We start from the raw sequence: 53,138 nt of genomic DNA, 5'->3' as shown, positions 1-53,138 counted from the left end.
ACGGCATGCGGGCTGCATGGCAGAAAGAACTGGCCGGTTCTCTCTGCACAGAAAGGATAATACAAGGCCTGATAAGCACAGCGCATCAGGCAACACGGCGGTATATTGCCGGATGCGGCGTATCGCCTTATCCGGCCTACAAAAGCTTATCCTGCTACCCGCGCACGAGGTTGAGCAAGGGGTATGGTCGCCCGAGATCGTCCACCTCTGTACGCCCCGTCACGCTGAATCCCTTTTTTATATAGATCCCTGGTGTCTGCTTACTGAAGTGGGCTGCTAACGGCGAGATTGAGTCTGCGTGTGGAGTGTGGTGGGTCAGAAATAGAGTAAAATGATCGGCTGGAAGCTATCAGAAACGACAAAAGCAAAAACCCGCCTCTAGGGCGGGTTCTTTAAATAGTGGTGCCCGGACTCGGAATCGAACCAAGGACACGGGGATTTTCAATCCCTTTAAAAGAGGCCAAACGATCCATCAGCACTGACAGTTTTTTACTGGTTTGCCTTGAAGAAAAATCCAGATGGGTCAAGTTATTTTCCTGAATAGCTCAAAAAATAGACATTTTTAACGACCAGAAAGCTACCATCTAGATGAGATGAGGCTTGTCACTAAAAACCAATCGGGGCCAGGATACCCCCTAGGTGCTCTGTAGTTGCAGGCTCATCCATCGTTAACAATGTATATTTTATAACTCGCGACTGATAAAAAGTGATGCTATCTTACTATGTAGCGAATTTTTATGGTGTTGTAATTGAAGACTATTTATTTTAAGTACCTTATACACGGACTCGTCAGGAGAGGGATTAATGAATACTCAATTCTCACTTAGGGTGTTTTTTCCTGTAGTGACTGTGTTGGTTGTACTGCTGATCGCAAACTATTTCGTCAGGCATTTGCAACATCAGGAACAGAGTCAAATGGGCAAGGGGTTGTTACGTTATTCTGAGGATGTCAGTCAGCAGTTAGCCAGTGCGCTTATGGATGCTAGGCATACAGGGGTAACAAACTGTTCTCCCGATAGTCTGAATACATTAAGGAATATTCGTTATAAGTACAAGTATCTTGATGATATTGGAATTATTGACTCTGGTTCACTTGCCTGTACAGCAAACTGGGGAATACTGATAAATAAAATACCACTACCTTCTTATTTCTATACAACTCCCAGCAATTATCGTATTTATAAATTTGATGGTAATTTTAAATTTGTAAAATCAAATCATACAGCTACTGTTCTTGATAACTTCGTGGTGTTTAATTCTGCGTTATCATTCACTAACTTCCTCACTTTTCCTCCGGATTATTTTATGTCACTGAATACCAGAGATGGAAATGAGTTATTCTATACAGCCGGTAAAAAAACTGATAATGGAAGAGCTTTGTGGAGAACAATGTTTGATGTTGAAACGAAAGAATGTAGTTCAGTCAGAGATTTATGCGTATTAACCCTCAGGACAGATGGTGGCTTACTGTCCCTGTCCTTATTCCTGAATTTTATTTTATTAGTTGCCGGTGGAATCTGCGGTGGGCTATTAGCATCCTGGATTGGTAACCAAATAAATGAAAATAAATCACTGGAGAGGCGTTTTCTGTATGCATTGAAACATAAGAAGCTTCGTATGGAGTACCAGCCAATTGCGCGAGGGAAGGAGGGGGTTGTCGGGTTTGAGGCATTGCTCAGGTGGCAGGATGAGTATTTTGGCTCCGTTTCCCCAGAACTCTTTATTGGGATTGCCAGTAAACTTGGACAGTACCATCGAGTGGCTGATTTTGTGATGGAGTGCTCACTTAATGAAATGGGCTCTTATCTTATCAATAACCCTGAACTAAAATTATCAATTAATATAGGTGATGAAGAAATAAGTAGTGCTACTTATTTAAAACGGTTATGCAACGAATGTTCATCCAGAGGTATCAGAAATCGTCAGATGAAACTGGAAGTAACCGAGCGAGTGAGTCTTGAGTCATCAGTTATTTCTTCATTTTGTAAGGCCGCGAAGAAGTTGGGCTTCTTTGTTTCTCTTGATGATTTCGGTACGGGAACCAGCAATATTGCATGGTTAATAGAATTTGATTTCGATGAGGTTAAGATTGATAAATTACTTGTCAGTAATATTGATGTGCCTTTAAAACAAAAAATGCTTTTATCTATAGTTTCTGGCTTACGTAAAACGGGTAAGTCGTTGGTGTTTGAAGGGGTGGAGACGGAGGGACAATTCGAATTTATATGTGGACTGGATAAGGATTTTTGCATTCAGGGATGGTATGTCGGGAAATCTGTTGGAGCTAACATGGTAGGTGAATTATTGAATGGTGGTGTTTGATTTTTAAATATAATGAGTTTTTTAGTGTAAAATACACCAACTCAGTTTTATAAAAAACGTGTGGGAGCGGAGTGAGGCGTAGTGGTTATTTTATCCGATAACTCATATTTAAAGGTCGGTTTGGAAACTATTTATAACTCAAGGAAAAACAAATTGCCATTTGATTTGCTTATTCTTGATGCTGGCAACGGTGATTTGTATGTGATGGATTTTAGATTTGTTAACGATAGCATAGGTTTTGAGCCGATCAGTGTTTTTGCGCAATGTCGTAATTCTCTGTACTTCAGAAAATCCGATATTGATGGATGGCATCAGGAAATTCTCACAAACAGGAATATAAAAAAATACATGCCCGTTCAGGTTGTTCTGACCTCTCGTGAAGTCATGGTTATGCAGGAAACACTGCAGGGGAAGCATAGGAAAGATATTGCTGCAGAGGCAGGGGTTAGTGATAAAACTGTAAGTTTGCATAAAATGAATGCATTACGAAAGTTGAATATGGGGAGTATTGCGGAGTTTTATTCAGAATATAAGCGGTGGGAGGCTTTGTGGGTGAGGTTAAGTGAGGTTTATTCCAGGTAAATCATATGGTTATATTAATTGAAATGTTATTAATTTTGATTTTTGGAGCTGTTTTGCAATTTTTTTCTGTTCTTGTGGCAGAGGGTGGGTGCTCTATTTTTTATTTTCAATGGTAACATTCAATGCACTCTTCATGCTTACATTTTTATCAGTGACGCTACTCGCTGCTTTCTTTATGGCCATGTTCATTGCAATAGCAGTGACAGGCTTAACTTTAAATTTTACCCGATTAGATCTGCTTTGGAATACATATATATCATCAGGGTTTGACTCCTTTCTTCGTTTTAAAATATACTTAACCCTGCTGTTTATGAGCATTTTTTTTGGTAGAAATCGTTGTGTTCCTGGTAAGTGTAACCTGTCTTCTCTAATGTCAGAGTATCGTATTTTTATAATCCGGCTACATTGAGAGTGAATTAAAAATAAGACCATCCATAAGTCGGCCCATGTATCTGAAATCTCCAGTAATTCATCATGAATTTTTATGAACTCTGAATATGTTAGTGAATCTGACTTTGCCATTTTAAGTGATTACGTTATGTGTTAATTTTTTGATATATTACTACGTTTGTTATTTTCAATCAATTCATCTCCTATGGTGATGAATTGATTTATTGTGATGGAGGGTTGCAGCCAGATGGTGAGTCAGATTAGGCCTCTCAGTTTGTAGGGGGTATGGTCTACAACAGATTATAGTTTTCCTTTTTCCTGATGACTATCGGTAAATTTTTTCATTGTATAATCTAAATCGCAAGTGAAGACTCGACAGTAAATCTGTTTTATCAGAGTATGACTAAATTGGAATGTTATAGAAAAAAGAAGCCTGTTTGCGAAACAGGCACCAAAGGATTAAGAGTAATTTACTTTTTATTATTTGTGATGCCGGGTGCCTCCCGGTGAGCTCTCCAGCCATAGAGCCCGCGCTCTCGTTTACGATTCTCATCAGAGAAATTCGACTGTGCACCCCACCGCATAGGGGGATGCATCACAGAAGAAAATATAATATGTCTCATGAAAAACGTCAATATATCAGATGTTGAAGTATAGATTTATTCATAAGAGTTTGGTATTCTTCCTGAAGAAGGTACCCATGATGTAGTGGGATTATTTTATCGCATTAACAGTCTAAGCAGTACTTTTTATTTTCTTTTATCCTCTTCAAGACGTACAGTTTTTAAATGCTTGTCGGTGAAGGTCAGGATAGTTACTCCCTCTTCAGTATTCATAAATCCAGTGCCGTTTATGATCATGATCAGTTGTTCCTTGCCGCGGAAGACTTCATAGTACTTGCCTGCTGCGCATGACATGGTTTTAGCACAATCCAGACCATTTAACGAAGAGACATCAAACACCTGATCTTTGGTTGCTACTGGCTTACCGTACTCCTTCGACAGCATTTCATCGAGTTGCATGAATGTGTGTTTGCCAACGTTTGTCGTCATGCTCGACTCTACTTTTCCGTCAATTAAACCACCGGTGGTATGCGGTTCTTTACCTTCAGGTGCCATTTTGTCAAACAGCGCGAATGCTTCAATGTCTGAAGTTCTCTTTTCAAAGAGAGCATTGTACTGGCTCTCAAGGGTACTTTTATCTTTCCCGATTAACGTTATTTTGTCGATGTTTGACTCTTTGCAACCTGTCAGTGTGAATGCAACTGCCAGAGAAATGAGGGTAACGACTCTGATTTTTATCATTTATTCTATCTCAATGTCTGACTGTTACGTTGCTGCTGACCATCAATCACCGCTTTAAAATCATGAAATCCCGCATTTGTTGGTACGCAGGGGTTTTCTTCATTAAATCGCTGACAGTATTCTTTCAGGAATTCATAGAATTTGTAATCGTTTTTAATACTGGCACTACGGATATCCCACATCATGAAAGAGTTTATCGGGTAGTCTCGCATGATGGAATCAAACAGCAGACATATCTGACTGCTGCTCCAGACGAACTTCCTCTGAATTGCAGGTAGAAGATAGTGGCGTAAATTAATCGAATCTATCGCTTGTTTTATCGTTATTGCTTTTTCATACTGGCCAGCCATCATAAACCTCATATGTTATATTAGCTGGCCTATTTTAATTTAATACGTGTCGGTAGTACAGTCTTTGTACAAACTAATTTATGCAATGGAAAAGCTGACGGCTCGGTTTGTGTTTTTCATTCGGGTAGACGCGCATTGCGGATGCACAAAGTGATGAAACCTGTCTTGCTATATTTTTACCAAAGTTAACAAGAAGACCGTGCTTTATTTTTTCACCGTTTGTCCTTATGCTGATTATAAAACTGGACTGATAGATCGTTATGTCTGTCAGGTCATTGCCAAACGTTACGCTGGCAGCCTTATTTATTTCAATTTCATAATCTCTCAGGTCAGTGTTAAGTCTTGCTGTTGCATCTACAAGTGCGTATTCTTTATCGATAATCATAACTTTCTCACTTATCATGTTAATGTGATTTAATCATCACTAATAATATGTTGTGATTTTAATTACGATTATTCGTCTGTTTGCTCCCGTAATGCATTATCTGATGAATAATGTTCATGTGGGGTAAGGCTTCCATAAAGTCAGACTGTTCAATCAGCGAAATGAGCGCATCATCGATTTCAAACGTTGTATCCGGTAATACCTCAACCAGCCTGATTCTGGACAAGGAAATAACGAACACGCCCGGTGACGTACACCCGGCAAGAAACCACTCCGCATGGCTGCAAAGCAGACGATAGGGATGAACGGTATGGCTGACGTTTTCGTCGGTTCTGATACGCACCTGGGTCTGGTTGAGTATGGCGAGCGTCAGTCTGCTGAAATCACCAAAGAGCGTGGGTTTCTGGTGCGGCTCCGGTAGCATAATCCTGTAGGGTGAAGGGTGCTCCCCGTCAAGCAGAAGGCTCAGCAGTTTGGCATCCATCGCGGGTAACAGACGGTCAAGATGCAGCAGTCTCGCCAGTATCTTCATATCCCGTTCCGTGCGGCGACGAAAGTAATGGGAGGCAAGCTGATACACGCCGTTGCTCTGTTCAATATCAAGGTACGTCAGACGGACGTTGAAATCCCGTCGCAGCGTTCGCGTCGTCACCCCGAATTCTTCTGCCAGTGTTCCAATATGCAGCTTTTCACCCTGAAATAAACGACTCAGGATGATGGAAAGGCGGGTTGCCAGTGTGTCATGTTCGTTTTCTTGTGTTATCAGCGTCATACATCGTTCCCGAATTTTGCCGGGAAATGATGCCAGCAGTAGCGGACAGGATTTGTCCGCCCTCTGAAGTTTTTTTAAAGCCTGAAAACCTGAAATGTAAGTGCTAAACGTCAGTATTCTCAGGTGAATAAAGATGCTTCTGGCGCATGTAGGCAATAAAAATGCAGGATGGTAACGTCACCCGGAATGCCGGACCGGCTAAATCTATCAGCAGCCAGAGAGAACTGAGCACCCAGCCTACGGGACCGGCAAAAGCGCCCATGGTGCGTGTCAGCATGGCATTTCCTGCAACGGTCAGTCCTCTGCCTAACAGGGCTTTCGCCACGCCATTTGTGACCACAAGCGCCATCTGATAGGCCGCAAACCCGGATGTTTTTATTCCCGCCTGGATTGCCATGGTCAGCAGCTCCGGCGTGGGATTGCTGTAGCCCGTCTGCAACTCTTCTGCCACGGTCTTTAACTGGTCAGGCGTCATCTTCTCAAGGCTTTTCTCCAGGATCTTCATGAGCAGATTCATTTCAATCGTCTCGACGCTGGACTTGCTGTTGTAGTTCACCTTCATTTTATCGCAGGCATCGGTGAGTATTTCCCGGTACAGCACCCCTTTACCCCAGCGGAGCAGCGTGGCGAAGCTGTTCGCCCCAAATGTCTGAACCTCGGCGGCAATGGCATCCCAGTAGCGCGGATGGTTGGGCTTGTGTTTTTTATACTGAGGATCGTAAGTCAGCGTTTCCGTGATACGTGCCAGTCCGTCTTTTGGATCGCAAATCAGCACAGAAACCAGTAAATCCAGATCGTCACGATGGCAGTGGCGCAGAAACTCAAGGTCAGGGTCGTGTCGGTAGGTCGCCATATTTCACCTCATAGCGGATATTGGACCTGACAGTTTAAGGATGTCCCCGGACAGGGCGTGTCCGGCTGAAAAAGAAAAAGTAAAAAAAAACCTGCCCCAAAGCAGGTTTTTGTTCACCGGTTATTTTGTTGTGGTTACTTTTTGCGCCATTCCTTTTCCACTTTATTCGCGAAGGCATCGCACTGACGCGCATATTCCGGGTTGTAGAGCAGCTCCGACTGCGAAAGCTGCATGGCGGTCATGCTGCCACTACGCGCATTTGATTCGAGCCAGGTTCTGCCATAGGTTTTGTTCATCACCTGAAGTACCCGGTTGAATACCGGTCCGTTAAAGCGGGCATTGAGATTAACGCCTTTTACCTGAAGGCCACTGTCACTGGTCTGGGTCAGGCGGGTGGAGTACATCGCGCAGAAGGTCGAATTGGTAATCATCTGAGCGTCGGCCTGCTCGTCGGCAAATGCGCTGTGGCTGAAGGCGGAAAGCAGAAGGGTGGCGGTTAACAGTTTAAGAATTTTCATCATGTTCCCTTATGGATTGAAAAGCGGAGACAGCCTGCCACGCGGGGTGGTCAGGAGATGTCCGGCAGAGAAAAAAGTCAGGGTTTCAGCGAGGGAGCCAGTCGCCAGCGGTGAGGACCTGCGGATTCCAGCACAAAGGCCAGACAGGTGAGGTCCCGTCTTGCCGTGCGGGGAGAGACGTCAAACCGTCGGGTGATATAGCGTACCGATATTGTCTGACCGTAAAACAGCACCATGGTCAGCCGGATAAGCCGTTCTCCCTGTGCGGTAGCGTGTTGCCTGCGACGATTAACATTCATCGTTGCCATACGCGCCATCGGTCCCCTTTCTGAAATGTATCGAGGTGTCTGGCAAGCCAGATATCAGGGCATGAGTTGCCGGTAACGCAGCGGGCAGTAAAACGGTGGCAGTTAAAGTCGAGCAGGCTGTAGGGATAGCGCTGACCCACTGCTGCCTGTGCCCGTTCAGCGGCCTGCATACAACCCTGAGGCGTTAAATCCATACAGTCGGTATACACCGAGATAGCGGAGTTCCAGCCATCGAGTCGGTCAAGAAACTCGCGGGCCTGACTTCGGGTAACGATGCCGTCGCCGTCAAGATGAACAATGTTGCCATTACCCACATAGATACCGCTGTGTGCGGCAAGGCCAAAAAGCAGTTCGCACTGCACGATACCGCCGTAAGCCGGTTCATCGACGCAGGACAGAATGCAGTTATCGATAAATGAATCCACGAAGTTCAGCAGCAGAAGCCGGTACATAACATTCAGTTCCTTACTACGGGGGAGAGGGGGGATGCGTGGGAAACCGGGTGAATACTCAGCTTTCCCACAAAATACGGACCGTGAAAACCCCCATATCGTGGTACGTCATAAAGTTACTTTCCCACAGCGACCAGAACTCACGGGCGTCGGCATGAGAGATATCGCCACATCGGGAGAGCCACGTGTACTGATGCGTCCAGCTCACATCGACATCTTTTTCAAGCTCAGGCCACGGATGCCCTGCATAGTGAAAATCGGTGACGTAATCGAGTTGCCAGTCTTCTCCGGCAGGAATGAGGCGTATTTCTACCGGATGCCAGCCCCCCCTTTCCGGTGAGTATTCAGGGTCACGGAAGTTAATGGTTAATCCGGTGATGGGGTGACGATGAGGCGGTTTTTGCGCGACGATATCCAGAAGCATTTGGGTGAACGACCGGGAGAGCGGTAGCACATAGCCGCCCTGCAATATAGCGGGTGATGACATAGTGAATTTCCTTTTTAAGGGGTATGGAATACAGAAAAAGCGGGGGGTTAGTCCTGACTGAGCGCGGCAAGCTGCGTCATACGATGCTGCCAGTCGGCATAACAACGGTGCATAAAGAGTCTGCTGCTGTCCGCTTCGATAAGACAGATATCCGGACTTCTCAGTACAGCGGCAAGAAACCCGGCGTTGTTGGTGCTGCCCTGACCAAATAGCGGGCGGAATACACGGGACGAAAAGCTGTCCTGCTGCTGTTCCAGAATGGCGTGAATCGCATCAAGCGTAATCCACTCGCGGGAGAACAGGCCTCCTTCACCATTGGCGGTTAAGCGCAGGGCAAGGCTTCCGGTTTCTCCCTCTTTACCCAGCTCATACGTCAGCAGTCCTTTACTGTGGGGGCTGATTTTCTCGGCTTCACCCATGTAGAACACGGTATAGCTTTCGGTGACTGCGGCTTCGGTAGCGATTTTTTTCTTACTCATGGTTTAGTGCCTCAATCAGGTTCTGGAGTTGAGTGATAACAGTCGTGTCCGGGAACACCAGATAGATACCCTGTCCGTCATCACAGACGATACCGAGCAGGAGATACCAGCCATCATCAAGCGCGGTGACGTATTCCGGGTTAGCCAGTGCCACTGCCAGCAGCGGGTCTTCGGGGAGTGAGTCATCGTGGTTGAGATGCCAGAGCAGGGTTCCCGTTTCGTTCCAGAAACCGGTAAACAGGTCGATATCATCTACGGGGCCAAGAATTTCATTGCTGAGGGCTTCCAGCGCGGAGGCGGGCAGGTTGAGAAGAGGAAGACTGGTGGGGGTAGTGAGTTTAAACATGATTATCTCCATAATGACTTGATTTACATGGAAATAATATGTGCATAAAAAGAGATTTTTTACGGTCATAGTCGTTGGTGTGGGTGAGCTTTGTGAATGTACAAAATCAAAGCACCCGCAGGTGTGAAATGTGACGCTCGTCACAATAATAAAAAATGAATAGAGTGTGGTTTTGATTATGGGAAGGTTGATTCACCCTTAAGTTGGGCTGCATATTGTCAAAACCATTACTTTAATCTATTGATTTAAAAAGTATTAATTTTAAATACCTTATGAGGTCGTTTTTCAGGCGAAAATCGGTGAGGTGTATCACCATTTTCTTATTTCAGAGCCTCAAAAGTTGACTTACTTTGGGCGACCCATCCGGAACACAATTTTTTATATGGTTTAACGCTATTTTCCCTTTTCCCTGAGCAGGAGTACTCCTGATGAATCATCATGGTCTTTCTGACTTGAGTATTAAATGTCAATGGGCATGTAAGAGCTGATTTTTCATGAGCTTGAAAGTGATGTTACGAATAAATAAGCTTATCCCATTGTTGGCCGACATATTAACTTACTCATTACCATCTGAATTTTCAGAGGACCATGTACATATTATGAATGTTAATTACTCTTTAAATAAAATAACGCAAGCGTTGGATGAAAAGAGCATCGCTGCTGCTCATAAAAATTCCTTCGATGTAGATGCGGAGGTTCATGAATATTCCGACCATGGAGTATCTAATGCTACAGAATATTCAGAGGTTGCACCTAAAAATACTGGAGGTGTTTTTACTAAAGCCTTTCTTGATGAATATAAAATCCGTGCAGTACAAACTGGCCGGACTATCGAAGCCAGTGATACAAAATGTACCGGGTTTAAGGCTATATTCCACTCATCCGGACGCATTAAGTTTATTGTCCGCAAAAGTATTCGTGGAAAGAATGTTTACGTTTCCGTAGGAAGTTACCCTGAATTTTCCATTAATAACGCAAGGGAGCATGCCTTTAAAATAATTCAGGAGCTTAAGGCTTCCGTTGAGACTTATGGTGAGCGTTTTCTTACTCACAGTAAAATGACGTTTAATGAGCTTGCGGATGAGTATGAGAAAAGCGTACTCAGCACGGGCGTTAAGCGTTCAGCTAACACCGATCTTTCTAAGATCCGTAAATACCTGCGCCCTCTTCTCGGTGACAAAAAGCTGGCAGGTATGACCGAGGCAGATATTCTGAGCTACCTGCATAATCTCGATCTCAAGCCTGCCACCCGCAACCGCCATCTGGCGCTCATTAAAGCGGTATTTACCTGGGCTATACGCATGGGATACACCAGCCGCTCTCCGGCGCTTTATATCAAAGCGCTGCCTGAAGTGACGTCAGATCGCCGCGCCATGGATGACTCCCAGCTTCAGCGCTGGATGGAAGTGTGTGAGCGCTGGCGTAATGGTAAACCCGATCATGAAGCCCTTGCTCTGCTCATGTTCCTTGCCCTGACGGGGCTGCGTCTGGGGGAAACCCGTCATCTTCGCCTTGAAGATGTGGACTGGAGCCGGAAGGTTATCACCCTGCGCCATACCAAAAATGGCAAGCTCCGCCGTGTACCGGTATGTGATAAGGCTTTCGTTCTTCTGACAGAACAGCGTCAGCATCTGGGTGATGAAGGCTGGGTATTTCCGGGCAAGGGGACCGACAATCCGGTTTCTGAGCCACGTCGCCTGCAAAAACGACTTTGTGAGGCTGCGGGTATTCCACCGTTCACCATCCATGAGATGCGTCATACCTTTGCGACAAAGCTCATTGAGAGCGGGGCTGACATTCATACCGTCAAAGACTTGTTGGGCCACAGCACAATCAAAGTAACGGAACTTTACCTGCACGCCTCCCCGGCGCGTTATCACGAAGTTGTTAACCGGGCGATGGGGTAACAACCTTCACTCAACGGTATGGTTTTTAACTATGGTTCTGATGCCACCCGTTTTCTGACGGTGGCGTAATTTGATGGTAATACACATGAACAAAAAAGTAACAACCAATGTTCCTAAGGTTTCCGGGATTAAGCGTATTCGCGCTTTTGCTGCCCACGATAAAAAATTCAACAAAATTACGGAAGCAATCATCAGGTGTGCTGAAAACACTGAGGTCGGTGAAGATGATATTGCTTCACTCGGTATTAGTGATGGGCTGCCACGGCATTATGTGAATACGGCTAATGGCCTTTTCTACATCGGTGGACAGAAACCTGTGCAGGTTTGCACCACGCCAGTTGTGCCTGTCGCCCTGTTTTGTGGAAAAGATAAGGCGTCCGGTCTCGGGATCAGCCTGATGACCGGTAACGGGCTGGGTAAGTATGTTAAGGCCCAGGTGAGCTTTGAGGATATTGTTCAGAGTGGTGCTCAGGTTATGGGCAGACTGGCAGGTCGTGGATTTTGTGTTGGCCCCTCTCCACAGCAGCTTGCTCTTTTTGACCGTTTTATTCAGTGCTGCCGGAGTTTACCGCTGCCTGTCTATCTGATGGCAGATGCAATGGGATTCGTTTCGGAGGATATGGCCTTTTTACATGGTCATGAGCCTGTTGTGACTTCTCTGACCGGGTTTGATTATCTGCTGCCGGGATTCCGCGTGCGTCCCGGCCTGCACAAAGTCGGGGCTCTGGAGGAGTGGATTAACCTCATCCAGGAAAATGTCCATGGCTGCGCGCAGACCTTTGCGCTGAGTGCGTCCTTTGCTTCGATGCTTCTGGTTCCTGCCGGTATGGATGTGGGCATGTTTCATTTCCACGGCGTATCCACGACGGGTAAAACGCTTCTTCTGATGCTGGCCGCATCGGTCCATGGTGATGGCAGCGAGCCGGGCAGTGGGGGACATGTGAATATTATTCGCTGGAATACCACGCCGAACGCGATGGAGCGCCTTCTCGCTGACTATTCCGGTCTGGTCGCCTGCGTCGATGAACTGGGCGCGAGTAATCATAAGCAACTTTCCTCACTGCTTTACAACATTACGTCAGGTACGGCAAAAGAGCGCCTGACCCGTAGCCTGACGGCAGATGAGCCGTTTAAATGGCGCATGTTTATTCTCTCCACCGGGGAGATGTCAATCTCCGAAAAGCTGGCTGAACAGAAAGCCGTGCTACAGGGAGGGCAGGAGCACAGGGCCATCAGTATGGAACTGCTGCCTGAGGATGCTCAAAAACCGGATGAACCGGTATCAGAAACACGTGCCCGTGCAGATGCACTGAAGGCGGGGCTGGCAGAGGCTTATGGTCATGCCGGGCCTGCATTTATCGGCAAACTGTTATCCGAAAAAAATGCGGCTGGCGGTCTTCGCACTTACGCAGAGTTTTCATCCTGGCTCCAGGAACAGACAGAGGCGTGCTGTAACGCACTGGAAGAGGCCCTGAGGGATGAAGGGCGTGATATTACCCGCGTTCAGCGACGTGGACTGAAAAGGTTTGCGCTGGTATGGCTGGCAGGAGAGAAGGCGCTGACATACGGCCTTTTACCTTTCGAAAGCGATGCGGTGGCTGAATCCGTTATGTTCGCTGCACGACGCTGGCTGGATGATAACCAGAATCAGTATAACCCGGTGCGTAACATGCTGGAGGAGCTTCAGCTGACGCTGGTGACAAAAAGCAGCAGGCACTTTATCACCCTGCGTGAGGACCATGCCCGATGCCCGGGGGATATGTGGGGATTCGTTCACCATAAAACCGGCGACTTCCTGATTTATGAATCGGTGTTTGAAAAGCTCTGCTCTGAAAAGGGACTTAAGACTGTTGATGTGGCCAGACCGTTAGAGCGTACCGGTTATCTGTCTGGCGAAAGTGCGGGACACTATAAAAAAAGAGCGCTGAAGACGATGGCGCAGTCTTACTACCAGGTCAAAAAAGCGTTTCTGAAATGCAATGTGATGACCGAATTTTAACCCTGAATATGACCATTTTGACTGAACCACAACGAATAAAAGGTGATGTATGATTCCTGAATCAGACGAGTACTATGAGGGCTTTCCTCACGCTATCAGCAGCGAAAATGAAGAAAACACGTCATTCAATGATTACGCTCTGGTTAACACACTGGCGGAGTGCCTGTATCACCGCATCTCTCGTGAAATCTTCGATGGCAGCGAGCCTGCGCTCCGGGCCGTCATTGCCAACGGTGAGATTAAATTCCTGGCTCGTTATACGCTTGAAGGGGCCTGCTATTATGAACCCCTCGGCACATTTCCACGTATGCCCGTTAACGTCGCGCGTAAACGAGCACGTGAACTCTATAACAGATTTGATGATAACCGGGGACCGGATGAAGATTATGAGCATATCCCGTTCTGACTGATAGCTGAACAGTAAAAAAAAAGCAGGGGCATTTGCCTCTGCTTTTTTTGTTATCGCAAGGAAGGTAACTGAGCGGTGATTCGCTCCGCCAGAAGCTGACTGGTGTTTTGTAAGCGCTGAGGGTGAAGATGCGCATAACGTTGTGAAGACTGACTGCTGCGGTGCCCCAGTTGAGCCTGAACGTCATACAGTGTTCCGCCGTAGGACACGATGAGGGCGGCAACCGAATGGCGGCAGGTATGAATACACACTTCTTTGTCGAAAATTCCCGCCCGACGAACGATACGCTGAAAGGCTTTCACCGGGTTACTCAGCGGCATGCCCTGTTTTTTACCGATAAACAACCACGGATTTCCGCGCTGCGTAGGTAGCGTTCTGATTACGTCCATCGCCAGTGAGTTAAGGTGCACAATCCGTCCATAGCCATTCTTGGTTTCCGGGAGCCACAGGGTGCGTTTAACCGGGTCAACATGCTCCCACCTTGCAAGACGCAGCTCATCACGACGAAGGCCGGTCAGTAACAGCAGTTTGACATAGCGGGCCGCGACGGAGCTTGTATCGCTATCGGCAGAGAGAAAAATACGACGAATTTCGTCCTCGGTGAAATAGCGCTGTCGGGCGTTGTTCTCCCTGAGAAGCTGTACCACCCTTGCCGGATGAACAGCGGTCATGCTTTGCCTTCCGGCCCATGTAAAGACGGCTTTAATCAGTACGATGACACGGTTACAGGTAGCCGCTGAGAGGGAAGTACTTAACGTCTGCTGAAGGCTCAGAATGCTGGCTGGTGTGATATCGCTCAGCAGCCTCTGACCAATGGCGGGACGGATATGATCCCGGTAGCGCTGAACATCCTTTCCCCAGCTGCGTTTAGCGGATTTTGCCCATGGCAGATAATGCTGATTAAAGAGTTCATCGAACGTCAGCTCCTTTCTCTTATTTTCACGCTCCTGCTTAGGGTCCGTACCGGTGGCAAGGGAACGTTTATGCTCTATGGCAATCTGACGGGCAAGATTGACGTCCACTTCAGGCCAGTGACCAATGGCGATGGCGCGTTTTCGTCCATGATAGAGGTAGCGGAGCAAAAATTTTTTACGTCCTTCGCCTTTGCTGACCAGACACTTCAGGCCAGAAATCTCGGTATCGCTGTATTCGGCATCGGTGCTGCGTGAATCTGATGTGTTAGGGGGCAGGGATTTAATGAGCTGATTAGTAAAACGGAAGCGTTTCGGGCTGGACATATTACCTCCTGTGACTGGTGTAAAGAACGTCAGGGTTGACCCATCCCCGGCATGGCGTTGTTAATGGCTGAGTTGATTTTCTGGTGTGGCGAAGGGAATGCTGGTGCCACATGAGATGAGTGAAGACGAGAAATGTAGCAAAAACAGGCGTTACGGTCTGTTTCTGGTCTTAAGGGGAAAAATTGCCGTTGGGGGATGCGTTCAAAGAAATAATATGTGCTTCAGCCGGACACTATTACATGCCATGAGGACCAGTAGCGTTACCTGTATGTGGCAGGTCTTACGTCTTACGTCGGCTATGTGCCAACAGCGGAAGTTGCTAACCGGATTTTTACTGAAGCTTGAGCAGCGATGCCACTTACTGATGCCTATCAGTAATGGGGCTCTTGATGATTCAAATAAAAAAGATTAAATTGATTGAGATTATTCCTATTTTATTGATCGTTTTCGCATGAGCTTGGAAAACCATGAATCAGATCTTCACTATATAAAACAACGAACTATGGAGGAAGCGTGGGCGGCGAAACTAAGAATATTGATGAGATTGCAGGTATCATTTCCAGTAGAATTTTTGATGAATTAGGCTGGAAAACCCAAAAAACAACGGATATAAGTTGGGACTGTTGTTTGAGATCTCATCTAAACGCTAAACAACTTTTATCTGAAAATCCAAAAAAAACTCACCCTACGGATGTAGTCTTCAAATATAGAGATCCTTATTCAGATATAACTCAGTATATACAAACAGATTTAAAATCTTATTGTGCCAGCACGCTTGACGGTACAAAATCAATATTGAGCGCTCTACGAAGTTTATCACAACAGGTAGCTTGCGCGCCAAGAAGTCCTGAGTGGCGGCGTCTATTTGTTGACAGTACAAATGAGAAATATCAAGTTAACGGCCTACTTTTTATATATAATCATGACAATAAATATGACTCTGATTTAATTGAGAAATTAAATGGAGCCGCCACAGCAAGTTATGATTTTCCAGAGAACTCTTTGATTGCAGTTTTTGACCCAACTATGATCAGATTTTTACTAGATGTTACAGAACACATTGAGACTAGAAGGGGGATTACTGACAAAGTAACACAAGAAACAAATATGTTATGGCAAAAAATTCCTGAGATAGAGAACTGCACATATTTTTACCCTGACAAGCATAATAAAATAGCAACGAAAGGGAAAATCCTTCCAGCCACAATTGAAATGATAACATCTGGCATGATTTTTTACTCATATGAACACGAATATATTAGAAATGATGATGGCGATAGAATAAGAAATAAAATATTGAATATTTTCTGGAAAGAAAAGGTTGATTCCAGTAATCACTTTATATTTCTTTTAGAGTATATATTTAACTATCAATTACTCAATCAATTTGACAAAATATTTGTTATAACTCCGTTCTCATCACACTCAAGCGTTCATTTGCAATCCGCCATTAATGATTACATAGGCATATATTCTTTCACTCAATCTCATATCGAAACGTTAAGGGAAAAAATAGTATCCATTCCTTTTGTTAATCAAAAGCTATCTATATTTGAGTACCAAGTTGCCAGCAAGCAGGTGAATAGAAAATGTCACTTTTCATAAGGAGTATGACATGAATAAATATCAAGCCACGTTGTTTTCAAACGAAAGTGACATTTATACTGCCCTCCACTCTAACAGTGCAAAAATCACAGATGTTACATTAAGGAAGATCGCCTTCAATCGAGGGATAATTTTCCCATCTGACTTATCAAAAGAGGTATTGATAGAAAAAATATCAGACCTGCCATTTTCATATAATCACATCAGAGAAGTACAAGATAAACTGGCAACCAAACCCAGCCAAGACGTCTTCTCAGTAAAACGTATATATGAAGAATTTGATATAGAGAAACTCTATGACGTTGTAAACAAAGTGAAAGAAAATAGACCCAAGTTGCTAGGGCATGAGAAAATTGATCATTACTCAGGGTTGCAAACCTACCATATATCTATTGATTACACTGAATTTGATTTTAGAAGGGGTAAATTTCAGCAGAAAAAATTGTACAGTGGGAGTATAATTTTCATAGTAAAAAAAGGATATGTTTCAGTGAGATATAACTATACACCACGCATTTCAGAAATTCTCAAGCAAATAATTGATACATATTCATCAACGGTTTGTAACAACATAATTGTCAACGAAATAGATTTATCAAGCATCGTTGATACTGATCTTAGGAACATTTTCGCTGTTCATCTTTATGATTTTGATGGAAATTATAAAAAAACAGGACTTGAATATGCTGGTCTTGAAAAGGTTAGAGTAAGCAGAATAAAAACATCTCTGGATATTAATGGAGATAATCTTGAAGGAAATGCTAACGAAGAAACACAAGAATTATTAAACAAGATTTCACCTTCTACAGATAACGAAAATGATGATGACATTAATAATCAGGAAATGGCATCTGACGATGATGAAAACCTAACTTTTAACATTAATAATGCCGCGTATGATGGCCTATCATTAGTGAACGCTCCTCAAATTAAGGAGCTGTGCAGTGATGGGTTTTATAGAAGCTTAATTCGATGGAAGTCATTTTCCTCAGTTGTTAAGAACCATACTATAACTTTTGAACTTAGTTTTGATGATAAATATCTTGGAAAAAATATAAAATTCAGAGCGTTATACAAAGAAAGCAACTCTGCATCCGCAGAGAGAGAAAAACTCAGTGACGCAGACTTTGATCAAGTCATGAAACAATTAGAAGAAAAAATATTTTTGATTAATGACTTTATTATCGAAGAGCATACCAAGCGATACCCAGTAACGAAAGCTATGTCTTGCGAGACTTTGAATCAGGAGGCTGGATGATGATAAAGGTAAAAATTTATAAAGCAGAAAAAGATATAACTAAAAGTGAGTTATTACACAAAGTAAATGACAACCTCTATGATGAAGATAAAGGATATGGTTTTCAAATCATTAATAACTCTGAAGTGCTTGAACTAAGATTTACCATGAGAAGCATTAGTAAGCAAAGCTTAGAATATGCTAATGGCGAGCATTCAGAGGTTGAAATAGCAACTTACTTAAATGTGGACTTTGGCGTCAGACAAGGGAAAAAAATTATACTATATGCCACTAACCCTCCATTAAGTATGAAAATGCCTTATACTATGGTGCAAAAACTATTTGGTGAAGATAGTGGATTGAGACCAGTAGAATTTGATCTGAGGAAAGTTGTAAATGGTCTTTCTGAGGGCTTTGACCTCAAGATAAAATCCATGTCTCTATCTAATATCTCTGTTGATCCTTTTACTTTAGCAAAGACAAAAATAGTAAGCTCAAAGAATCTCCAAGAAATTTATCAGAATAAATATATGAATAGCTCGGCCGTTTTTGATTCCGTACATTTCTTCGTTAACGGAATTGAAACGGAATTATCTAGGACGGGTAGATTCCGTGTGAGAGAGAGTCAACTTCCAACACTTTTATCCATCTTAGAAACTCTCTGAATTTTGTGAAATATATAAGGAACTCAGGCCTACTTCGTCAGTAGGCCTCTTTTCAGGTTTGTGCTTATCTAGTCATTGATTTGATCGTAATGATTCACATAGGATGCTGTTAGCAATGTCCGCTCTTCGCTCATAAGGGACAACCATACTCAAATCTCCCACATTGCAGGAGATTTGAGTATGAACACGTCACCGTGGAACAAAGACCGTATCATAGGCCAAAAAAGGCCACTTCAGATATCTCATATCTGGGGTATCCGAATCCGACTTGAACTGGAAGGTAAAACGCGCGATTTAGCTCTGTTCAATATGGCACTGGACAGTAAGCTTCGAGGCTGTGATCTGGTCAAACTCAAAGTATCTGATGTTGCATATGGTAGCTCTGTTTCGAGCAGAGCAACGGTATTGCAACAGAAAACCGGTAGCCCTGTGCAATTTGAGATAACCAAAGGGACAAGAGAAGCTGTTGCTGCATTGATAAAGCTTGGCAATTTGCACAGTAAAGACTTCTTGTTTCGGTCTCGGATCGGAACTAACCAGCATATTTCAACCCGGCAATACAACCGAATCTTTCATGGGTGGGTAGAAAAGCTTGGTCTCGAAGAGACGCTTTACAGCACACATTCCATGAGAAGAACAAAACCTTACCTGATCTACAAGAAAACCAAGAATCTCCGGGTGATCCAACTTCTGTTGGGTCATAAGAAACTGGAAAGCACAGTCCGTTATCTGGGCATTGAAGTCGATGATGCGTTAGAGATTTCTGAATCGATTGAAGTCTAAGGTTATCAGGGCTGCAACAGCAGCCCTGTGCCAGAAGCGGACTTTTTAAAAATATTGCGTGCCCAACAATTGGGCGCAGGTCACATCAAGTACCCTCAGAATTATAGAGAATACCTGAAATTTTTGTAGAGCGAGGTTTGTTACCCTGCCCGACCAGCGACATGTGGTTAGTTTAGTGATCAGAAATGTCGAGCGTTTGGTCGTTCATTGACGCGGGATCTTCCAACGGTTCCACATGAGTGGTGATATGGATAAAAGGCAGTGCGGTGCGGATATCATTCTCTATACGCTCGGCCCAGTCGTGCCCATATTGAACAGTCCATCGCCCAGGAACTAGGATGTGCATTGTCATAAACGCCCGCCCGCCAGCCTGGCGTGTACGTAGTGCATGGAAATCAAGCCCCTGTTCACGATATCCTGCCAGCAGTGACTCGATTTTTTTGAGTTCTTCCGTGGGTAGCGATACGTCCATCAGACCTGCAGCTGAACGACTCATAAGCTGATAACCAGTCCAAACGATGTTGGCTGCGACCAGCAATGCAACGATCGGATCGACCCAAAACCAGCCGGTCAGATAAACCAGTCCGACACCAAAAATGACACCGACCGACGTCCAGACATCGGTCAGCAGGTGATGAGCATCTGCCTCAAGAGTGATAGAGTTGTGCTGCCTGCCAGCCCTTAACAAAATGCGAGCCGTCACAAAATTAAGGATTGATGCGACTGTTGAAACCAGTAATCCGAGACCAATCTCCTCAAGCGGCTGTGGAGTTAACATCCGCTCAACTGCGGTATAGGCGATACTGGCTGCCGCCAATAGGATCAGAAATCCTTCGAAAGCACTCGAGAAATATTCGGCTTTGCCGTGCCCATATGCATGGTTCTCATCGGCCGGAAGCGCAGCCAAGGTCAGCATCCAGAGCGCCATTAGGGCTCCTGCGAGGTTAACTACGGATTCGATGGCATCAGATAGCAGACCGACCGAACCGGTCATTTTCCACGCCACACCTTTGAGTCCGATAGTGGCAATAGCCGTGGCAATGGAAAGCCAAGCGTAGTGCGTCAGCGGACGAGGTAACCCTTTTGTTTTAGTCATTATTAACTTCCTAAAATAGGACGACTAACTCACATTTCTATCCATGATAGATAATTAAACAATCATTTCGCCATGAATATTTTTTCGTTTTTATTAAATTTAATTAAAAAGTCTCTGCAAGTGCTGTTTCATCTTCTAGTAAACTAAATTTTATTTTTAGGGTTTTCTTCAACTTGAAGTAATATTATCTCACAACAGATTAGTCACTTAGGTTAACTGAGCGGCTTTTATATTTTTCAATTAAAATATGCAAAACTCCCATTGCACCATGTGCATAAAAATAGACCTCAATGAAAGTAGTAAAGAACTTATGCCAGTGGATTACTGTTTCAGCCAGATTTGACTGCATGGTATTCAACAAGAACCATAGGCCACCTGAAAGTGCTACAATTAGCAATGCTAGAACTCCAAATCCTTGGATTGTACTGGCAATACCTCCCGAATGTGCATCGGGCAGTCGGAAACTAGTCAACGTTTTTATATCTTGCTTAATACCACTAAAGTCAAGCCCTACCCATGAAAAATAATAAGTAAAACCTCTTTGAGTAAGCATCCAACTTAACATAATAAAACCACAAATAATCAGTCCTAACCCTGAAATAATGTGCATCCAGGTTATAACTCCTTCAAGACTATGTTCACCAATTGCTTCGGTCTCTGTCAGATTAGAGTTAATAATTTGTGATAATATTAGAAATGCCACAATGATGTGAAGAATACGAAAAAAAGGAGCGTAATCATGGGGTAATAGATTCCAGAGTCGCAATTTCATTAATGAGTCCTTAGTAAATTTATCGATGATCTTAATCATACAAAAGAATTATTAGGATAACCTTAATTCTTAAAATTGCAGCAGGCATTAGTTCACCTCTGATATGGCCACTTGCGAAATGGGAATGGTAACTGTTATTACTATGTGTTTACTTGCTGTTCTTGTTACGCAGCCCCTTAAACACATTACTTTCAAATATGATTTCCTGCTGGGTTTAAATATGTGTCTTTCTATAGTGCGGCAACCTATTTTTACACCAACTCATGAATTAAATAAGAATCATAAATTAAATGAGAGGTTTAATTCTCTTGCTTAACGCGATGATATTAAATGGAAATTTTAATTTTTGTAATTTATTAAACAGTTAGAATGAGACATGGTAAATACGATCTTCCTTTAGATAATTCTGATAGCACTTTTTCTACTGGGCAGTCTGCAATGTCCGCTTCTCGCTCAGAGCGGACATTCAGATTTAGCAGTCCAATATGTTCAACCCCATTACCATTATGCTGATAAATCATCCTGTTATGATGTGGAAAACGGGGGGTTGTGCTGATGCGAAGAATCATAAGAGGAAAAACAGGAATATTACAGGTGGAGTAGATGGTGGAAACACCCGACTGACAAGGGGAGTTGATGACGCTGAGTTTTTCCCCTTGCCTGACGAGGAGTCTCCCCGGTCTTCCCCCGGGGTAGGGTTAGGTAATTTGTTGTTAAATAAAGTAAATTATGGAATCCCCCATTTCCCCCCGTATTCTCTGCTTCATTATGAATAATCTTAGAGAAAGGAACCGTAGAGGACCGTAGAAAGACCGTAGCAGTGAGGTAAGGAAGAGGCACATCAGAGGGTGTTGAGGTGTCTAAAAGTAACGAACATCTGCGAAAATGGCGAGAAATCCAGCAAACAAATAACGTGTTGCAACGACCAGAAATCTACCGTAGCTAAGAAAGGAAAAAGCCCCGCTTTGCAGCGAGGCCTTATGAATATTGGTGCCCGGACTCGGAATCGAACCAAGGACACGGGGATTTTCAATCCCCTGCTCTACCGACTGAGCTATCCGGGCAACGGGGCGCATTAAACCGTATTCGCGCCTGCCAGTCAATCAAATTTCAGGAAAAGCGGTTCAACCGCTTAATATTGCGGCAATCTGTGCCTTTATGTCTGAAGTTTGCACAAATCTTCCAGACCGCCATGATGTCGACAGGTCATGCTGAGTACAAGAAGAGGGCAGTATGGCAAACGAGTGATTCGCTGCATTTTAATCAAATGCTGACCTGGGCGGTTAACAGATTATTTCGCACCACCGTGGCGATGGTGCGTTTTCAGCGACTGATGGCGTGATGCTTACTCACTTCGGCCTGGACGGGGCTGTTCGCTTAGGTTAGCGCACCACCCATACGGCACTGAGCAAAGCGCAGAATATCTTCCGCCAGGCGGTGTGCCGTTTCGACATCAGCATGGCTACGATTCACCAGCATGCGGCTCAGACATCCCTCCAGCACCAGCTCCATCTGTTTGGCTACCATGGCCGGGTCGTCAACTTCCAGCGTAGTCAGTAGCTCATGAGTGAAGTCATGCGCCGCTTTTTTTTGTTGGTCGGCTAACTGGTGGATTGGATGTCCAGGATCGGGATAAAACGTGCAGGCGGCAATAAACAGGCAGCCGGGATAGCGATTATTACTCACGCATTCGGACAACGCGCTGTAGCGTGCCAGTAATTTCTGTTCAGCGCTCAGGGTATCATCCAGTAAAAGCTGACGCCGCCAGATATCCACCCGCTGGCTGAGGTAACGTAACGCATCATACAGGATGGCCTCTTTATCTGGCCAGAAGCGCTGTAGTTCATCCAGCGGATAATCGATACGTTCGGCCACCATTTCCAGCGTGGTATTGGCTATCCCTTGCACCTCAAGTAATTTCAGGGCTTCTCCCAGGACATCTTCACGTTGCACGGTATTCTCCTCCGTATTTCCTTTTGCAAGTGTCGCTCACGGTTGACGATCGCGCAAATGTGCGCTGAAGGTCGCTGCATCCATAAAACCCGTTACCCGCGCCTCCGGGTGCTCTTGACCCTCGGCATCAAAAAACAGGATGGTTGGCAAACCTAAAACCTGTAGGTGTTTCAGGAGAGCGACATCCTGGGCATTGTTTGCCGTCACATCCGCCTGTAAAAGCACCGTGTCGCCTAGCGCTTGCTGAACCTGCGGATCGCTGAAGGTATACTTCTCAAACTCCTTACAGGCCACGCACCAGTCGGCATACAGATCCAACATGACGGGCCTGCCTTTAGATTGCGCCAGCGCCTGATTTAACGCCTCCACCGAGGCCACCGGCGTAAAGTTAAGGTGTGCCTGGGTTTGAGCATGCGGCGTGCCAAACGCCCAGTCCTGCAATGGACGTACACTGACAAGCGCTGCGGCTAACAGGACAATCTGCACGATGCGCATCCAGGCGTGCTTTGCCTGCAGACTGGTGATGAATGCCCAGCTAAAGAACGCGACGCCCAACAGTGACCACAGGCGCATGCCCCATTCGTCGCCAATGATGCGTTCAAGCAAGAAGACGGGAAGCGCCAGAATGACAAAGCCGAAAGCGGTTTTAACCTGTTCCATCCATGGACCGCTCTTAGGCAGCAGGCGGTTACCAAAGACGGTAATCAACATCAGCGGTAAGCCCATCCCCAGCGCGTACAGATACAACGTACCGCCTCCCAGCCACATATTTCCGCTCTGAGCGATATACAGCAAAATCGCGCTTAGCGGGGCTGTTGTGCAAGGTGAACAGATGAGACCCGCAATCGCCCCCATCGCAAAGACGCTACCGGGAGAGCCGCCCTGCTGGCGGTTACTCAGCAGCGTGAGGCGCGTTTGCAATGAAGAAGGGAGTTGCAGCGTGAACAGGCCAAACATAGACAGGGCCAGCAGCGTAAAGATGACGGCAAGACCGATCAGAACATAAGGATGCTGTAACGCCGCCTGAAACTGTAATCCGGCGGCAGCAACAACCAGACCCAGCGCAGTATAGGTGAGAGCCATTCCCTGAACGTAGATAAACGTCAGCAGCAGCGCCCGCCCGGTTGATAAGCGTTGCTTGCCGCCCAGCACGATGCCGGAAATCAGCGGATACATCGGCAGTACGCAGGGCGTGAAAGCGATGCCAATGCCGATTAGCAATGCCCACAGCGCGGAAAAGGGGAGTTGGGCTGCGGGCTGTGGTTTCTCTTCCGGGGCCGCAGTGACAGGTGCGGTAGCCGGAGCCCCCCCGACAGCAACTGACACTTCACTTAAGGGCACTGTTTTAGTTTCCGGCGGATAGCAAAAACCGGCGTCGGCACACCCTTGATAAGTGACGGTTAATGTTGCGCCAGATGCGGCCTGATTAACCGTGACTGGAATATTCAACTGTTTACGGTAAATCTCACTTTTGCCGTAAAACTCATCTTCATGCCAGACGCCTGGCGGCAGTTTTATCTCGGCAATATCGGCCTGAGATGGCGTAATGCTTATCTGTTTGCGATAGAGATAGTAGCCAGCTTTTACCTGCCATGAGAGGTTCAGGTCGTGTTGGTTTTGCTGAAAATCAAAAACAAACGCCCGATCGGCAGGTACAAACTGCGAGCGGCCAGGCGCGTCAAATAATCCGGCAAAGGTAGATGTGCTGCACAGCAGCAGGATCAGCGTAAGGATGCGTTGAGCCATGAGCGGTAATCAAAGTCTCCGTGAGTGACGGGTAAAACCAGAAGTTCAGGTGTTTGGTACGGGTGATGTGACTTCAGGCAATCGAGAAGGGCTTGCTGGTGCGTGACGGTGGTTTTTAAAATCATCTGGACTTCATATTCCTGCTCCAGTTTACCTTCCCAGTAATAGAGGGAGGTTGCACCGGGCAGAAGCGTCACGCAGGCTGCCAGCTTTTCCGCCAGCACCTTTGCAGCCAGATCCTGGGCGGTTGCTTCATCCGGCGCGGTACAGAGCACCACAACGGTATCGGGGATGGAAATATCCTGACTCTTTACATCAAGCATAAACACCTCGAAAGAACAGAGTAACCAGCTAAAGAGTGGTCACTATACAACGGACGAGGGAAGGATGTTAGCTAAAGCGGGGTGAGGAGGAGGAACTGCAGGGCGCACGGGCACCCTGCAGAAAAAACTTACAGCATGAAGCTGCCCAGCAAGAAGCCGAAGCAGACAGCCAGAACCACACCCAGAGTACCCGGGATGAAGAACGGATGGTTAAAGACGAATTTACCGATACGGGTTGTACCGGTGTCATCCATCTGAACCGCCGCAACCAGAGTTGGGTAGGTTGGCAGAATGAACAGGCCAGAAACAGCTGCGAAAGAGGCCACAGCGGTCAGCGGGGAAACGTTCAGCGCCAGAGCCATCGGCATCAGTGCTTTAGCGGTTGCTGCCTGAGAGTACAGCAGCGCAGAAGCAAAGAAGAAGATGACGGCCAGCAGCCACGGATGACCCTGAATTACGCTACCTGCAGTATCTTTGATCCAGTCAATGTTGTGAGATACGAAGGTATCACCCAACCATGCAACGCCCAGGATACAAATACAGGCGCTCATACCGGCTTTGAAGGTGCTGGAGTTCAGGATGGAGTCAGTTTCAACGCGGCAGATGATGGTGGTCAGCGTCGCGATGCTCAGCATGATGATCAGGATAGCGTTGGTGGTGTTCATCAGCGGTTTCGCGACCAGACCCAGGCTTGGGCTGTTGACGATCGCATAGACAACAACGCAAATTACGCCCAGCAGGAACAGCCAAACGGAGGTTTTTGCGCCTGCTTTGATTTCAACTTGTCTTTCACCACGCAGTTCAACCAAACCTTCTTCCAGACGTTTACGATAAATCGGATCGTCAGACAGTTTGGAGTTGAACAGCATAGTCACCAGGAAGGACATTACCAGAACGGCCAGCAGGGTGGACGGAATAACCACGGACAGCAGGTGAATATAGCTGATGCCATGACCTTCCATTACGGAAGACATGTAAACCACGGCTGCAGAGATTGGTGATGCTGTGATCGCAATCTGAGCAGAAACCACCGCAGTTGAGAGCGGACGGCAAGGTTTGATCCCTTGTTCCTTCGCAACTTCAGCGATAACCGGCAGCGTTGCCAGAGAGATGTTACCCGTACCTGCAAAGATGGTCAGGAAATAGGTCACGATGGGTGCAAGGATCGTGATGTATTTCGGGTTCTTACGCAGCAGTTTTTCAGTTTGATGAACCAGATAGTCCAGGCCACCTGCAATCTGCATAGCTGAGATGGCAGCGATAACCGCCATGATAATGGAAATGACATCGAACGGGATATTACCGGGTTTTACGCCGATAGCGGCGAGAACCAGGACACCCAGCCCACCTGCAAATCCAATACCGATACCCCCAAGTCTGGCACCTAAAAAGATTGCCAGCAAAACGATGATAAGTTCTAAAACTATCATATTAGCCTTCCTTGTTGTTTAACAAGTTGATATTAAATTGTTGTTTTTAAGTAACTTCGTGCAAGAAAAAAGGCACGTCATCTGACGTGCCTTCTCTGGTACTACCCTACACGATTACTGTTCGCTTTCATCAGTATAACGTTTTGCTTTATAAGCCGGGTGCATCAGGTTCTGTGCAGAGAAGATATCGTCCAGCTCGGCTTCGGTCAACAGGCCGCGCTCCAGGACAACTTCACGTACGCTCTTACCAGTTTCGGCACAAATTTTACCAACGATGTCGCCGTTGTGGTGGCCGATGAACGGGTTAAGGTAAGTAACGATACCGATAGAGTTATAAACGAATGCTTCGCACACTTCTTTGTTAGCAGTAATGCCGCTAACGCATTTTTCCAGCAGGTTGTAGCAAGCGTTGCTCAGAATGTGAATGGATTCGAACATTGCCTGACCGATTACTGGCTCCATAACGTTCAGCTGCAGCTGACCTGCTTCAGACGCCATGGTGACAGTGATGTCGTTACCGATGACTTTAAAGCACACCTGGTTTACGACTTCAGGAACAACCGGGTTCACTTTTGCTGGCATGATGGAAGAGCCAGCCTGCAGTTCCGGCAGGTTGATCTCGTTCAGGCCGGCACGTGGACCAGAGGAGAGCAAACGCAGGTCATTACAGATTTTGGACATCTTCACAGCCAGACGTTTCAGTGCGCCGTGCACCATAACGTATGCGCCGCAGTCAGAAGTTGCTTCAATCAGGTCTTCTGCAGGAACGCAGGCAAAACCGGTAACTTCAGCCAGTTTTTTCACTGCCAGCGGAGAGTATTCTTTCGGTGTGTTCAGACCCGTACCGATTGCCGTTGCGCCGAGGTTAACTTCCAGCAGCAGTTCAGCGGTACGCCCAATGTTTTTCACTTCTTCTTTCAGCAGGACGCTGAAAGCACGGAATTCCTGACCGAGGGTCATCGGTACAGCATCCTGCAACTGGGTACGACCCATTTTCAGGATGTCCTGGAATTCGTCGGCTTTTTTCTCGAAGCCTTCACGCAGCTGGTTCAGTGCATCAATCAGTTTGATGATGGATGCGTATACAGCAATACGGAAACCGGTTGGGTAAGCGTCGTTGGTGGACTGACATTTGTTAACGTGGTCGTTCGGGTTCAGGTACTGATATTCACCTTTCTGGTGACCCATCAGTTCCAGACCGATATTGGCCAGCACTTCGTTGGTGTTCATGTTGACGGAGGTACCCGCACCACCCTGGTAAACGTCTACCGGGAACTGATCCATGCATTTTCCGTTATTCAGGACTTCATCACACGCCGCGATGATGGCATTTGCCACACTCTTAGGAATGGTTTGCAGCTCTTTGTTGGCCATAGCCGCTGCCTTTTTCACCATTACCATGCCGCGAACAAATTCAGGAATGTCGCTGATTTTGTTGTTGCTAATGTAGAAGTTTTCAATCGCTCTCAGAGTGTGAACACCATAGTAAGCGTCCGCTGGAACTTCCCTGGTACCCAACAAGTCTTCTTCGATACGAATGTTGTTTAACATGTGAACCTTCTTTTTCAAGCTGCCAATGATTTGACTAAACACACAGGATATATGTGATTTCGATTGTTTCTCGACCGACGATTATCCCCTGCATCGGTCTGATACCCGAGATCATATGCTGGTTCAGGATTTCTACCGTAATCTGGATCACTTAAAACGTGGAATTTACCCCTTATTTATTATTCTGTGAAATAGATCACCCCTTTAGGATTAACACTAAATATTAGTGTACAAGCGGCTTGAAATTTTGCTAACCACCTCAATATCTGATTGATGCGAGTCACATAATTTTTGAACAGGCGTTGAAAAAAACGACTGTTATTGACAGGAGATCCCCTTGCGCTGGATACCATTACTTGCCATTTTTCTCTATGTTTACATAGAGATATCTATTTTTATTCAGGTTGCCCATGTGTTAGGCGTCCTGATGACCCTGATTTTGGTTATTTTTACGTCGGTTATCGGTATGTCTCTGGTTCGTAATCAGGGATTTAAGAACTTTTTACTGATGCAACAAAAAATGGCGGCAGGTGAAAGCCCGGCTGCAGAAATGATCAAGAGCGTTTCGCTGATTATTGCTGGTTTGCTGTTGGTGTTGCCCGGTTTCTTCACCGATTTCCTTGGTCTTCTTCTTTTATTACCTCCGGTGCAGAAGCATCTGACGATGAAACTGCTGCCGCATTTGCGTTTTTCACGTATGCCTGGCGGTGGTTTTAGCGCCGGAACGGGTGGCGGTGAGACCTTTGACGGTGAGTTTCAGCGCAAAGACGAGCATCGTGACAGTATTGAACATAAAGACGATCGTCGGGATTAAGCATCAGTATGTCGGCCGGATAAGCGTTAGCGCCATCCGGCAAACGTGTTCACACGCCCGATGATGGCGTCACCGTCGACTTATCCGGCCTGCGGGGTAAAAACAGCCACAGCGCTGCCAGCATAATCAGCGCATACAGGCTCTTCCAGCCGACCATCGCCAGCAATAGCAGACATAGCAAACCGCCAACGATCGCTAATACGCGATAATGCCCTTTCAGTAATCGACACCCCGCCAGCATGCACAGCAGATAAATCATAATAAAGATGCCGTTGGCGTAGACGATTAACGCATCGAGATTGATTTGCAGCATATAGATGCACAAGGTACTGACCACGCAGCAACCTAATACGGCGTTCAGCGCATTGCGCGGAAGGTGACGAGGAGACAGACGCGCCAGAGAACTCTCCGGCTTATATTGCGCTTGCGACCAGACCAGCCGGGCAAAACTCTGAATATAAATGTTGAGACTGGCAAAGCAGGCCAGATAACCAATAATGCAGGCGACCCACAGTGCCTGTACGCCAAACAGCTGTACAACAATTTCTGGCAGTGATGCTGCCGCTGCCATCTGCTCGCCGTAAGCGCCAAAATGAAGGACGACGACGGTGCATGCCCAGTAGACAGAACCTGCCAGCAGCAGACCGATCATCAGCGCGCGCGGAAAGTCTCGCTCCGGATTTTTAAATTCAGAGGCCAGGTGGGCAAATGCTTCAAGGCCGACAAAGCACCAGAACATCACTGACAGGGCGGCGAACAGCCCGGGAAGCTCAATTTCGCTAACCGCAGGGAAAGGGATTTCACTGGGTTTTAGATCGCCCACCCACCAGATGGCGACAATGAGGGCAACGATCAGTCCGGCAATGACCGTTTGCAGGTTAGCGCTGGAGCTGGCGCCGCGGGAGCCTATGTACCAGACCAACGCCAGCGTACCGAGTTCTGCCAGCAGAAGCTGCCCGTCATGCCAGCCAAACATCGCTTGGCCGAATCCAGCGGCAATATGTAATGCCGCAGGCAAGCCCACGGGGATTACTGACAAAAACAGCCATCCGGTGACGCGCTCCAGGCGCGAGCCAAAGGCCATACCGACAAAATGCGCCACGCCGCCCGCGCTGGGGAAGTGGCGGCCGAGCACGGCAAAGACAATCGCCACGGGAAAGACTAAAACAATCAGCACCGGCCAGGCCCACAGACTGTTGTTGCCAGCAACCAGCGCAGCCAGCGCGGGGACGGCAAAAACGCCTGTACCTAATAATGATGTCGACAACAGGCCAACGCCCTGAGCCAGTCCCAGCTCTTGTTTCAGTCCGCTCATAAGTTGTTATCCGGTTATGCCCATTGACCGGGCTACAGCGCAGATTTTTGATGGTATCACAATCGGATTTGCTTATGACGACGTGACTGAAATCGTTATGGAATGTGAGGTGCGTCGGTGTTTTGACGGGATTTTCTGCTGATAAAAAATTTTTTTCGCTTGCCCCCTTGAAGGCACAAAAGCCCATCCCCATCTCTCTGGTCACTAGCCGGGAAACCGTTTACGGGCCGGCGTCACCCATAACTGATAAAGACTTTCTCAAAGGAGAGCTATCAATGAGTATTCGTCCGTTACATGATCGTGTGATCGTCAAACGTAAAGAAGTTGAATCCAAATCTGCTGGCGGCATCGTACTGACCGGTTCTGCAGCAGGTAAATCAACTCGTGGCGAAATCATCGCTGTCGGTAAGGGTCGCATCCTGGACAACGGTACCGTACAGCCGCTGGACGTAAAAGTCGGCGATATCGTTATTTTCAACGATGGCTATGGTGTTAAATCTGAGAAGATCGACAATGAAGAAGTGTTGATCATGTCTGAAAGCGACATCCTGGCAATTGTTGAAGCCTAATCCGCGAACGACACTGAACATACGAATTTAAGGGAAAGAGAAAATGGCAGCTAAAGACGTAAAATTCGGTAACGACGCTCGTGTGAAAATGCTGCGCGGCGTAAACGTACTGGCAGATGCAGTGAAAGTTACCCTCGGTCCAAAAGGCCGTAACGTAGTTCTGGATAAATCTTTCGGTGCACCGACCATCACTAAAGATGGTGTTTCCGTAGCACGTGAAATCGAACTGGAAGACAAGTTCGAAAACATGGGTGCGCAGATGGTGAAAGAAGTTGCCTCTAAAGCGAACGACGCTGCAGGCGACGGTACCACTACCGCAACCGTACTGGCTCAGTCCATCATCACTGAAGGTCTGAAAGCTGTTGCTGCGGGTATGAACCCGATGGATCTGAAACGTGGTATCGACAAAGCTGTCGCTGCTGCCGTTGAAGAACTGAAAGCACTGTCCGTACCGTGCTCTGACTCTAAAGCTATTGCTCAGGTTGGTACCATCTCCGCTAACTCCGACGAAACCGTAGGTAAACTGATCGCTGAAGCGATGGATAAAGTCGGTAAAGAAGGCGTGATCACCGTTGAAGACGGTACCGGTCTGCAGGACGAACTGGACGTGGTTGAAGGTATGCAGTTCGACCGTGGCTACCTGTCTCCTTACTTCATCAACAAGCCGGAAACTGGTGCTGTAGAACTGGAAAGCCCGTTCATCCTGCTGGCTGATAAGAAAATCTCCAACATCCGCGAAATGCTGCCGGTTCTGGAAGCTGTCGCGAAAGCTGGCAAACCGCTGCTAATCATCGCTGAAGATGTTGAAGGCGAAGCGCTGGCAACTCTGGTTGTTAACACCATGCGCGGTATCGTGAAAGTGGCTGCTGTTAAGGCACCTGGCTTTGGCGATCGTCGTAAAGCGATGCTGCAGGATATCGCTACCCTGACCGGTGGTACCGTTATCTCTGAAGAGATCGGTATGGAGCTGGAAAAAGCCACTCTGGAAGATCTGGGTCAGGCAAAACGCGTTGTTATCAACAAAGACACCACCACCATCATTGATGGCGTGGGCGATGAAGCTGCAATCCAGGGTCGCGTAACTCAGATTCGTCAGCAGATCGAAGAAGCAACTTCTGACTACGACCGTGAAAAACTGCAGGAGCGCGTAGCGAAACTGGCAGGCGGCGTTGCGGTAATCAAAGTTGGTGCTGCGACTGAAGTTGAAATGAAAGAGAAGAAAGCCCGCGTTGAAGATGCCCTGCACGCCACCCGTGCTGCGGTAGAAGAAGGCGTGGTTGCTGGTGGTGGTGTTGCGCTGATTCGCGTAGCGTCCAAAATTGCTGGCCTGAAAGGTCAGAACGAAGACCAGAACGTAGGTATCAAAGTTGCGCTGCGCGCGATGGAATCCCCGCTGCGTCAAATCGTTCTGAACTGCGGCGAAGAGCCGTCTGTAGTGGCTAACACCGTGAAAGCGGGTGACGGTAACTACGGTTACAACGCTGCAACTGAAGAATACGGCAACATGATCGACATGGGTATCCTGGACCCAACCAAAGTAACGCGTTCTGCTCTGCAGTACGCAGCTTCTGTTGCGGGTCTGATGATCACCACCGAGTGCATGGTTACCGATCTGCCGAAAGGCGATGCGCCTGACTTAGGTGCTGCTGGTGGTATGGGCGGTATGGGTGGAATGGGCGGCATGATGTAATCATGTTGTTCTGAACCTCTCAGAATTGAAAACCCCCGGGCAGAATTGTCCGGGGGTTTTTCTTTTGGTCATCTTTTTAGTATATGATTCAGCTACGGACATAACGTCCAACAAATTGATTATGGGGAATGACATGCACGTGAAATATTTAGCAGGGATCGTTGGTGCCGCGCTACTGATGGCGGGTTGTAGCTCCAGCAACGAACTGAGTTCAGCCGGACAAAGCGTACGCTTTGTCGAAGACAAGCCAGGCGCAGAGTGCCAGCTGATTGGCACCGCAACCGGTACGCAGAGCAACTGGCTTTCTGGTCAGCATGGCGAAGAAGGCGGTTCTATGCGTGGCGCAGCGAACGATCTGCGTAACCAGGCCGCCGCAATGGGGGGTAACGTGATTTATGGCGTCAGCAGCCCATCACAGGGAATGCTGTCCAGCTTTGTGCCTACCGCCAGCGAGATGAATGGTCAGGTTTATAAGTGCCCAAATTGATAAACGCTGTTGATGCCGGATGGCGACGCTGAAGCGTCTTATCCGGCCTACGATCATGTGTACGTAGGCCTGATAAGCGCAGCGCCATCAGGCATTCTGAGTTTTATGCGCAGACTGAACGCGTAAATGATGTAGCGCGCGCAAACACTGATCCTGATTGAGCTTTTGGGTTTTATCACCCGTCAATGTTCTGACAAAAACCTGGCACGGTACACCGGCAAGTTTTTTCAGTCGTGGGCTGAAGTCCAGAAGGCGTCGAGTAATGGCCTCAGCTTCTTTACTGCCGGAAAGGGCGCGAGTTTTCACTACTGAGCCACAGTATTGAGCTTTACCCTTTTCATCCTTATAGCGGTAGATAATCGCCAGGTAATGGTTAAACAGGTTATGTTTCCATTCTGGTTGTGTATATGAATCATATTCAAGATTGTCGTTTTGCTGGCAATCAACATCGTACAGCGGTAAGAAATCCAGCAGCGATGTAATTCTTAGCGCTAATTCCTGCATGCCCGCATTATTTATTGCGTGAATGATTACATGGGCTAATACCTGGATCTGTAATTCATTAATCAGTAATTCGTGGGTTTGTCCGTCATGCAGCGTCAGAGAGAATGCTAAGCTCTCTCCTTTGTCATCCACTAACATCAGCGAATTGATGCGACGGTTTATATCCGCATTTTTTAACTCATCTTCCTGAATTAACAGGATATTCTCGTGCATCTTCTTACTGGCTTTGTCGCGTTCTTTTTCATATTGCAAACGCGCTTCTTCGCTAAGCTGTTGCTTCGTATGGAGTCTGCTCTCCAGGGCGATAAGCAAATCTCTTAGCCCCAACGGTGAGAAAAAGAACAGCGACTCTTTATTTCTTGGTTCTTTGATCTTGAGTGCCAGAGCAACAAATTCATTCTTCTGACGAATAACACCGGTATTAATACCCTTAATACTAATAACCATTCAGGGTTATCCCTAACCATATATTTATTGGAAATCTACATTTGTATTAATTTATAAATTTTGCAAATGAGTTGTTGCACAGTGCTAGGTAAATTAGCACATATTAAAAGTGCGACTCCACCTGCACGGATATTAAATCCTCGGGATGGGTAGTGAGTGTCCATAATCGGACACTCACTAAGAATTATTGCTGGCGTAATTGCAGGTCCAACGGTGTTTTACTGGGTTCTCCGCCAATTTCTCGCGCCAGTTTAGGGACCATATAACCGGAAACCAGCGTCAGAAGTTCACGCACAATCTGACGCGCTTCATCGTCGCTGACCATAAAGTGGGCGGCACCCTGTACTTTATCCAGTACATGCAGGTAATAGGGCATAACACCCGCATCAAACAATGCGTTGCTAAGGTCGGCCAGGGTTTGGGCGTTATCGTTAACACCACGTAGCAATACGCTTTGATTAAGTAGCGTAACGCCTGCTTTGCGCAGTCTGAGCATCGCCTGACGAAACGTCTCATCAACTTCATTGGCATGGTTAATATGATTGACCAGCAGAATTTGCAGTGAAGAGTGAGCAAAACGTTCGGTCAGCCCTTCGGTAATCCGCGCAGGGATCACAATCGGTAAACGGCTGTGAATACGCAGACGTTTAATGTGTGGAATGGTTTCCAGCTGCGTGAGCAGCCAGTCCAGTTCGTGATCCTTGGCCATCAACGGATCGCCGCCGGAGAAGATTACCTCATCGAGTTCTGGATGGGCGGTAATGTAGTCCAGAGCGACCTGCCAGTTGCGCTTGTTACCCTGATTTTCGGCGTACGGGAAGTGTCGGCGGAAGCAATAACGACAATTTACCGCGCAGCCGCCTTTGACCAGCAGCAGCGCCCGGTTGCGATATTTATGCAGCAGGCCGGGAACCACACTGTGTTGTTCCTCCAGCGGATCGGTCGAGTAGCCGGGTGCGGCAACAAACTCTTCCTCGGCGGTAAGTACCTGACGCAGAAGCGGATCGTTAGGATTGCCTTTCTCCATGCGCGCAATAAACGCGCGCGGCACGCGCAGGGCGAAAAGTCGTCTCGCGTCGCGTCCGGCCAACAGTTTTTCATCTGCGTCTATATTCAAAAGATGCAGAAGTTCATCGGGATCGGTCACAACATCGGCAAGTTGCGATAACCAATCTTCTCTGGATGGGGTATTTAGGGTTACAATATGCGCCATTTTGTGGCTTAGCTACCAGTTAACAATTTTCAGAGGGCCTTATGGCAACGTACTATAGCAACGATTTTCGTGCTGGTCTTAAAATCATGTTGGACGGCGAACCTTATGCGGTTGAAGCCAGCGAATTCGTTAAACCAGGCAAAGGCCAGGCGTTTGCGCGCGTTAAGCTGCGTCGCCTGCTGACCGGTACTCGTGTAGAGAAAACCTTCAAGTCTACCGACTCTGCCGAAGGCGCAGATGTAGCCGACATGAACCTGACCTTCCTGTATAGCGACGGTGAATTCTGGCACTTCATGAACAACACCACTTTCGAACAGCTGGCTGCAGACGAGAAAGCGGTAGGCGATAACGCTAAATGGCTGCTGGACCAGGCCGAATGCATCGTGACCCTGTGGAACGGTCAGCCGATCTCCGTGACTCCGCCGAACTTCGTTGAGCTGGAAATCGTTGATACTGACCCAGGTCTGAAAGGCGATACCGCGGGTACTGGCGGCAAACCGGCTACCCTGTCTACCGGCGCAGTCGTTAAAGTTCCGCTGTTCGTACAGATCGGCGAAGTGATCAAAGTGGATACTCGCTCAGGCGAATACGTTTCCCGCGTAAAATAAGACACTTATTTGATCTTGTGGCGCAGGTTGCTGCGCCATACTTTTTCCAGGGCAGGAATGATGAAACGTCTTCTCAGTCTTGTAATGCTAATCCTTTTCACCAGCACTCTCCTGGCGGGCTGTAATACCGCGCGCGGCTTCGGTGAAGACATCAAACATCTCGGTAATTCAATCTCTCACGCCGCCAGTTAAACTTCTCACATAATCTGAAAAAACGGTTGTTTATCCATCACACTTCCGGATCTTGTCTATTATTAAGTAGCTATACACAAACAATATTGGCTAGAAAAGGAAGACGTTATGATTAAGAAGACAATTGCTGCGATCTTTTCTGTGTTGGTACTTTCTTCCGTATTAACCGCGTGTAATACCACGCGAGGCGTAGGGGAGGATATTTCTGACGGTGGTAACGCTATCTCTGGTGCAGCGACAAAAGCTCAGCAATAACGCTCAACGGTACGACGTCGGGTCGTACCGTTAACTCTCCTTGTGCGGGAGTGAGAGGAACGGTGAGAAGCGGTTCCCCAGATGAAGCTTCATACGAATATTTCGTTTATAGGTATATACCGTTTTGCCATGAATGCTGAGCGTAGCGGCTATCATCTTATTGCTCACGCCATCCATCCACATTGACAATACTTTCTCCTCCTGCGGCGTAAGCAGTGGCGTCACGTTTTCGGCTAATGCTAATGTGGGGCGATCTTGTAGCGCCTCCTGAATCGTGTGTGTCAGTGCGTTTAGCGAGGTGTGTTTGGTTAATACCGAGTAGGCGATGGCTTGAGAAGTCGGGATGGACGCATGCTGTCTATCCGCTGATTGCAGTAAAATCAGAGGGATGACGCCACAGCTCATGAAAAAGGGCTTAACTGGTGGACTGGAATGCGCCTCGCTAATAAAACTGTATAAATCCGCAATGACCAGATGCGGTTTCCACTGCAAAATATGCTCTTTTGCCAACAGAAGATTATTAATTCCTGATACCAGAAATGAGGAGTTGAACCTGTCAGAATGATTAAGCAAGGCCTCAATCCCTGTGCGGGTAAAGTGGCATCGGTCAATCACTAAAATTTTAAGCATAAACTTTTCGCATTCAAAAGAGGGGCAATCGACTTTCTGATTTCAGAAAGCCCTTCATCATAGAGAACTCCAATGAGTGCCAAATGCGGGAACTCCGCCGCTAATTATGCTTAATTCTTGCTTTTAACGGACGGTGAATAAAAAGGTTGAAATTCATTTTCTGTCGGGCAAAAATGCCATTTCACACACCAGCTTTGCAGGACGACCTGCAAACGCTTCTTTCACCGGGGACGGCCCCATTGTTCTGGAGCCTGATATGTCCTGGATCGTTTTATTAATTGCCGGTTTGCTCGAAGTTGTTTGGGCGATTGGCCTGAAATACACCCACGGTTTTACGCGTCTGACGCCAAGCATTATCACCATCGTCGCGATGATCGTCAGTATCGCCATGCTCTCCTGGGCGATGCGCACCTTACCCGTTGGGACTGCCTATGCCGTCTGGACTGGTATTGGCGCCGTCGGGGCGGCCATTACCGGGATTCTGCTGTTGGGTGAATCTGCCAGTCCGGCGCGTTTGCTGAGTCTGGGACTGATTGTGGCTGGCATTATTGGCCTGAAGCTTAGCACTCACTAAGCGCCAGGCTGTTTCACCCAAATCAGTTTATTGACGTCAAACCCTTCCCGGGTCGCGATAGCCAACATTTGCTGCTTCATTTCATCTGAAATGGTGGGGGTCCGTGAAAGGATCCACAGGTAATCGCGATCCGGACCGCAAACCAGCGCGTGGCGATATTCCCGATCGAGCGCAATCACGTTATACCCACCGTAGAAGGGACCGAAGAATGACACCTTGAGCGCAGCCCGATTTGGGTCGCCGGTGAAATAGGCTTTACCCTCCGTTTTTTGCCACATCTCTCTGTCCGGGTTATAGCCTTTATTGATCACATTGAGGCCGCCGTCGTCGCGCAAGCTGTAGGTTGCGGTAACTTTTTCCAGTCCACGTTCGAAACGATGGTCTAAACGTGCAATTTCATACCAGGTACCAAGATAGCGTTTGGCGTCAAAGTTATTCACAACGGTAACGCCTTTTGGCGGTGTAGGGGAACTGCAGGCGACAACCAGAAATGCAGCCGTAACTGCAGCAACGACGGGCAGAATGCGCATAAGATTTTCCTTGCTGTTTTTTTGTTAAGTGTAGATGACAGCAGGAAAAAGAAGAGGAAGAAACGAGGTCCGCTATAGCGGACCTCATCGTCAGTTATTGCAATTTTTCAAGAATGCACCAGGCTGCATCGACGCGGGCAGGATTTGGATAGCTTTTGTTTGCCAGCATCACAATGCCAAGATTTTTTTCTGGAACGAAAGCAACATAGCTACCAAATCCGCCGGTGGAGCCGGTTTTATGCACCCATGAGGCCTTCACGGCAGGGGCTGGCGGATTAATCTCAACGGCGGGAAGCGCCGCTAACGCGACTTTACTGTCGCTACCGTTGATTATCGAATCGGCATTCACCGGCCAGTTCAGCATCTCCCAGCCTAATCCCTGGTACATATCGCCAATACGCCAGTAACGAGCCTGCGCAATTTCAATTCCCTGTCGGAGCGTTTTCTCTTGTACCTGGCTGGCGTCCATGTTGGCCTGAACCCAGCGAGTCATATCGACAAGGCTGGATTTTACCCCATAGGATTCGGCATCAAGCTGCCCCGGAGATACATGCACAGGCTTTCCTTCGCGATAGCCCCAGGCATAATCCTTTTGTTCGCTCTGCGGAACCGTAATCCAGGTATGCGCCAGTTTTAATGGTTGCAGGACGCGTTTGGTCATCGCCTCTTCATAGCGCATTCCTGAAGGTTTCACCGCCAGTGCGCCAAACAGACCAATACTGGAGTTAGCATAGAGACGTTTAGCGCCCGGGGCCCATTGCGGCTGCCAGTTGTGATAAAAGCGCAGTAATGCCGCTTTATCTGTAACATCGTCAGGTACCTGAAGCGGCAGACCACCCGCCGTATAGGTGGCCAGGTGCAGCAGGCTGACACCCTGCCATTGTTTGCCAGTTAATTCGGGCCAGTATTGGGTGACCGGATCGCTGAGCTTAATTTCACCGCGGGCGATAGCATCACCGCCCAGCACACCGTTGAACGTCTTACTTACCGATCCGAGCTCAAACAGCGTTTGCTGGGTGACTGGACGGTTTTTGGCGATATCGGCTTTACCCCAGGTAAAGTAATAAGGTTTTCCCTGGTAGATAATTGCCACGGCCATACCCGGAATAGCCTGTTCTTGCATCAGCGGTGTGATGGTGCGGTTTACGATATCGGCAATCTGTTGTTCTGTTTTTTCGGCGGCAAACGTTGAGACCGAGGCTGTCAGCAGCAACGCGCAGCATAACGATTTTTTCATCATCAAATCAGTTCCGTAATAAAAAGCAAAAGGGTGTCCGGGCCCGTCAGACGCAATCAGTTTGTTTGATTTGCAGTGTGTTGACAAACGGTTAAATTTAGCAGCAGATATAAGTTTTTCTAACAGGCCAGATGATGACGCGTAGCTATATCCCCCTTAACTCGCTGCGAGCTTTTGAAGCCGCGGCCAGACACCTTAGCTTTACCCGCGCTGCGATTGAGCTCAACGTGACGCATTCTGCCATCAGCCAGCATGTCAAAGCGCTGGAACAGCAGCTAAATTGTCAGCTTTTTGTGCGTGGCTCTCGTGGGTTGATGCTGACGACAGAAGGGGAAAGTCTGTTACCTGTACTTAATGATTCTTTCGATCGTATGGCGGGGATGCTGGATCGTTTTGCCACTAAACAAACCCAGGAAAAACTTAAAATTGGGGTAGTAGGGACCTTTGCGATCGGTTGTCTTTTTCCTCTGCTCAGCGACTTTAAGCGTAGCTATCCGCATATTGATTTGCATATTTCCACCCACAATAACCGCGTGGATCCCGCCGCCGAGGGACTGGACTATACCATTCGCTACGGAGGAGGTGCCTGGCACGATACCGATGCTCAATATTTGTGTAGCGCGCCGATGTCCCCGCTTTGCTCGCCAGAATTAGCCGCACAGATCAAGGTACCTGCCGACCTCCTGAAATTCCCGTTATTACGATCTTATCGGCGAGATGAGTGGACGCTTTGGATGCAGGCCGCCGGAGAAGCGCCTCCGTCACCGACGCACAACGTGGTGGTGTTTGATTCGTCCGTCACAATGCTGGAGGCCGCGCTGGCGGGGATCGGGGTGGCGATTGCCCCGGTAAGAATGTTCACACATTTGCTCGGTAGTGAACGTATCGTTCAGCCGTTTCTAACGCAGATTGATCTGGGGAGCTATTGGATAACGCGTTTGCAATCCCGACCGGAGACATCTGCAATGCGTGAGTTTTCCCGTTGGTTGACTGGGGTATTGCACCAATAAAAAGGCCCGCCAATGGCGGGCCTGATAGTTAACGCATGCGATTAGATGGTCAGGATACCAATGGCCGTTACAACGGTCAGGATAGCTGCCAGTCCATAGAATACCCATTTACCAGCAGGCACGTGGATTTTCAGGTCATGCATCGCGTGGTGCATACGGTGTAAACCGCACCACAGCGGCAGGACAATCATCAGGAACAGGAATGCGCGACCGATAAAGCTCTGCGCGAATGCCAGGACGCGTTCATAGCTGAAGGCATCAGGAACAAAGCCCAGCGGCAGCATAATGCCTACCAGCAGAATCATTACCGGCGCAATGATTGCGCTCCACATACCGCCTGCACCAAACAGGCCCCAGAATACGGGTTCGTCAGAGCGTTTTGGATTTGGATTAATCATTCCGGACTCCTTACCAGAACAGGGCAACAAACAGTATTACTACTGTCGCAACCACAGTAACCGCCCAAAGCCCTTTGATGATTGGCTCTGGCCCCATTTTTTCGTCTTTTACGATGATGTTGGCCGCTTTCGGCGCCAGCTCAAACCAGGTCTTGGTATGCAGCAGCGCGGCTGCCAGGGCGATGATGTTAAGGATCACCACCACCGGGTTCTGCAGGAACCCGACAAAGCCAGCCCAGGATTCCACACCGTGCTTAAGCGCAAACAGGCCGAAGATCAGTTCAATACTGAACCAGACAGCCGGAACGGCTGTGCCTTCACGCAGCATGTAAAAGCGATAAAACGGCAGTTTTTTCCACCAGGTGGACGTCATTGGCCGCACATAGGCGTTGCGTTTAGTCGTCATGTTGCACTCCTTAGCGTGGTTTCAGGGTTGCGATAAGAAAGTCTTTTGAACTTTCAACTTTACCCTGCTGAATGGCCGCAGCCGGATCGACGTGTTTCGGGCAGACTTCGGAGCAGTAGCCCACGAAAGTACAGGTCCAGACGCCGTTCGGGCTGTTCAGTTGAGCCATACGCTCTTTCTTACCGTGGTCGCGGCTATCTTCGTTGTAACGATGCGCCAGCGTAATCGCAGCCGGTCCAATGAACTCAGGGTTCAGGCCGAACTGCGGGCACGCGGCGTAGCACAGACCACAGTTGATGCAACCGGAGAACTGATGATACTTCGCCATCTGCGCCGGAGTCTGGGTGTTTGGACCCTGATCCGGTGTACGCGGGTTACCGATGATGTACGGTTTGATCGCTTCCAGGCTCTCGATAAAGTGCGTCATGTCGACGACCAGATCGCGTTCAATCGGGAAGTTGCCCAGCGCTTCAACCTTCATACCGCTGGTGTAATCACGCAGGAAGGTTTTGCACGCCAGCTTCGGCACGTTGTTGACCATCATGCCGCAGGAGCCGCAGATTGCCATACGGCAGGACCAGCGATAGCTCAGGTCCGGCGCCAGGTTATCCTTGATGTAGCCCAACGCATCAAGCAGAGACGTGGTTTCATCGTAAGGAACTTCGTAGAAAGCACTGTGCGGCGCGGTATCGGTTTCCGGGTTATAGCGCACCACCTCAACTTTCAGGTTTTTCATCTCAGCCATTCGCCTTCTCCTTCTTATCGGCTGCTTCCGCTTCGCCACCGTAAACACGTTTAGCCGGTGGCAGAGTGGTGATTTTCACGTCGCTGTATTCCAGGCGAGTCGTGCCGTCAGCATCGCGGAAGGCGAGGGTGTGTTTGAGGAAGTTTACGTCGTCACGCTCGGTGCAGCCTTCATCCAGACGCTGATGCGCGCCGCGGGATTCTTTACGCGCCAGAGCGGAGTGCGCCATACATTCAGCAACGTTCAGACCGTGACCCAGTTCGATGGTGTACAGCAGGTCGGTGTTGAAGACGCTGGAGGTATCAGTGATACGCACGCGCTTGAAGCGCTCCTGCAGCTCAGCCAGCTTATCAACGGTTTTCTGCATGAGTTCCGGCGTACGGTAGATACCGCAACCTTCTTCCATGGACAGACCCATTTCGTCGCGGATCTTAGACCAGTTTTCGTTACCTTCCTGGTTAACCAGATCTTTCAGACGTTTTTCAACGCCAGCAACCTGCGCGTCGAGCGCGGCACTGTTTGCAGCGCCAGCCGTTGCAGCACGTTCCGCAGCCTGTTCGCCGGCCATACGACCGAAGACCACCAGTTCCGCCAGGGAGTTAGAGCCCAGACGGTTAGCGCCATGCAGACCAACAGAGGAACATTCGCCGACAGCGAACAGACCTTTAATGCGGGTTTCACAGTGCTGATCGGTTTCAATACCGCCCATGGTGTAGTGTGCGGTCGGACGTACCGGGATCGGTTCTTTAACCGGATCGACACCCACGTAGGCTTTCGCCAGTTCGCAGATGAACGGTAAACGTTCGAGCAGTTTTTTCTCGCCGAGGTGACGCAGGTCGAGGTGAACCACATCGCCACGCGGGGTGGAAATGGTGTTGCCTTTGCGCCATTCGTGCCAGAAAGCCTGAGAAACTTTGTCGCGCGGACCGAGTTCCATATATTTGTTTTTCGGCTCGCCCAGCGGGGTTTCCGGACCCATGCCGTAATCTTGCAGATAACGGTAGCCATTTTTGTTGACCAGAATACCGCCTTCACCACGGCAGCCTTCAGTCATCAGGATACCGGAGCCTGGCAGACCCGTCGGGTGATACTGAACGAATTCCATATCACGCAGCGGAACGCCGTGGCTCAGCGCCATGCCCATACCGTCGCCGGTTACGATGCCGCCGTTGGTGTTGTAACGGTAAACACGGCCTGCGCCGCCCGTTGCCATCACGACTGCATTGGCACGGATTTGCACCAGCGTGCCTTCCATCATGTTCATCGCGACGACGCCGCGAGCATGACCGTCGTCAACCAGGATATCCAGAACGAAGTGTTCGTCAAAACGTTGAATCTGTGGGAACTGCAAAGACGTTTGGAACAGCGTATGCAGCATGTGGAAGCCGGTTTTATCCGCGGCAAACCAGGTACGCTCGATTTTCATGCCGCCGAAGCGACGTACGTTGACGCTACCGTCTTCACGACGGCTCCATGGGCAGCCCCATTGTTCCAGTTGCGTCATTTCAGTTGGGCAGTGGTGGACAAAGTAATCCACGACATCCTGCTCACACAGCCAGTCTCCGCCTGCTACCGTATCGTGAAAATGGTAGTCAAAGCTGTCATGATCCTGCGCGACAGCAGCAGAGCCGCCTTCGGCAGCAACGGTATGGCTGCGCATTGGGTACACTTTTGAGATCAGTGCGATTTTAGCGTTGGGATTTGCTTGTGCGGCAGCAATTGCAGCACGTAATCCCGCGCCACCGGCGCCTATAATGGCAAGATCGGCTTGAAAGGTTTGCACGACATTCCTCCAGATTGTTGTTATTTCATCCCCGCCTGAAATCAGATGCTTCATCGGCTTCAAACAGGTTATGAACGCGTTTCCACTGCTCCTTTATAGGTACAATAGTATAGTCTTAGGGATGTGCGGGAAATTTGACGTGTTCGATTTTTTTAGCGTGTCAAAGGGGGGAATTATCATTGAATTTGATTAATTTAATTACTAAACCACCCAATGTCGCTTTTTTTACCCGATTGCCAGTGCTGATTACTACCGCGTGAAATTTGTCTCGTTAGCGCGATACGAGTAGACTTCGTGCCCTTGTCTTAAATCGGAGAAACAACCATGAGCGAAACGGCAACCTGGCAGCCGAGCGCGTCCATCCCCAATCTGTTAAAACGTGCAGCAATTATAGCGGAGATTCGCCGCTTTTTTGCCGATCGTGGCGTGCTTGAGGTTGAGACCCCTTGTATGAGTCAGGCAACGGTAACGGACATCCATCTGTTCCCGTTCGAAACACGTTTCGTTGGCCCTGGACATTCCCAGGGAATGAATCTCTATTTAATGACCAGTCCGGAATATCACATGAAGCGCCTGCTGGTGGCAGGATGTGGCCCGGTGTATCAACTGTGCCGCAGCTTTCGTAATGAAGAAATGGGGCGTCATCATAACCCTGAGTTCACCATGCTCGAGTGGTATCGCCCCCACTACGATATGTATCGCCTGATGAATGAAGTGGATGATTTGCTCCAGCAGGTGTTGGACTGTTCTCCTGCGGAAAGCCTCTCTTATCAGCAAGCCTTCCAGCGCCATCTGGAAATAGACCCACTGTCTGCAGACAAAACCCAACTGCGGGAAGTGGCGGCGAAACTGGATCTCAGCAATATCGCCGATACTGAAGAAGACCGGGACACCTTACTGCAACTGCTGTTCACGATGGGCGTTGAGCCACATATCGGCAAAGACAAACCGACATTTGTGTACCATTTTCCGGCCAGCCAGGCGTCGTTGGCGCAAATCAGTACCGAAGATCACCGCGTGGCTGAGCGTTTCGAGGTGTATTACAAGGGTATTGAACTGGCGAATGGTTTCCATGAATTGACCGACGCGCGCGAGCAGCAGCAACGGTTTGAACAGGATAACCGCAAACGTGTCGCGCGTGGCCTGCCACAGCAACCTATCGATACCAACCTGCTTGAAGCATTAAAAGTGGGCATGCCGGATTGCTCTGGCGTGGCGCTCGGCGTTGACCGTCTGGTCATGCTGGCGCTGGGCGCGGAAAGCCTGGCTGAGGTTATCGCATTTACCGTCGATCGCGCGTAATTTACGCTCTCTCAATACAAAGTGGCGGAGATATCGCCACTTTGTAGCATATTTTTTCATTTACCCTCTAATAGCCACAATTTACATCTGGATGTTTGATATCTTTCAGGTATCAATTCTGTGTTGATTTTTTATCGCTGAACTCCGCAATGAGAGCAGTGCCAATCGGTGAGCGGCGTTTGTTAAACGCTTGCCAGAGTAAGGGATGGTTTAATGACCCAAACAATAAAAAAGATGAGCCTGATTGGTCTCATCCTTATGATATTTACGTCTGTTTTTGGTTTTGCTAACAGCCCCTCCGCGTTCTATTTAATGGGGTATAGCGCGATTCCATGGTATATATTTTCCGCATTATTATTTTTTATTCCATTTGCTTTAATGATGGCGGAAATGGGTTCTGCCTATCGGAAAGAAGAGGGGGGAATCTATTCGTGGATGAATAATAGCGTTGGGCCACGCTATGCGTTTATCGGCACGTTTATGTGGTTTTCTTCCTATGTGATATGGATGGTAAGCACGGCGGCAAAGGTCTGGGTGCCTTTTTCGACCTTCTTATTTGGTGCAGACATGACGCAGCACTGGCGGATTGCGGGGCTTGAGCCTACGCAGGTTGTCGGTCTGCTCGCCGTCGGCTGGATGATTCTGGTGACCTGCGTGGCCTCCCGGGGAATTAATAAGATTGCCCGTATTACGGCTGTAGGTGGAATTGCCGTAATGTGTCTTAATTTAGTTTTGTTGTTAGTGAGTGTCGCTATTTTGTTATTAACGGGTGGCCACTTTGCTCAGGATATTAATTTTATCTCCTCGCCTAATCCGGGATATCAGTCCGGTCTGGCAATGTTGTCATTTGTTGTTTTTGCTATATTTGCTTACGGCGGAATTGAGGCCGTAGGGGGACTGGTAGATAAAACAGAAAAGCCAGAAAAGAACTTCGCGAAAGGGATTGTCTTTGCCGCTATTGTCATTTCTGTCGGTTATTCACTGGCCATATTTTTATGGGGCGTTAGCACCAACTGGCAACAGGTATTAAGTGATGGCTCGGTCAACCTCGGCAACATTACCTATATCCTGATGAAAAGCCTCGGGATGACGTTGGGTAATGCGCTGCACCTTTCCCCGGAAAGCGCTATGGCGTTGGGCGTATGGTTCGCGCGTATCACCGGTCTTTCTATGTTCCTCGCCTATACTGGCGCTTTTTTCACGCTCAGCTACTCGCCGCTGAAAGCGATTATTCAGGGAACGCCGAAGGCATTGTGGCCCGCGCCGATGACCCGGCTGAATGCGGTGGGGATGCCAACGACGGCAATGTGGTTGCAGTGTCTGTTGGTGAGCCTGTTTATCCTACTGGTTTCATTTGGTGGCGACACGGCTTCCGCGTTTTATAACAAACTGACCCTGATGGCGAACGTCTCAATGACGCTGCCGTATCTGTTCCTCGCACTGGCTTTCCCATTCTTTAAAGCGCGTACGGATCTGGAAAGGCCGTTTGTGATTTTTAAAACGCGAGCGGCGACGTTACTGACAACAGGCGTGGTGGTATTGGTGGTGACGTTTGCCAACGTGTTCACCATCATCCAGCCGGTGATTGAAGCCGGGGACTGGAACAGCGCATTGTGGATGACCGGCGGTCCGATCTTCTTCTCGCTACTGGCGATGGCGATTTATCAGAACTATAACCGTCGCATGGCCAACGAACCTGAGTGGGCGGTGGAGTAACCGTCCTGGCGGCTCCGGCCTACAAAGAGGCATCTTCGTAGGCCGGATAAGACCCAATGGGTCGCCATCCGGCATTTCTTGCCGACATCATGCGCTACAAACTCCCCGCCGGGCGGTTGCCTCTGCCCGCAGAGCTTAACGTTCTCCCTGTTTGTTTACCGCCAAGGCTCTCCAGACGCATCTGGAACGGCGGGAATGGCATATCAATACCATGCTCGCGGAAGCCCGCCAGAATCAACTGGTGGATCTCATGGCGCAGCGGCATGCGGTGTCCCATCTCTGCGGCATAAATACGCAGTTCGAAGATTTGAATCCCCTGCTGCAGGTCTACCAGAAAGACTTCTGGCGCCGGGTTATCGATAACCAGCGAACAGCGCTGTGCGGCAGTCAGCAGAATCTGCGTGACCTCCTCACTGTTAGCCTCTGACGGCGCCGGGATAGTTAACACCACACGGGTGACCGAATCTGACAACGACCAGTTGATAAACTGCTCGGTGATAAAGGCCTTATTGGGCACGATGATCTCTTTGCGATCCCAGTCGCTGATGGTGGTGGCGCGAGTATTAATTTTCGTCACGCTACCGGTAAGATCGCGAATTGTCACCGTGTCGCCAATGCGAATCGGTTTCTCAAACAGGATAATCAGGCCGGAAATAAAGTTGGCGAAGATCTCCTGCAAACCAAAACCCAGACCAACACCGAGAGCAGCCACCAGCCATTGCAGTTTGGACCACTCAATGCCGATCATCGAGAAGCCAACCAGACCGCCAATCAGCATCAGCAAATACTTGGTAATGGTGGTGATGGCGTAACCGGTGCCGGGGGTTAAATCCAGATGTTGCAGCAGCGCCAGCTCCAGCAATGCGGGCAGGTTGCGCACTAACTGGGTGGTGATGATAAACACCAGAATTGCGATGAGCACCGCGCCCAGCGTGATCGGCTCTAAGCTTTCGACACCCTGCACCGTAGAGGTGACGTCCCACAACGAGATGTTTTCCAGGAAGCCGAATGCGGAATGAATTTCCGACCACAGCACAATGACTGAAAGCAGGGCGATAAGCATCAGAATAGAGCGCACCAGACGCAGCGATTGCGCGCTGATCGCGTCGAGATCTACTTCGCTTTCATCAACGTCAATCGCGCCTTCAAGACTGGTGGAGTGCGGCGGTTCTTCTTCGCCCCGCGCGCGCTGCGCCAGCATTTCGGCGCGTCGATGCTTGGCGCGGTCAAACGCCAGGCGGCGGCGCTGGATCAGCATCCAACGGCGAATAACGTGATACACCACCAGTAACAAGAACCAGATAGCCACGGATGTTTCCAGACGCGCCAGTAGAGCTTGCGATGTGGCGAGATAGCCGACAGCGGCCGCGAGGATGGCAATCAGCGGCGCGCCCATCAACATATTCCACAGCATGCTGTTGACCATGTTATCGCTGTTGCCCTCTTTATCGAGATACAGCGGTATCCCGGCGCGCTTCAGGCTCAGAGTCACGACCGCCAGTGCACCGCAAATCAAGATGAAGCACAAGCGTCCCAATGAGGCGGAGAATTCCCGGTCATTGAGGTTATCAAACATAATTACCGCCATGATCAGCGGGACAATCAGTCCGATGCTCATCAGGTAATAATGCATGGCCTTCGCGACGCGATTACGCGGCCAGCCAAAGTGGGCAATGAACAGACCGTTAGGGCGTGCAAAGGTGGCGCAAATCATCACCGCCCACAGCATGGGCACTGTGGCGGTTACGCCATCGCCGATCGCGACGGCCAACGGATAAGGCCAGGCTTCCTGCAAACCGTAACCCAGGGTGGCCCACAGCACCGGTAGCGGCGAGGCGACGAGTATCGACCAGAATACCGTGCGTATCGTCAGCCAGAAGTGGTCCTGGGTCACTTTACCCACCCGCGCGGACGAGCGTTCAAGAAAACGGGTAAAGTGTTTGCGAGAATAGAGGCTAAATCCAACCAGCACCAGCGCACCGAACAGCGGTAGCAGCGTTTCTTTGCTGGTCAGCATCATGATGCTGGCTTTACCTAACTGATTAAATGTATCTAATGAGATCAGACGCCGCAGATCCTGAACAATGTCGACAGGCCAGGAGAGTGAGATAGGGCTGACGTCAGACGTCCAGAACAGGTAGCGGTGCGTCGCTTCGTTGACCTCTTTTAGCGCATCTTCCAGTTGGCTATTGGAGACTTTTAGCTTGGTCAGCTCAAGGATCAGCGTATCGCCACCCTGTAACAGAGAGTTCAGCAATTCACGCTGAGTGCGCAACTGGGCGTTGAGGATGCTGCTCTGTTCCGCGGTCAGCGGTTGCCCATCGGCCTGATGGATCTGGCGCAGTTGCGGCTGTTTATTGAGCAGATCTTCATAGCGCATACGATGCACGCGTAGCTGCGCCATTTCGGTATCTAACTGCTGAGGTTTGGGCATTTCGGGCAGACGAGAGACCTGTGCGCGTAGCGCTTCCCCCAGCATATTCGAGACCCCAAGCCACTGGGATTGTTCGCGCAGCGTATTCAACGCCTGACGCACCTGCAGCGTTTGGCTGGTGGCCTGACGCTGTTGCGATGCGACCAGGTCCATACGCTGTGCCTGTTGGTTTAAGGCCTGGGACAGTTCGCGGTTAACCTTGAACTGGTCAACGATGCCTTCGGGCAATCCCGCACTGTTTTCCGCCAGCAGTTCAGTGCTTTCCAGCGCTCGCTCAGCTTCGCGCTGCCGCTGACTGTTGAGTTGATTACGCAATGCCTGCAGATAAGCGTCGAGCTGTTGGCTCTGTTTTTCCGCCAGTTCGGAGCGCATACGCGCCAGTTCCTGGCGGTTATTGGCGGAAAGCTGCGCCAGCTCCAGCTCATCGACCAGGGCTTTGAGTTTGGCGGATTCAGCCTGCATCGCCTGATTCTGCGCGGGATTGGCGTTGGCGGTACCAATTCGCCGCTCAAGCTCATTTAGCTGGCGGCGGGCATCGGTTTGCTGTTGAGGAAGCTGGCTTAACGAGTCGGCGATTTCCCGGGCGCGATCCTGCTCCTGCTGGGCCTGACGACTCTTTTCCAGCAACTGACTGCTGACCTGGAGGATCTCCTGGTTTAACGCATCAGTTGTCAGTCCGGTTGGTATGTTGCGCGGTTCGTCACGCAGATTGCTAAGCTGGGCGCGTAGCGTTGCGGAAAGCTTGGGGAAGTTATCAATAACCTGCTGATATTGTTCAGCGCGCTCAAGAGATCCTTTACGCTCCTCAAGGGCATTCAGCGCGGACTGGAGCGCCTCGACGGTTTCTGGCTGAGCGGGTTTCGCCGCCTTTGCCTGCTCCAGTTCCTGGGTGAGTTGTTTGGCGTCGGGGGCCGTCGCAGCGTACGCCCCCAGGCTGAGGCACCAGGCCATCAGAAAAGTGATAATCAGGCGCACAGCAGCGATTCCTATGTTTAAGTTTCGTCTTTTTTGTCGTCAACCAGCGGGCTGGCGTCGTGTTCTGCTTCGATCTCTTCTTTCGGCAGCGGGGCAGATTCTGCCTCTGGCGTCACGAAAGTCTCGGTTGAGATGGCCATTGGCTGACCGATTTTCGTGACTGAAAGGTCCTGCAATTGCTCAACCAGGTTAACTTTGCCCGGTGCGAACAGGTTGATGACGGTGGAACCGAGCTTAAAGCGGCCCATTTCCTGACCTTTCAGCAGTGCCACCGACCCTTCGCTTTCACCTTCCGGCCAGGTCCAGCGTTTAATTACGCCTTCACGCGGCGGGGTTATGGTACCAGCCCATACGGTTTCAATGCTGCCAACGATAGTTGCCCCGACCAGAATTTGCACCATCGGGCCAAACTCGGTATCAAACAGGCAAATAACGCGTTCGTTACGGGCAAACAGGTTCGGAACGTTTTGCGCCGTCAGGATGTTTACAGAGAAGAGGTCACCTGGCACATACATCATTTCGCGCAGGATACCGTTACAGGGCATATGGACGCGGTGGTAATCGCGTGGTGATAAGTAAGTGGTCACAAACGTACCGTTGCGGAATTTGTCCGCCATCTGGTAGTTGCCGGCCAGCAGCGCTTCAAGGGTATAGCTGTGCCCTTTGGCCTGTAACAGCTTGTCTTCTTCGATGTTCCCTAACTGGTTAATCACGCCGTCAGCAGGCATCACCAGTACATTCGGATCGGTGTTAATTGGACGAGCCTCGTCGCGCAGGGGACGAACAAAGAAGTCGTTAAAGGTGCGATAGCTGGCGGTATCCGGCTTTTGCGCCTCTTTCATATCGACCTTGTAATATTTCACGAACAGATCGATCACCAGTTTGGTCAGCCATCCCGCTCGTTTGCTCGCACCCCAACCCGCCAGGCGAGTGAGCCATAGTTTCGGCAGAATGTATTGTAGCGAAAGCTTAAATGAGTTTAACAAGGTAGCCTCCAGGCCATAATTTGTTCCCGATCCGGCATACGGGCCGGATCCTGAAAAAGGGGGACGATTCTAGCGATGCTTAGCTTAGTTGTCAGTTGTCTGTATCAGAAAAGTTTTTACGCGTTTTTACCTGCGACATGCTTTCCAGGATGCGGTGATAATTTTCAAACCGAGTTTCGGCTATTTCCCCTTTTTCTACAGCCTCACGGATAGCGCAGCCTGGATCGGTATCATGCTTGCAGTCGCGGTATTTGCAATGGCCCAGGTAGTCATGGAATTCGACAAAACCATGGGTGATTTGTTCCGGCTCCAGATGCCACAGTCCGAACTCGCGTACGCCCGGCGAGTCGATAACGTCGCCGCCGTGCGGAAAGTGATACAGGCGAGAAGCGGTGGTGGTGTGCTGCCCAAGACCGGAGTTGTCGGAGACATCGTTGGTCAGGATCGCTTCCTGCAAACCGAGAAGATTATTGAGCAGGCTGGATTTACCTACCCCCGACTGGCCGGCAAAAATGCTGATGCGATCGGTTAATGCTTCTTCAAGCGGTTTCAGACCGTCTTTAGTGCGGCTTGATACCATCAACACGCGATAGCCAATGTTGCGATAGATATCCATCTGTTCGTTAACGAAGGCCATACCTTCGGCATCCAGCAGATCGATCTTATTCAGTACGATAATCGGTTCGACGTGTAGCGTTTCGCAGGCAACCAGATAGCGGTCGATAATATTAAGCGACAGCTCGGGTAAGATGGCTGAGACAATAACAATCTGGTCGATGTTGGCAGCAATGGGTTTTACCCCGTCGTAAAAGTCGGGACGTGTGAGTACCGAGGTGCGCTCGTGTACCGCCTCAACGATGCCTTTGACATTTACGCCTTCTGCGGCCGCTTTACCTGGTCGCCAGACGACGCGATCGCCGGTCACCAGCGAACGAATTGTACGGCGGATGTTGCAGCGGTGAATGTCGCCGTCAGCAGATTCCACGTCGGCATGCATGCCAAAACGGCTGATCACGATGCCTTCAGCAGTTTCGCCAAACAGGTTGTCGTCATAGTCGGGCTTCTCCGCGGACGTTTTAAGACGACGCTGGTGATTGGCGTTCACACGGCGCTGTTGGCCTTTGGAGAGTTTATTCTTACTCAATCGGACTGGCTCCTGGTCGCCCATGATGGGCAAAACATTTATGATACACGCAATTTTAGATGAATATAGTCACACTGAATGTGACGCTGAAGGGTGGAAAATAGCATGAGTGCCAATGAAAACAACCTGATTTGGATCGATCTGGAGATGACAGGTCTGGATCCCGAGCGCGATCGCATTATTGAGATCGCCACGCTGGTGACGGATGCCAACTTAAATATTCTGGCTGAAGGACCGACGATTGCGGTGCACCAGTCCGACGAACAACTGGCATTAATGGATGACTGGAACGTACGTACGCATACCGGTAGCGGGCTGGTGGAGCGCGTGAAGGCGAGCACCATGGGCGATCGCGAAGCAGAACTGGCCACGCTGGCCTTTTTGCAAGAGTGGGTTCCGGCGGGGAAATCACCTATCTGCGGCAACAGCATCGGTCAGGATCGTCGTTTCTTGTTTAAATATATGCCCGAGCTGGAGGCGTATTTCCATTACCGCTATCTCGACGTCAGCACGCTGAAAGAATTGGCGCGTCGTTGGAAGCCGGAGATCCTTGCTGGCTTCACCAAGCAGGGAACGCATCAGGCGATGGACGACATCCGTGAGTCGGTTGCTGAGCTTGCTTACTATCGCGAACATTTTATTAAGCTTTGATTTTGTTCTCCGGTGGCTTGCGTCACCGGGTTTTTGACGCTAAATTGTTCAGCCTGATTGTAAAGTAATCACTTGAACGAATTTTCAAAAAAAACGTATTCAGGGGGGTTGCAGCTAAACGGATTTCTCGTATAATGCGCCTCCCGTAACGACGCAGAAATGCGAATTACGACAGCAACAAATTTGCGGGAATAGCTCAGTTGGTAGAGCACGACCTTGCCAAGGTCGGGGTCGCGAGTTCGAGTCTCGTTTCCCGCTCCA

53 protein-coding genes, 2 tRNA genes and 2 pseudogenes are annotated in these 53,138 nt (G+C 48.7%); 23 read left to right on the top strand and 34 right to left on the bottom strand.

What is annotated here, in order from left to right; translation table 11 throughout:
- Positions 1-154: 154 nt before the first annotated feature.
- Positions 155-253, bottom strand: a pseudogene (locus ACVXHP_RS23590) (acetyltransferase); the annotation flags it as partial.
- 551 nt (positions 254-804) lie between these two features.
- Between ACVXHP_RS23590 and ACVXHP_RS23585 the strand changes: the two are divergent.
- Both ACVXHP_RS23585 and ACVXHP_RS23580 read left to right on the top strand, forming a co-directional pair.
- Positions 805-2,322 carry an EAL domain-containing protein gene (locus tag ACVXHP_RS23585; RefSeq protein WP_447572264.1) on the top strand — a complete coding sequence of 506 codons (1,518 nt, stop codon included), beginning with the start codon at positions 805-807 and terminating at the stop codon, positions 2,320-2,322.
- Between the two features lie 81 nt (positions 2,323-2,403).
- Complete coding sequence (locus tag ACVXHP_RS23580; protein ID WP_145993863.1) at positions 2,404-2,904, top strand: LuxR C-terminal-related transcriptional regulator; 501 nt, start codon at positions 2,404-2,406, stop codon at positions 2,902-2,904.
- 1,139 nt (positions 2,905-4,043) lie between these two features.
- Here the strand turns inward: ACVXHP_RS23580 and ACVXHP_RS23575 are convergent.
- The 11 genes and pseudogenes from ACVXHP_RS23575 to ACVXHP_RS23525 form a co-directional block, all read right to left on the bottom strand.
- Positions 4,044-4,598 (bottom strand): hypothetical protein, encoded by a 555-nt coding sequence (locus tag ACVXHP_RS23575; protein WP_101743280.1) that lies wholly within the window; start codon positions 4,596-4,598, stop codon positions 4,044-4,046.
- Between the two features lie 20 nt (positions 4,599-4,618).
- Positions 4,619-4,951, bottom strand: a pseudogene (locus ACVXHP_RS23570) (DUF262 domain-containing protein); the annotation flags it as partial.
- A gap of 70 nt (positions 4,952-5,021) precedes the next feature.
- Positions 5,022-5,333: a hypothetical protein gene (locus tag ACVXHP_RS23565; protein WP_101743281.1), complete on the bottom strand. Its 312-nt coding sequence runs from the start codon at positions 5,331-5,333 to the stop codon at positions 5,022-5,024.
- 58 nt (positions 5,334-5,391) lie between these two features.
- A complete protein-coding gene (locus ACVXHP_RS23560) occupies positions 5,392-6,105 on the bottom strand; it encodes a helix-turn-helix transcriptional regulator (RefSeq protein ID WP_101743282.1) in 714 nt (237 codons plus the stop codon).
- Between the two features lie 103 nt (positions 6,106-6,208).
- Positions 6,209-6,958 (bottom strand): DUF3944 domain-containing protein, encoded by a 750-nt coding sequence (locus tag ACVXHP_RS23555; protein WP_101743283.1) that lies wholly within the window; start codon positions 6,956-6,958, stop codon positions 6,209-6,211.
- A 134-nt stretch (positions 6,959-7,092) separates the two neighbouring features.
- Complete coding sequence (locus ACVXHP_RS23550) at positions 7,093-7,479, bottom strand: hypothetical protein (RefSeq protein ID WP_249424399.1); 387 nt, start codon at positions 7,477-7,479, stop codon at positions 7,093-7,095.
- A gap of 74 nt (positions 7,480-7,553) precedes the next feature.
- Positions 7,554-7,784: a DeoR family transcriptional regulator gene (locus ACVXHP_RS23545; protein WP_109949201.1), complete on the bottom strand. Its 231-nt coding sequence runs from the start codon at positions 7,782-7,784 to the stop codon at positions 7,554-7,556.
- Positions 7,772-8,236 carry a lecithin retinol acyltransferase family protein gene (locus tag ACVXHP_RS23540; protein WP_101743285.1) on the bottom strand — a complete coding sequence of 155 codons (465 nt, stop codon included), beginning with the start codon at positions 8,234-8,236 and terminating at the stop codon, positions 7,772-7,774. The genes ACVXHP_RS23545 and ACVXHP_RS23540 overlap by 13 nt, the downstream gene beginning before the upstream one ends.
- Positions 8,237-8,294: 58 nt before the next feature.
- Positions 8,295-8,723, bottom strand: coding sequence for a DUF2787 family protein (locus ACVXHP_RS23535; protein WP_447572263.1), 429 nt, complete (start codon positions 8,721-8,723; stop codon positions 8,295-8,297).
- A 47-nt stretch (positions 8,724-8,770) separates the two neighbouring features.
- Positions 8,771-9,202 carry a hypothetical protein gene (locus ACVXHP_RS23530; RefSeq protein WP_447572262.1) on the bottom strand — a complete coding sequence of 144 codons (432 nt, stop codon included), beginning with the start codon at positions 9,200-9,202 and terminating at the stop codon, positions 8,771-8,773.
- Entirely contained in the window at positions 9,195-9,548 is a 354-nt protein-coding gene (locus ACVXHP_RS23525) for a hypothetical protein (protein ID WP_182291299.1), read from the bottom strand. The genes ACVXHP_RS23530 and ACVXHP_RS23525 overlap by 8 nt, the downstream gene beginning before the upstream one ends.
- Positions 9,549-10,042: 494 nt before the next feature.
- Here ACVXHP_RS23525 and ACVXHP_RS23520 point away from each other — a divergent pair, with 494 nt between their 5' ends.
- The 3 genes from ACVXHP_RS23520 (at position 10,043) to ACVXHP_RS23510 (ending at position 13,860) form a co-directional block, all read left to right on the top strand.
- Complete coding sequence (locus ACVXHP_RS23520; RefSeq protein ID WP_249424401.1) at positions 10,043-11,455, top strand: tyrosine-type recombinase/integrase; 1,413 nt, start codon at positions 10,043-10,045, stop codon at positions 11,453-11,455.
- Between the two features lie 85 nt (positions 11,456-11,540).
- Positions 11,541-13,454 carry a DUF927 domain-containing protein gene (locus ACVXHP_RS23515; protein ID WP_447572261.1) on the top strand — a complete coding sequence of 638 codons (1,914 nt, stop codon included), beginning with the start codon at positions 11,541-11,543 and terminating at the stop codon, positions 13,452-13,454.
- Between the two features lie 49 nt (positions 13,455-13,503).
- On the top strand, positions 13,504-13,860 hold the full coding sequence (locus tag ACVXHP_RS23510) for an Arm DNA-binding domain-containing protein (RefSeq protein ID WP_017382945.1): 357 nt from the start codon (positions 13,504-13,506) through the stop codon (positions 13,858-13,860).
- Between the two features lie 53 nt (positions 13,861-13,913).
- Here the strand turns inward: ACVXHP_RS23510 and ACVXHP_RS23505 are convergent, their stop codons facing one another.
- The gene (locus tag ACVXHP_RS23505; RefSeq protein ID WP_417026624.1) at positions 13,914-15,101 is read right to left on the bottom strand and encodes a tyrosine-type recombinase/integrase; all 1,188 of its coding nucleotides are present in this window, start codon (positions 15,099-15,101) and stop codon (positions 13,914-13,916) included.
- A 513-nt stretch (positions 15,102-15,614) separates the two neighbouring features.
- Here ACVXHP_RS23505 and ACVXHP_RS23500 point away from each other — a divergent pair.
- The 4 genes from ACVXHP_RS23500 to ACVXHP_RS23485 all read left to right on the top strand — a co-directional run bounded on the left by ACVXHP_RS23500 (position 15,615) and on the right by ACVXHP_RS23485 (position 19,391).
- Positions 15,615-16,706, top strand: a complete 1,092-nt coding sequence (locus ACVXHP_RS23500; protein ID WP_032650530.1) for a hypothetical protein — start codon at positions 15,615-15,617, stop codon at positions 16,704-16,706.
- 10 nt (positions 16,707-16,716) lie between these two features.
- On the top strand, positions 16,717-17,964 hold the full coding sequence (locus ACVXHP_RS23495) for a hypothetical protein (protein ID WP_032650528.1): 1,248 nt from the start codon (positions 16,717-16,719) through the stop codon (positions 17,962-17,964).
- Positions 17,961-18,608, top strand: coding sequence for a hypothetical protein (locus tag ACVXHP_RS23490; RefSeq protein ID WP_050489294.1), 648 nt, complete (start codon positions 17,961-17,963; stop codon positions 18,606-18,608). The genes ACVXHP_RS23495 and ACVXHP_RS23490 overlap by 4 nt, the downstream gene beginning before the upstream one ends.
- 180 nt (positions 18,609-18,788) lie before the next feature.
- Complete coding sequence (locus tag ACVXHP_RS23485; protein WP_001324664.1) at positions 18,789-19,391, top strand: site-specific integrase; 603 nt, start codon at positions 18,789-18,791, stop codon at positions 19,389-19,391.
- Between the two features lie 172 nt (positions 19,392-19,563).
- On the opposite strand, the gene ACVXHP_RS23480 is transcribed toward ACVXHP_RS23485, so the two are convergent.
- The 3 genes from ACVXHP_RS23480 to ACVXHP_RS23470 all read right to left on the bottom strand — a co-directional run bounded on the left by ACVXHP_RS23480 (position 19,564) and on the right by ACVXHP_RS23470 (position 22,323).
- On the bottom strand, positions 19,564-20,487 hold the full coding sequence (locus tag ACVXHP_RS23480) for a cation diffusion facilitator family transporter (RefSeq protein ID WP_000167917.1): 924 nt from the start codon (positions 20,485-20,487) through the stop codon (positions 19,564-19,566).
- A 199-nt stretch (positions 20,488-20,686) separates the two neighbouring features.
- Positions 20,687-21,259: a cytochrome b/b6 domain-containing protein gene (locus tag ACVXHP_RS23475; protein ID WP_001515348.1), complete on the bottom strand. Its 573-nt coding sequence runs from the start codon at positions 21,257-21,259 to the stop codon at positions 20,687-20,689.
- A 988-nt stretch (positions 21,260-22,247) separates the two neighbouring features.
- Positions 22,248-22,323: transfer RNA gene (locus ACVXHP_RS23470), tRNA-Phe, on the bottom strand.
- An 86-nt stretch (positions 22,324-22,409) separates the two neighbouring features.
- Here ACVXHP_RS23470 and ACVXHP_RS23465 point away from each other — a divergent pair.
- The gene (locus ACVXHP_RS23465) at positions 22,410-22,601 is read left to right on the top strand and encodes a hypothetical protein (RefSeq protein ID WP_447572260.1); all 192 of its coding nucleotides are present in this window, start codon (positions 22,410-22,412) and stop codon (positions 22,599-22,601) included.
- A 35-nt stretch (positions 22,602-22,636) separates the two neighbouring features.
- Here ACVXHP_RS23465 and ACVXHP_RS23460 read toward each other — a convergent pair whose 3' ends face one another.
- The 5 genes from ACVXHP_RS23460 to aspA all read right to left on the bottom strand — a co-directional run bounded on the left by ACVXHP_RS23460 (position 22,637) and on the right by aspA (position 28,262).
- Positions 22,637-23,212 carry a transcriptional regulator gene (locus ACVXHP_RS23460; protein ID WP_447572259.1) on the bottom strand — a complete coding sequence of 192 codons (576 nt, stop codon included), beginning with the start codon at positions 23,210-23,212 and terminating at the stop codon, positions 22,637-22,639.
- Between the two features lie 36 nt (positions 23,213-23,248).
- On the bottom strand, positions 23,249-24,958 hold the full coding sequence (locus ACVXHP_RS23455; RefSeq protein WP_447572258.1) for a protein-disulfide reductase DsbD: 1,710 nt from the start codon (positions 24,956-24,958) through the stop codon (positions 23,249-23,251).
- Positions 24,934-25,281, bottom strand: coding sequence for a divalent cation tolerance protein CutA (gene cutA, locus ACVXHP_RS23450; protein WP_003025447.1), 348 nt, complete (start codon positions 25,279-25,281; stop codon positions 24,934-24,936). The genes ACVXHP_RS23455 and cutA overlap by 25 nt, the downstream gene beginning before the upstream one ends.
- A 128-nt stretch (positions 25,282-25,409) precedes the next feature.
- Positions 25,410-26,711 (bottom strand): anaerobic C4-dicarboxylate transporter DcuA, encoded by a 1,302-nt coding sequence (gene dcuA / locus ACVXHP_RS23445; RefSeq protein WP_038636462.1) that lies wholly within the window; start codon positions 26,709-26,711, stop codon positions 25,410-25,412.
- A 114-nt stretch (positions 26,712-26,825) separates the two neighbouring features.
- On the bottom strand, positions 26,826-28,262 hold the full coding sequence (aspA, locus tag ACVXHP_RS23440; RefSeq protein WP_304702512.1) for an aspartate ammonia-lyase: 1,437 nt from the start codon (positions 28,260-28,262) through the stop codon (positions 26,826-26,828).
- Between the two features lie 337 nt (positions 28,263-28,599).
- On the opposite strand from aspA, the gene ACVXHP_RS23435 reads away from it, so the two are divergent.
- Complete coding sequence (locus ACVXHP_RS23435) at positions 28,600-29,076, top strand: FxsA family protein (protein ID WP_006686272.1); 477 nt, start codon at positions 28,600-28,602, stop codon at positions 29,074-29,076.
- A 49-nt stretch (positions 29,077-29,125) separates the two neighbouring features.
- Here ACVXHP_RS23435 and yjeH read toward each other — a convergent pair whose 3' ends face one another.
- A complete protein-coding gene (gene yjeH / locus ACVXHP_RS23430; protein WP_447572257.1) occupies positions 29,126-30,391 on the bottom strand; it encodes an L-methionine/branched-chain amino acid transporter in 1,266 nt (421 codons plus the stop codon).
- 275 nt (positions 30,392-30,666) lie between these two features.
- On the opposite strand from yjeH, the gene ACVXHP_RS23425 reads away from it, so the two are divergent.
- The 3 genes from ACVXHP_RS23425 (at position 30,667) to ACVXHP_RS23415 (ending at position 33,137) form a co-directional block, all read left to right on the top strand.
- Positions 30,667-30,960: a co-chaperone GroES gene (locus ACVXHP_RS23425; RefSeq protein ID WP_000027827.1), complete on the top strand. Its 294-nt coding sequence runs from the start codon at positions 30,667-30,669 to the stop codon at positions 30,958-30,960.
- Positions 30,961-31,003: 43 nt separating this feature from the next.
- Positions 31,004-32,650 carry a chaperonin GroEL gene (gene groL / locus ACVXHP_RS23420; protein ID WP_003025464.1) on the top strand — a complete coding sequence of 549 codons (1,647 nt, stop codon included), beginning with the start codon at positions 31,004-31,006 and terminating at the stop codon, positions 32,648-32,650.
- A 133-nt stretch (positions 32,651-32,783) separates the two neighbouring features.
- Positions 32,784-33,137, top strand: coding sequence for a DUF4156 domain-containing protein (locus ACVXHP_RS23415; RefSeq protein WP_042312852.1), 354 nt, complete (start codon positions 32,784-32,786; stop codon positions 33,135-33,137).
- An 87-nt stretch (positions 33,138-33,224) separates the two neighbouring features.
- Here the strand turns inward: ACVXHP_RS23415 and yjeJ are convergent, their stop codons facing one another.
- Both yjeJ and epmB read right to left on the bottom strand, forming a co-directional pair.
- Complete coding sequence (gene yjeJ, locus ACVXHP_RS23410) at positions 33,225-34,088, bottom strand: YjeJ family protein (protein WP_447572256.1); 864 nt, start codon at positions 34,086-34,088, stop codon at positions 33,225-33,227.
- Between the two features lie 184 nt (positions 34,089-34,272).
- A complete protein-coding gene (gene epmB / locus ACVXHP_RS23405; protein ID WP_038636478.1) occupies positions 34,273-35,301 on the bottom strand; it encodes an EF-P beta-lysylation protein EpmB in 1,029 nt (342 codons plus the stop codon).
- A gap of 41 nt (positions 35,302-35,342) precedes the next feature.
- Between epmB and efp the strand changes: the two genes are divergently transcribed.
- The 3 genes from efp (at position 35,343) to ecnB (ending at position 36,356) form a co-directional block, all read left to right on the top strand.
- Positions 35,343-35,909, top strand: a complete 567-nt coding sequence (gene efp, locus ACVXHP_RS23400; RefSeq protein ID WP_042312845.1) for an elongation factor P — start codon at positions 35,343-35,345, stop codon at positions 35,907-35,909.
- A 57-nt stretch (positions 35,910-35,966) separates the two neighbouring features.
- On the top strand, positions 35,967-36,101 hold the full coding sequence (ecnA, locus tag ACVXHP_RS23395) for a lipoprotein antitoxin entericidin A (protein WP_016151394.1): 135 nt from the start codon (positions 35,967-35,969) through the stop codon (positions 36,099-36,101).
- 108 nt (positions 36,102-36,209) lie between these two features.
- Entirely contained in the window at positions 36,210-36,356 is a 147-nt protein-coding gene (ecnB, locus tag ACVXHP_RS23390) for a lipoprotein toxin entericidin B (RefSeq protein WP_032940256.1), read from the top strand.
- Between the two features lie 30 nt (positions 36,357-36,386).
- Here ecnB and ACVXHP_RS23385 read toward each other — a convergent pair whose 3' ends face one another.
- Positions 36,387-36,986 carry a LuxR C-terminal-related transcriptional regulator gene (locus ACVXHP_RS23385; RefSeq protein WP_447572255.1) on the bottom strand — a complete coding sequence of 200 codons (600 nt, stop codon included), beginning with the start codon at positions 36,984-36,986 and terminating at the stop codon, positions 36,387-36,389.
- 256 nt (positions 36,987-37,242) lie between these two features.
- Here ACVXHP_RS23385 and sugE point away from each other — a divergent pair, with 256 nt between their 5' ends.
- Positions 37,243-37,560 (top strand): quaternary ammonium compound efflux SMR transporter SugE, encoded by a 318-nt coding sequence (gene sugE / locus ACVXHP_RS23380; protein ID WP_016151397.1) that lies wholly within the window; start codon positions 37,243-37,245, stop codon positions 37,558-37,560.
- Here the strand turns inward: sugE and ACVXHP_RS23375 are convergent.
- Positions 37,557-38,090: a lipocalin family protein gene (locus ACVXHP_RS23375; RefSeq protein WP_200008146.1), complete on the bottom strand. Its 534-nt coding sequence runs from the start codon at positions 38,088-38,090 to the stop codon at positions 37,557-37,559. The genes sugE and ACVXHP_RS23375 overlap by 4 nt on opposite strands.
- Positions 38,091-38,184: 94 nt before the next feature.
- Positions 38,185-39,330 (bottom strand): CMY-2 family class C beta-lactamase, encoded by a 1,146-nt coding sequence (blaCMY, locus tag ACVXHP_RS23370; RefSeq protein ID WP_447572254.1) that lies wholly within the window; start codon positions 39,328-39,330, stop codon positions 38,185-38,187.
- 131 nt (positions 39,331-39,461) lie between these two features.
- Between blaCMY and ampR the strand changes: the two genes are divergently transcribed.
- Positions 39,462-40,337 carry a LysR family transcriptional regulator AmpR gene (gene ampR / locus ACVXHP_RS23365; protein ID WP_447572265.1) on the top strand — a complete coding sequence of 292 codons (876 nt, stop codon included), beginning with the start codon at positions 39,462-39,464 and terminating at the stop codon, positions 40,335-40,337.
- A 41-nt stretch (positions 40,338-40,378) separates the two neighbouring features.
- Here the strand turns inward: ampR and frdD are convergent, their stop codons facing one another.
- From frdD to frdA, 4 genes are read right to left on the bottom strand one after another with little or no spacing between them, the layout of a single operon-like run.
- Positions 40,379-40,735 carry a fumarate reductase subunit FrdD gene (gene frdD, locus ACVXHP_RS23360; protein ID WP_003025535.1) on the bottom strand — a complete coding sequence of 119 codons (357 nt, stop codon included), beginning with the start codon at positions 40,733-40,735 and terminating at the stop codon, positions 40,379-40,381.
- A 10-nt stretch (positions 40,736-40,745) separates the two neighbouring features.
- Positions 40,746-41,141, bottom strand: coding sequence for a fumarate reductase subunit FrdC (gene frdC / locus ACVXHP_RS23355; RefSeq protein WP_006686290.1), 396 nt, complete (start codon positions 41,139-41,141; stop codon positions 40,746-40,748).
- 10 nt (positions 41,142-41,151) lie between these two features.
- The gene (frdB, locus tag ACVXHP_RS23350) at positions 41,152-41,886 is read right to left on the bottom strand and encodes a fumarate reductase iron-sulfur protein (RefSeq protein ID WP_137384014.1); all 735 of its coding nucleotides are present in this window, start codon (positions 41,884-41,886) and stop codon (positions 41,152-41,154) included.
- The gene (gene frdA / locus ACVXHP_RS23345) at positions 41,879-43,669 is read right to left on the bottom strand and encodes a fumarate reductase (quinol) flavoprotein subunit (protein WP_200008159.1); all 1,791 of its coding nucleotides are present in this window, start codon (positions 43,667-43,669) and stop codon (positions 41,879-41,881) included. The genes frdB and frdA overlap by 8 nt, the downstream gene beginning before the upstream one ends.
- A gap of 324 nt (positions 43,670-43,993) precedes the next feature.
- On the opposite strand from frdA, the gene epmA reads away from it, so the two are divergent.
- Positions 43,994-44,971 (top strand): elongation factor P--(R)-beta-lysine ligase, encoded by a 978-nt coding sequence (gene epmA / locus ACVXHP_RS23340; protein WP_447572253.1) that lies wholly within the window; start codon positions 43,994-43,996, stop codon positions 44,969-44,971.
- Positions 44,972-45,184: 213 nt separating this feature from the next.
- Positions 45,185-46,687 carry a glutamate/gamma-aminobutyrate family transporter YjeM gene (gene yjeM / locus ACVXHP_RS23335; protein ID WP_447572252.1) on the top strand — a complete coding sequence of 501 codons (1,503 nt, stop codon included), beginning with the start codon at positions 45,185-45,187 and terminating at the stop codon, positions 46,685-46,687.
- A 94-nt stretch (positions 46,688-46,781) separates the two neighbouring features.
- Here the strand turns inward: yjeM and mscM are convergent, their stop codons facing one another.
- The 3 genes from mscM to rsgA form a co-directional block, all read right to left on the bottom strand.
- Complete coding sequence (gene mscM, locus ACVXHP_RS23330) at positions 46,782-50,096, bottom strand: miniconductance mechanosensitive channel MscM (protein ID WP_304702507.1); 3,315 nt, start codon at positions 50,094-50,096, stop codon at positions 46,782-46,784.
- A gap of 17 nt (positions 50,097-50,113) precedes the next feature.
- The gene (asd, locus tag ACVXHP_RS23325) at positions 50,114-51,082 is read right to left on the bottom strand and encodes an archaetidylserine decarboxylase (RefSeq protein WP_447572251.1); all 969 of its coding nucleotides are present in this window, start codon (positions 51,080-51,082) and stop codon (positions 50,114-50,116) included.
- A 91-nt stretch (positions 51,083-51,173) separates the two neighbouring features.
- On the bottom strand, positions 51,174-52,226 hold the full coding sequence (gene rsgA / locus ACVXHP_RS23320) for a small ribosomal subunit biogenesis GTPase RsgA (RefSeq protein WP_200008169.1): 1,053 nt from the start codon (positions 52,224-52,226) through the stop codon (positions 51,174-51,176).
- Positions 52,227-52,331: 105 nt separating this feature from the next.
- On the opposite strand from rsgA, the gene orn reads away from it, so the two are divergent.
- Together orn and ACVXHP_RS23310 are read left to right on the top strand one after the other, a co-directional pair.
- Complete coding sequence (orn, locus tag ACVXHP_RS23315) at positions 52,332-52,877, top strand: oligoribonuclease (RefSeq protein WP_006686300.1); 546 nt, start codon at positions 52,332-52,334, stop codon at positions 52,875-52,877.
- 185 nt (positions 52,878-53,062) lie between these two features.
- Positions 53,063-53,138 (top strand) — tRNA-Gly (locus tag ACVXHP_RS23310).

It is taken from the genome of Citrobacter freundii complex sp. 2025EL-00176 (assembly GCF_053309355.1).
Note: the sequence above shows the minus strand (reverse complement) of the source record. Positions and strands in the feature narration are given on the sequence as shown.

Bases quoted from the DNA above. Each gene is read 5' to 3' on its own strand.
- ecnB (WP_032940256.1), top strand. From the start codon at position 36,210: ATGATTAAGAAGACAATTGCTGCGATCTTTTCTGTGTTGGTACTTTCT.
- yjeM (WP_447572252.1), top strand. From the start codon at position 45,185: ATGACCCAAACAATAAAAAAGATGAGCCTGATTGGTCTCATCCTTATG.
- ACVXHP_RS23555 (WP_101743283.1), bottom strand. From the start codon at position 6,958: ATGGCGACCTACCGACACGACCCTGACCTTGAGTTTCTGCGCCACTGC.
- ACVXHP_RS23550 (WP_249424399.1), bottom strand. From the start codon at position 7,479: ATGATGAAAATTCTTAAACTGTTAACCGCCACCCTTCTGCTTTCCGCC.
- ACVXHP_RS23530 (WP_447572262.1), bottom strand. From the start codon at position 9,202: ATGAGTAAGAAAAAAATCGCTACCGAAGCCGCAGTCACCGAAAGCTAT.
- ACVXHP_RS23495 (WP_032650528.1), top strand. From the start codon at position 16,717: ATGAATAAATATCAAGCCACGTTGTTTTCAAACGAAAGTGACATTTAT.
- cutA (WP_003025447.1), bottom strand. From the start codon at position 25,281: ATGCTTGATGTAAAGAGTCAGGATATTTCCATCCCCGATACCGTTGTG.
- ACVXHP_RS23490 (WP_050489294.1), top strand. From the start codon at position 17,961: ATGATGATAAAGGTAAAAATTTATAAAGCAGAAAAAGATATAACTAAA.
- ACVXHP_RS23480 (WP_000167917.1), bottom strand. From the start codon at position 20,487: ATGACTAAAACAAAAGGGTTACCTCGTCCGCTGACGCACTACGCTTGG.
- ACVXHP_RS23545 (WP_109949201.1), bottom strand. From the start codon at position 7,784: ATGGCAACGATGAATGTTAATCGTCGCAGGCAACACGCTACCGCACAG.
- ACVXHP_RS23535 (WP_447572263.1), bottom strand. From the start codon at position 8,723: ATGTCATCACCCGCTATATTGCAGGGCGGCTATGTGCTACCGCTCTCC.
- ACVXHP_RS23510 (WP_017382945.1), top strand. From the start codon at position 13,504: ATGATTCCTGAATCAGACGAGTACTATGAGGGCTTTCCTCACGCTATC.
- groL (WP_003025464.1), top strand. From the start codon at position 31,004: ATGGCAGCTAAAGACGTAAAATTCGGTAACGACGCTCGTGTGAAAATG.
- ACVXHP_RS23485 (WP_001324664.1), top strand. From the start codon at position 18,789: ATGAACACGTCACCGTGGAACAAAGACCGTATCATAGGCCAAAAAAGG.
- efp (WP_042312845.1), top strand. From the start codon at position 35,343: ATGGCAACGTACTATAGCAACGATTTTCGTGCTGGTCTTAAAATCATG.
- ACVXHP_RS23520 (WP_249424401.1), top strand. From the start codon at position 10,043: ATGAGCTTGAAAGTGATGTTACGAATAAATAAGCTTATCCCATTGTTG.
- ACVXHP_RS23560 (WP_101743282.1), bottom strand. From the start codon at position 6,105: ATGACGCTGATAACACAAGAAAACGAACATGACACACTGGCAACCCGC.
- epmB (WP_038636478.1), bottom strand. From the start codon at position 35,301: ATGGCGCATATTGTAACCCTAAATACCCCATCCAGAGAAGATTGGTTA.
- blaCMY (WP_447572254.1), bottom strand. From the start codon at position 39,330: ATGATGAAAAAATCGTTATGCTGCGCGTTGCTGCTGACAGCCTCGGTC.
- ACVXHP_RS23475 (WP_001515348.1), bottom strand. From the start codon at position 21,259: ATGAAATTGCGACTCTGGAATCTATTACCCCATGATTACGCTCCTTTT.
- ACVXHP_RS23540 (WP_101743285.1), bottom strand. From the start codon at position 8,236: ATGTACCGGCTTCTGCTGCTGAACTTCGTGGATTCATTTATCGATAAC.
- frdD (WP_003025535.1), bottom strand. From the start codon at position 40,735: ATGATTAATCCAAATCCAAAACGCTCTGACGAACCCGTATTCTGGGGC.
- orn (WP_006686300.1), top strand. From the start codon at position 52,332: ATGAGTGCCAATGAAAACAACCTGATTTGGATCGATCTGGAGATGACA.
- ACVXHP_RS23455 (WP_447572258.1), bottom strand. From the start codon at position 24,958: ATGGCTCAACGCATCCTTACGCTGATCCTGCTGCTGTGCAGCACATCT.
- aspA (WP_304702512.1), bottom strand. From the start codon at position 28,262: ATGTTAAACAACATTCGTATCGAAGAAGACTTGTTGGGTACCAGGGAA.
- sugE (WP_016151397.1), top strand. From the start codon at position 37,243: ATGTCCTGGATCGTTTTATTAATTGCCGGTTTGCTCGAAGTTGTTTGG.
- ACVXHP_RS23375 (WP_200008146.1), bottom strand. From the start codon at position 38,090: ATGCGCATTCTGCCCGTCGTTGCTGCAGTTACGGCTGCATTTCTGGTT.
- ampR (WP_447572265.1), top strand. From the start codon at position 39,462: ATGACGCGTAGCTATATCCCCCTTAACTCGCTGCGAGCTTTTGAAGCC.
- frdC (WP_006686290.1), bottom strand. From the start codon at position 41,141: ATGACGACTAAACGCAACGCCTATGTGCGGCCAATGACGTCCACCTGG.
- ACVXHP_RS23525 (WP_182291299.1), bottom strand. From the start codon at position 9,548: ATGTTTAAACTCACTACCCCCACCAGTCTTCCTCTTCTCAACCTGCCC.
- yjeH (WP_447572257.1), bottom strand. From the start codon at position 30,391: ATGAGCGGACTGAAACAAGAGCTGGGACTGGCTCAGGGCGTTGGCCTG.
- ACVXHP_RS23425 (WP_000027827.1), top strand. From the start codon at position 30,667: ATGAGTATTCGTCCGTTACATGATCGTGTGATCGTCAAACGTAAAGAA.
- ACVXHP_RS23565 (WP_101743281.1), bottom strand. From the start codon at position 5,333: ATGATTATCGATAAAGAATACGCACTTGTAGATGCAACAGCAAGACTT.
- ecnA (WP_016151394.1), top strand. From the start codon at position 35,967: ATGATGAAACGTCTTCTCAGTCTTGTAATGCTAATCCTTTTCACCAGC.
- ACVXHP_RS23575 (WP_101743280.1), bottom strand. From the start codon at position 4,598: ATGATAAAAATCAGAGTCGTTACCCTCATTTCTCTGGCAGTTGCATTC.
- ACVXHP_RS23385 (WP_447572255.1), bottom strand. From the start codon at position 36,986: ATGCTTAAAATTTTAGTGATTGACCGATGCCACTTTACCCGCACAGGG.
- frdB (WP_137384014.1), bottom strand. From the start codon at position 41,886: ATGGCTGAGATGAAAAACCTGAAAGTTGAGGTGGTGCGCTATAACCCG.
- ACVXHP_RS23415 (WP_042312852.1), top strand. From the start codon at position 32,784: ATGCACGTGAAATATTTAGCAGGGATCGTTGGTGCCGCGCTACTGATG.
- dcuA (WP_038636462.1), bottom strand. From the start codon at position 26,711: ATGATAGTTTTAGAACTTATCATCGTTTTGCTGGCAATCTTTTTAGGT.
- ACVXHP_RS23505 (WP_417026624.1), bottom strand. From the start codon at position 15,101: ATGTCCAGCCCGAAACGCTTCCGTTTTACTAATCAGCTCATTAAATCC.
- epmA (WP_447572253.1), top strand. From the start codon at position 43,994: ATGAGCGAAACGGCAACCTGGCAGCCGAGCGCGTCCATCCCCAATCTG.
- ACVXHP_RS23585 (WP_447572264.1), top strand. From the start codon at position 805: ATGAATACTCAATTCTCACTTAGGGTGTTTTTTCCTGTAGTGACTGTG.
- ACVXHP_RS23515 (WP_447572261.1), top strand. From the start codon at position 11,541: ATGAACAAAAAAGTAACAACCAATGTTCCTAAGGTTTCCGGGATTAAG.
- yjeJ (WP_447572256.1), bottom strand. From the start codon at position 34,088: ATGGTTATTAGTATTAAGGGTATTAATACCGGTGTTATTCGTCAGAAG.